Source organism: Streptomyces sp. NBC_00273 (genome assembly GCF_036178145.1).
Taxonomy (GTDB): domain Bacteria; phylum Actinomycetota; class Actinomycetes; order Streptomycetales; family Streptomycetaceae; genus Streptomyces.
In genome coordinates, this window is record NZ_CP108067.1 from 7445383 (window position 1) to 7501920 (window position 56538).

General features: G+C 70.8%; 54 protein-coding genes (1 of these 54 only partly in view). 39 read left to right on the top strand and 15 right to left on the bottom strand.

The genetic code is table 11. The annotated features are described in order from the left end of the window. The 4 genes from metH to OG386_RS33260 form a co-directional block, all read left to right on the top strand. On the top strand, positions 1 to 1768 hold the 3' portion of the coding sequence (gene metH / locus OG386_RS33245) for a methionine synthase (protein WP_328791142.1). It extends 1745 nt beyond the left edge of the window; only the last 1768 of its 3513 coding nucleotides appear in the window; its start codon lies off the left edge, out of view; the stop codon is at positions 1766 to 1768. Between the two features lie 113 nt (positions 1769 to 1881). After that, positions 1882 to 2583: an HAD family hydrolase gene (locus OG386_RS33250; protein WP_328791143.1), complete on the top strand. Its 702-nt coding sequence runs from the start codon at positions 1882 to 1884 to the stop codon at positions 2581 to 2583. Between the two features lie 579 nt (positions 2584 to 3162). Beyond that, positions 3163 to 4767 (top strand): ABC transporter substrate-binding protein, encoded by a 1605-nt coding sequence (locus OG386_RS33255; protein ID WP_328791144.1) that lies wholly within the window; start codon positions 3163 to 3165, stop codon positions 4765 to 4767. 71 nt (positions 4768 to 4838) lie between these two features. Beyond that, positions 4839 to 6422, top strand: a complete 1584-nt coding sequence (locus OG386_RS33260) for an ABC transporter substrate-binding protein (RefSeq protein ID WP_328791145.1) — start codon at positions 4839 to 4841, stop codon at positions 6420 to 6422. Positions 6423 to 6527: 105 nt separating this feature from the next. On the opposite strand, the gene OG386_RS33265 is transcribed toward OG386_RS33260, so the two are convergent. Both OG386_RS33265 and OG386_RS33270 read right to left on the bottom strand, forming a co-directional pair. Beyond that, positions 6528 to 7199: a response regulator gene (locus OG386_RS33265; protein ID WP_266598402.1), complete on the bottom strand. Its 672-nt coding sequence runs from the start codon at positions 7197 to 7199 to the stop codon at positions 6528 to 6530. Positions 7200 to 7263: 64 nt separating this feature from the next. Beyond that, a complete protein-coding gene (locus tag OG386_RS33270; protein ID WP_327386295.1) occupies positions 7264 to 8184 on the bottom strand; it encodes a RecB family exonuclease in 921 nt (306 codons plus the stop codon). 68 nt (positions 8185 to 8252) lie between these two features. On the opposite strand from OG386_RS33270, the gene OG386_RS33275 reads away from it, so the two are divergent. The 3 genes from OG386_RS33275 (at position 8253) to OG386_RS33285 (ending at position 11268) form a co-directional block, all read left to right on the top strand. After that, entirely contained in the window at positions 8253 to 9551 is a 1299-nt protein-coding gene (locus OG386_RS33275; RefSeq protein ID WP_384830852.1) for a site-2 protease family protein, read from the top strand. An 18-nt stretch (positions 9552 to 9569) separates the two neighbouring features. Further along, complete coding sequence (locus OG386_RS33280) at positions 9570 to 10466, top strand: tRNA (adenine-N1)-methyltransferase (RefSeq protein WP_030016358.1); 897 nt, start codon at positions 9570 to 9572, stop codon at positions 10464 to 10466. Between the two features lie 190 nt (positions 10467 to 10656). Further along, entirely contained in the window at positions 10657 to 11268 is a 612-nt protein-coding gene (locus tag OG386_RS33285) for a hypothetical protein (RefSeq protein ID WP_327386297.1), read from the top strand. A gap of 4 nt (positions 11269 to 11272) precedes the next feature. Here OG386_RS33285 and OG386_RS33290 read toward each other — a convergent pair whose 3' ends face one another. Continuing rightward, a complete protein-coding gene (locus OG386_RS33290) occupies positions 11273 to 11593 on the bottom strand; it encodes a ferredoxin (protein ID WP_030016354.1) in 321 nt (106 codons plus the stop codon). 264 nt (positions 11594 to 11857) lie between these two features. Here OG386_RS33290 and arc point away from each other — a divergent pair, with 264 nt between their 5' ends. The 6 genes from arc to prcA all read left to right on the top strand — a co-directional run bounded on the left by arc (position 11858) and on the right by prcA (position 18053). After that, entirely contained in the window at positions 11858 to 13624 is a 1767-nt protein-coding gene (gene arc / locus OG386_RS33295; protein ID WP_030655926.1) for a proteasome ATPase, read from the top strand. Positions 13625 to 13890: 266 nt separating this feature from the next. Next, complete coding sequence (dop, locus tag OG386_RS33300; RefSeq protein ID WP_327386298.1) at positions 13891 to 15402, top strand: depupylase/deamidase Dop; 1512 nt, start codon at positions 13891 to 13893, stop codon at positions 15400 to 15402. Positions 15403 to 15601: 199 nt separating this feature from the next. Then, entirely contained in the window at positions 15602 to 15814 is a 213-nt protein-coding gene (locus tag OG386_RS33305; protein WP_030233608.1) for a ubiquitin-like protein Pup, read from the top strand. A gap of 37 nt (positions 15815 to 15851) precedes the next feature. Then, positions 15852 to 16451, top strand: coding sequence for an endonuclease VII domain-containing protein (locus OG386_RS33310; RefSeq protein ID WP_328791146.1), 600 nt, complete (start codon positions 15852 to 15854; stop codon positions 16449 to 16451). Beyond that, the gene (prcB, locus tag OG386_RS33315; RefSeq protein WP_030016344.1) at positions 16403 to 17242 is read left to right on the top strand and encodes a proteasome subunit beta; all 840 of its coding nucleotides are present in this window, start codon (positions 16403 to 16405) and stop codon (positions 17240 to 17242) included. The genes OG386_RS33310 and prcB overlap by 49 nt, the downstream gene beginning before the upstream one ends. 46 nt (positions 17243 to 17288) lie before the next feature. Continuing rightward, positions 17289 to 18053, top strand: a complete 765-nt coding sequence (gene prcA / locus OG386_RS33320) for a proteasome subunit alpha (RefSeq protein WP_030016342.1) — start codon at positions 17289 to 17291, stop codon at positions 18051 to 18053. 78 nt (positions 18054 to 18131) lie between these two features. Here the strand turns inward: prcA and OG386_RS33325 are convergent, their stop codons facing one another. Then, positions 18132 to 19130, bottom strand: a complete 999-nt coding sequence (locus OG386_RS33325; RefSeq protein WP_328791147.1) for a LacI family DNA-binding transcriptional regulator — start codon at positions 19128 to 19130, stop codon at positions 18132 to 18134. A 147-nt stretch (positions 19131 to 19277) separates the two neighbouring features. On the opposite strand from OG386_RS33325, the gene OG386_RS33330 reads away from it, so the two are divergent. The 13 genes from OG386_RS33330 to OG386_RS33390 all read left to right on the top strand — a co-directional run bounded on the left by OG386_RS33330 (position 19278) and on the right by OG386_RS33390 (position 32288). Continuing rightward, on the top strand, positions 19278 to 20540 hold the full coding sequence (locus OG386_RS33330; RefSeq protein ID WP_328793465.1) for an MFS transporter: 1263 nt from the start codon (positions 19278 to 19280) through the stop codon (positions 20538 to 20540). 128 nt (positions 20541 to 20668) lie between these two features. Next, positions 20669 to 22030, top strand: a complete 1362-nt coding sequence (pafA, locus tag OG386_RS33335) for a Pup--protein ligase (RefSeq protein WP_328791148.1) — start codon at positions 20669 to 20671, stop codon at positions 22028 to 22030. 127 nt (positions 22031 to 22157) lie between these two features. Further along, positions 22158 to 23099: an FKBP-type peptidyl-prolyl cis-trans isomerase gene (locus OG386_RS33340; RefSeq protein ID WP_328791149.1), complete on the top strand. Its 942-nt coding sequence runs from the start codon at positions 22158 to 22160 to the stop codon at positions 23097 to 23099. 28 nt (positions 23100 to 23127) lie between these two features. Next, positions 23128 to 23520, top strand: coding sequence for an FKBP-type peptidyl-prolyl cis-trans isomerase (locus OG386_RS33345; protein ID WP_030016328.1), 393 nt, complete (start codon positions 23128 to 23130; stop codon positions 23518 to 23520). Between the two features lie 172 nt (positions 23521 to 23692). Next, entirely contained in the window at positions 23693 to 24649 is a 957-nt protein-coding gene (locus tag OG386_RS33350; protein WP_328791150.1) for a helix-turn-helix transcriptional regulator, read from the top strand. A 103-nt stretch (positions 24650 to 24752) separates the two neighbouring features. After that, entirely contained in the window at positions 24753 to 25721 is a 969-nt protein-coding gene (locus OG386_RS33355; RefSeq protein WP_328791151.1) for a helix-turn-helix transcriptional regulator, read from the top strand. 14 nt (positions 25722 to 25735) lie between these two features. Beyond that, positions 25736 to 25963 (top strand): hypothetical protein, encoded by a 228-nt coding sequence (locus OG386_RS33360; protein ID WP_030770382.1) that lies wholly within the window; start codon positions 25736 to 25738, stop codon positions 25961 to 25963. Positions 25964 to 25989: 26 nt separating this feature from the next. Then, complete coding sequence (locus tag OG386_RS33365; RefSeq protein ID WP_328791152.1) at positions 25990 to 26190, top strand: hypothetical protein; 201 nt, start codon at positions 25990 to 25992, stop codon at positions 26188 to 26190. A gap of 169 nt (positions 26191 to 26359) precedes the next feature. After that, positions 26360 to 26650, top strand: a complete 291-nt coding sequence (tatA, locus tag OG386_RS33370; protein WP_266598430.1) for a Sec-independent protein translocase subunit TatA — start codon at positions 26360 to 26362, stop codon at positions 26648 to 26650. A 47-nt stretch (positions 26651 to 26697) separates the two neighbouring features. Next, positions 26698 to 27663: a twin-arginine translocase subunit TatC gene (gene tatC / locus OG386_RS33375; RefSeq protein ID WP_328791153.1), complete on the top strand. Its 966-nt coding sequence runs from the start codon at positions 26698 to 26700 to the stop codon at positions 27661 to 27663. An 81-nt stretch (positions 27664 to 27744) separates the two neighbouring features. Continuing rightward, positions 27745 to 28644: a diacylglycerol kinase gene (locus OG386_RS33380; protein WP_328791154.1), complete on the top strand. Its 900-nt coding sequence runs from the start codon at positions 27745 to 27747 to the stop codon at positions 28642 to 28644. 46 nt (positions 28645 to 28690) lie between these two features. Next, positions 28691 to 31531, top strand: coding sequence for a DEAD/DEAH box helicase (locus tag OG386_RS33385; protein WP_328791155.1), 2841 nt, complete (start codon positions 28691 to 28693; stop codon positions 31529 to 31531). 91 nt (positions 31532 to 31622) lie between these two features. Then, positions 31623 to 32288 (top strand): TetR/AcrR family transcriptional regulator, encoded by a 666-nt coding sequence (locus OG386_RS33390; RefSeq protein ID WP_328791156.1) that lies wholly within the window; start codon positions 31623 to 31625, stop codon positions 32286 to 32288. Here OG386_RS33390 and OG386_RS33395 read toward each other — a convergent pair. The 4 genes from OG386_RS33395 to OG386_RS33410 form a co-directional block, all read right to left on the bottom strand. Next, positions 32285 to 33256: a pseudouridine synthase gene (locus OG386_RS33395; RefSeq protein ID WP_328791157.1), complete on the bottom strand. Its 972-nt coding sequence runs from the start codon at positions 33254 to 33256 to the stop codon at positions 32285 to 32287. The genes OG386_RS33390 and OG386_RS33395 overlap by 4 nt on opposite strands. Positions 33257 to 33275: 19 nt before the next feature. Beyond that, the gene (locus OG386_RS33400) at positions 33276 to 34832 is read right to left on the bottom strand and encodes a serine hydrolase (RefSeq protein ID WP_328791158.1); all 1557 of its coding nucleotides are present in this window, start codon (positions 34830 to 34832) and stop codon (positions 33276 to 33278) included. Positions 34833 to 34989: 157 nt separating this feature from the next. Next, positions 34990 to 35829: a siderophore-interacting protein gene (locus tag OG386_RS33405; RefSeq protein ID WP_328791159.1), complete on the bottom strand. Its 840-nt coding sequence runs from the start codon at positions 35827 to 35829 to the stop codon at positions 34990 to 34992. A 48-nt stretch (positions 35830 to 35877) separates the two neighbouring features. Further along, a complete protein-coding gene (locus OG386_RS33410; RefSeq protein ID WP_328793466.1) occupies positions 35878 to 36783 on the bottom strand; it encodes a 5'-3' exonuclease in 906 nt (301 codons plus the stop codon). Positions 36784 to 37017: 234 nt separating this feature from the next. On the opposite strand from OG386_RS33410, the gene OG386_RS33415 reads away from it, so the two are divergent. Together OG386_RS33415 and OG386_RS33420 are read left to right on the top strand one after the other, a co-directional pair. Next, positions 37018 to 37632, top strand: coding sequence for a helix-turn-helix domain-containing protein (locus OG386_RS33415; protein WP_327388696.1), 615 nt, complete (start codon positions 37018 to 37020; stop codon positions 37630 to 37632). A gap of 5 nt (positions 37633 to 37637) precedes the next feature. Beyond that, positions 37638 to 38357, top strand: a complete 720-nt coding sequence (locus tag OG386_RS33420) for a helical backbone metal receptor (RefSeq protein ID WP_328791160.1) — start codon at positions 37638 to 37640, stop codon at positions 38355 to 38357. 144 nt (positions 38358 to 38501) lie between these two features. Here OG386_RS33420 and OG386_RS33425 read toward each other — a convergent pair whose 3' ends face one another. Next, positions 38502 to 39659 carry a TDT family transporter gene (locus OG386_RS33425; protein WP_328791161.1) on the bottom strand — a complete coding sequence of 386 codons (1158 nt, stop codon included), beginning with the start codon at positions 39657 to 39659 and terminating at the stop codon, positions 38502 to 38504. Positions 39660 to 39729: 70 nt separating this feature from the next. Between OG386_RS33425 and OG386_RS33430 the strand changes: the two genes are divergently transcribed. Next, a complete protein-coding gene (locus OG386_RS33430) occupies positions 39730 to 40653 on the top strand; it encodes a LysR family transcriptional regulator (protein ID WP_327386315.1) in 924 nt (307 codons plus the stop codon). Between the two features lie 136 nt (positions 40654 to 40789). Beyond that, on the top strand, positions 40790 to 41146 hold the full coding sequence (locus OG386_RS33435) for a hypothetical protein (RefSeq protein ID WP_328791162.1): 357 nt from the start codon (positions 40790 to 40792) through the stop codon (positions 41144 to 41146). A gap of 36 nt (positions 41147 to 41182) precedes the next feature. Here OG386_RS33435 and OG386_RS33440 read toward each other — a convergent pair whose 3' ends face one another. The 4 genes from OG386_RS33440 to OG386_RS33455 form a co-directional block, all read right to left on the bottom strand. Beyond that, positions 41183 to 41977 carry a hypothetical protein gene (locus tag OG386_RS33440; protein ID WP_328791163.1) on the bottom strand — a complete coding sequence of 265 codons (795 nt, stop codon included), beginning with the start codon at positions 41975 to 41977 and terminating at the stop codon, positions 41183 to 41185. A gap of 131 nt (positions 41978 to 42108) precedes the next feature. Beyond that, positions 42109 to 42816 (bottom strand): gamma-glutamyl-gamma-aminobutyrate hydrolase family protein, encoded by a 708-nt coding sequence (locus tag OG386_RS33445; RefSeq protein WP_328791164.1) that lies wholly within the window; start codon positions 42814 to 42816, stop codon positions 42109 to 42111. A gap of 44 nt (positions 42817 to 42860) precedes the next feature. Continuing rightward, positions 42861 to 44339, bottom strand: a complete 1479-nt coding sequence (eat, locus tag OG386_RS33450; RefSeq protein ID WP_328791165.1) for an ethanolamine permease — start codon at positions 44337 to 44339, stop codon at positions 42861 to 42863. A gap of 121 nt (positions 44340 to 44460) precedes the next feature. Further along, positions 44461 to 45207, bottom strand: a complete 747-nt coding sequence (locus OG386_RS33455; RefSeq protein WP_327386319.1) for a FadR/GntR family transcriptional regulator — start codon at positions 45205 to 45207, stop codon at positions 44461 to 44463. Positions 45208 to 45284: 77 nt separating this feature from the next. Between OG386_RS33455 and OG386_RS33460 the strand changes: the two genes are divergently transcribed. The 4 genes from OG386_RS33460 (at position 45285) to OG386_RS33475 (ending at position 50241) form a co-directional block, all read left to right on the top strand. Then, complete coding sequence (locus OG386_RS33460; RefSeq protein WP_328791166.1) at positions 45285 to 46649, top strand: glutamine synthetase family protein; 1365 nt, start codon at positions 45285 to 45287, stop codon at positions 46647 to 46649. A 25-nt stretch (positions 46650 to 46674) separates the two neighbouring features. Beyond that, a complete protein-coding gene (locus OG386_RS33465; RefSeq protein WP_376114604.1) occupies positions 46675 to 48066 on the top strand; it encodes an aldehyde dehydrogenase family protein in 1392 nt (463 codons plus the stop codon). A 6-nt stretch (positions 48067 to 48072) separates the two neighbouring features. Beyond that, positions 48073 to 48867 carry a 3-oxoacyl-ACP reductase gene (locus tag OG386_RS33470; RefSeq protein WP_327386322.1) on the top strand — a complete coding sequence of 265 codons (795 nt, stop codon included), beginning with the start codon at positions 48073 to 48075 and terminating at the stop codon, positions 48865 to 48867. Positions 48868 to 48966: 99 nt separating this feature from the next. Next, positions 48967 to 50241, top strand: a complete 1275-nt coding sequence (locus OG386_RS33475) for a haloacid dehalogenase-like hydrolase (protein ID WP_328791167.1) — start codon at positions 48967 to 48969, stop codon at positions 50239 to 50241. A 14-nt stretch (positions 50242 to 50255) separates the two neighbouring features. On the opposite strand, the gene OG386_RS33480 is transcribed toward OG386_RS33475, so the two are convergent. Next, positions 50256 to 51458 (bottom strand): amino acid deaminase/aldolase, encoded by a 1203-nt coding sequence (locus OG386_RS33480; RefSeq protein WP_328791168.1) that lies wholly within the window; start codon positions 51456 to 51458, stop codon positions 50256 to 50258. A 346-nt stretch (positions 51459 to 51804) separates the two neighbouring features. Between OG386_RS33480 and OG386_RS33485 the strand changes: the two genes are divergently transcribed. The 3 genes from OG386_RS33485 to OG386_RS33495 are packed head-to-tail and all read left to right on the top strand — an operon-like array spanning position 51805 to position 54572. Next, complete coding sequence (locus OG386_RS33485; protein ID WP_328791169.1) at positions 51805 to 52608, top strand: hypothetical protein; 804 nt, start codon at positions 51805 to 51807, stop codon at positions 52606 to 52608. After that, a complete protein-coding gene (mycP, locus tag OG386_RS33490; protein WP_328791170.1) occupies positions 52605 to 53810 on the top strand; it encodes a type VII secretion-associated serine protease mycosin in 1206 nt (401 codons plus the stop codon). Before OG386_RS33485 ends, mycP begins: the two co-directional genes overlap by 4 nt. 21 nt (positions 53811 to 53831) lie before the next feature. Beyond that, positions 53832 to 54572 carry an SseB family protein gene (locus tag OG386_RS33495; protein WP_328791171.1) on the top strand — a complete coding sequence of 247 codons (741 nt, stop codon included), beginning with the start codon at positions 53832 to 53834 and terminating at the stop codon, positions 54570 to 54572. 221 nt (positions 54573 to 54793) lie between these two features. On the opposite strand, the gene OG386_RS33500 is transcribed toward OG386_RS33495, so the two are convergent. Continuing rightward, the gene (locus tag OG386_RS33500; RefSeq protein ID WP_030012387.1) at positions 54794 to 55171 is read right to left on the bottom strand and encodes a DUF1844 domain-containing protein; all 378 of its coding nucleotides are present in this window, start codon (positions 55169 to 55171) and stop codon (positions 54794 to 54796) included. Positions 55172 to 55496: 325 nt separating this feature from the next. Between OG386_RS33500 and infC the strand changes: the two genes are divergently transcribed. Both infC and rpmI read left to right on the top strand, forming a co-directional pair. Beyond that, a complete protein-coding gene (infC, locus tag OG386_RS33505; RefSeq protein ID WP_266598478.1) occupies positions 55497 to 56231 on the top strand; it encodes a translation initiation factor IF-3 in 735 nt (244 codons plus the stop codon). Positions 56232 to 56334: 103 nt separating this feature from the next. After that, complete coding sequence (gene rpmI, locus OG386_RS33510) at positions 56335 to 56529, top strand: 50S ribosomal protein L35 (protein WP_266598480.1); 195 nt, start codon at positions 56335 to 56337, stop codon at positions 56527 to 56529. The last annotated feature ends 9 nt before the right edge of the window (positions 56530 to 56538 follow it).

Sequence of the window (56538 nt, forward strand, 5' to 3'; positions counted from 1 at the left end):
CCTGGACTCCGCCATCGTCCACGCCTCCAAGATCCTGCCGATCGCCCGCTTCGACGAGGAGCAGGTCACCACCGCCCTCGACCTGATCTACGACCGGCGCGAGGGCGACTACGACCCGCTGCAGAAGCTGATGGCCCTCTTCGAGGGCGTCAACACCAAGTCGCTCAAGGCCGGCCGCGCCGAGGAACTCCTCGCCCTGCCGCTGGACGAGCGACTGCAGCGCCGCATCATCGACGGCGAGAAGAACGGCCTGGAGGCCGACCTCGACGAGGCCCTGGCGACCCGCCCCGCCCTCGACATCGTCAACGACACCCTCCTGGAGGGCATGAAGGTCGTCGGCGAGCTCTTCGGCTCGGGCCAGATGCAGCTCCCCTTCGTCCTGCAGTCCGCCGAGGTCATGAAGACGGCCGTCGCCTACCTCGAACCGCACATGGAGAAGACCGACGACGAGGGCAAGGGCACGATCGTGCTCGCCACCGTCCGCGGCGACGTCCACGACATCGGCAAGAACCTCGTCGACATCATCCTCACCAACAACGGCTACAACGTCGTCAACATCGGCATCAAGCAGCCCGTCTCCGCGATCCTCGAAGCCGCACAGGAACACAAGGCCGACGTCATCGGCATGTCCGGCCTCCTCGTGAAGTCGACCGTGATCATGAAGGAGAACCTGGAGGAGCTGAACCAGCGCAAGCTGGCCGCCGACTACCCGGTGATCCTCGGCGGCGCCGCCCTCACCCGCGCCTACGTCGAGCAGGACCTCCACGAGATCTACGAGGGCGAGGTCCGCTACGCCCGCGACGCCTTCGAGGGCCTGCGCCTCATGGACGCCCTCATCGCCGTCAAGCGCGGCGTCCCCGGCGCGACCCTGCCCGAGCTCAAGCAGCGCCGCGTCGCCAAGCGCGACACACCCGTCCTCCCGGTCGACGAGGCCGAGGAGCCGGGCGGCCGCTCCGACGTCTCGGTCGACAACCCGATCCCCACCCCGCCGTTCTGGGGCACCCGCGTGGTCAAGGGCATCCCGCTCAAGGACTACGCCTCCTGGCTCGACGAGGGCGCCCTCTTCAAGGGCCAGTGGGGCCTCAAGCAGGCCCGCGCGGGCGGGGCCACGTACGAGGAGCTCGTCGAGAGCGAGGGCCGTCCGCGCCTGCGCGGCCTCCTGGACAAGCTGCACACCGAGAACCTGCTCGAAGCCGCGGTCGTCTACGGGTACTTCCCCTGCGTCTCCAAGGGCGACGACCTGATCATCCTGGACGAGCAGGGCAACGAGCGGACCCGCTTCACCTTCCCGCGCCAGCGCCGCGGCCGGCGCCTGTGCCTCGCGGACTTCTTCCGTCCCGAGGAGTCCGGCGAGACCGACGTCGTCGGTCTGCAGGTGGTCACCGTCGGCTCGAAGATCGGCGAGGCCACCGCCAAGCTGTTCGAGTCGGACTCCTACCGCGAGTACCTGGAGCTGCACGGCCTCTCGGTCCAGCTCGCCGAGGCCATGGCCGAGTACTGGCACGCCCGCGTCCGCGCCGAGCTCGGATTCGGCGGCGAGGACCCCGCGAAGGTCGAGGACATGTTCGACCTCAAGTACCGCGGTGCCCGCTTCTCGCTCGGCTACGGCGCCTGCCCCGACCTGGAGGACCGTGCGAAGATCGCCGACCTACTGGAGCCGGAGCGGATCGGCGTCCACCTGTCGGAGGAGTTCCAGCTCCATCCGGAGCAGTCCACCGACGCGATCGTGATCCACCACCCCGAAGCGAAGTATTTCAACGCACGCTGAGCTCTGCCGACGTACACTTGTCGGTCCCATACAGGCCGGTCGCCTGTTCCCCGGGGTGGTATGCCCCGCGGAAGAGGTGACCGGCCTTCTCGTCCCTTCTGAGAGGCATGCGCATGACGAGCACCGTTCCCGCCCCCGTCGCCCGTACGGCCGACGGTTCTGCCCTGCAGGCGGTGCTGCTCGACATGGACGGCACCCTCGTCGACACCGAGGGCTTCTGGTGGGAGATCGAGGCCGAGGTCTTCCAGGAGCTCGGCCACCGCCTCGACGAATCCTGGCGCGACGTGGTCGTCGGCGGCCCCATGAGCCGCAGCGCGACCTTCCTGATCGAGTCGACCGGCGCCGCCATCGGCCTCGCCGAGCTGAGCGTCCTGCTCAACGAGCGCTTCGAGGCACGCATCGCCGACCGGGTGCCGCTGATGCCCGGAGCCGAGCGGCTGCTGGCCGAGCTCGCCCGGCACAACGTGCCCACCGCCCTCGTCTCCGCCTCCCACCGCCGGGTGATCGACCAGGTCCTGCTCACCCTCGGCCGCGACCGCTTCGCGATGACGGTCGCCGGCGACGAGGTGGCCCGTACCAAGCCGCACCCCGATCCGTACCTGTTCGCCGCGCGCTCGCTGGGCGCGCACCCCTCGCGGTGCGCGGTCATCGAGGACACCCGCACCGGTGTGGCGGCCGCCGAGGCCGCCGGCTGCCGGGTCGTGGCCATCCCCTCGGTCGGCGTGATCGAGCCCGCCCCCGGGCGTACGGTGGTCCGCTCGCTGGAGGACGTGGACCTGGCGTTCCTGCGCTCGCTCATCGCCCCGTTTAACTGAGAGTGACGCCCCTGCCCTCCCGTCGGGCGCGCACGACCCAAGCGGACACATCGGCATGCACTGGCCTACATCGGTATGCATTGCGACGCACTGGAGCCCTACGAGCACGCTCCGTGCCGAATGGAACGCTGCTCGACCGCGTTACGGCGGAAGGATCTTCCGTGGTAGGCCCCGGAGGCTGAAATTCCATCCCCTCCCGGGTTGTTGCGCAGGGTGACCTTGGTCACCCTGCGCACCCTCGGCGGGTCCGCCCCGGGGCCTCCGCGGCTTCCAATGTGTCCACATTGATCAGCCCCTGACCGAATCTGCGCAGCCTGCCTGCCAACAGGCAGTTCGCTCCGATCACGGTGCGATTACGCCCCAAGTTCCGCCAGTTCCAGCCATCCAGTCCCGGACCACTACTGTCGATGTGGGCACTACGCCGCACCTCAGCCGGTCCCGACACACACCCCTGTGCCGGGACCGCGTGGACCGATCGTCACTACACCGGCCCGATCGTTCCGCCCCGAACGGGCGACCGACGCGAAGTGCCCTCTACGCCGCTTTGAACAAGTGCCGGTTACAGGGAGTACTTCCAGCATGAACCGCAAGACCATGGTGCTGACGGCCGCGGCCGGACTGCTCACCCCCGCGCTGGCCGCCTGCGGCAGCGCGAGCGGCGGAGGAGCAGGATCCGGAGCGATCGTCGTCGGAACCACAGATCGGTTCGAGGCCGCAGACTTCGCTCCCGCCCCCTTCGACCCGGCCTACGCCTACGACGCCAGCACCTGGAACGTCCTGCGCCAGACCGTCCAGACGCTGATGCACACCCCGCGCGGCGGCGGCCAGCCCGTCCCCGAAGCAGCCTCCGCCTGCCGCTTCACCGACGCCGGCAACGAGAGCTACCGCTGCACCCTGCGCCCCGATCTGAAGTTCGCCGACGGTGAGCCCCTCACCGCCAAGGACGTCAAGTTCTCCATCGACCGCGTCCGCGCCATCAAGGACGAGAACGGCCCCTCCTCGCTGCTCTCCACCCTCGACAACGTCGAGGTCAAGGGCACCGACACCGTCGTCTTCCACCTGAAGACCCCGGACGCGACCTTCCCGTTCAAGCTCTCCACCCCCGCCGCCGGCATCGTCAGCGAGAAGAACTACGACGCCAAGAAGCTCCGCGAGGGCTTCGCCGTGGACGGCTCCGGCCCGTACACGATGAAGGCCGAGGTCAAGGGCAACCAACTGGTCCGCGCCGTCTTCACCAAGAACCCGCACTACAAGGGCGACCTCAAGCTGCAGAACGACAAGGTCGAGCTGCGCACCTTCACCGACTCCCCGACCATGGGCAAGGCACTCACCGACGGGAAGATCCACATGGTCTCCCGCACCCTGTCGCCCGCCCAGATCACCGAGTTCAGCGCCCAGCCGCCCAAGGGCGTCAAGCTGGTCCCGATGCCCGGCCTGGAGATCCGCTACCTCGGCTTCAACACCGATGCGCCGGTCGTCAAGGACAAGGCCGTGCGCCAGGCGCTCGCCGCCGCCGTCGACCGCGGCCAGCTCATCTCCAAGGTCTACGGCAAGTCCGCCCAGCCGCTCTACTCGCTGGTCCCCACCACCGTGACGGGCCACGTCAACTCCTTCTACAACAAGTACGGCGACGCCAACACCCCCAAGGCCGCCGCCCTGCTGAAGGAAGCCGGGATCAAGACCCCGGTCAAGCTGACCCTGCACTACACCAGCGACCACTACGGCGACGGCACGGCCGCCGAGTTCGAGGCCCTCAAGGCCCAGCTCAACTCCACCGGCCTGTTCGACATCACCGTCCAGGGCAGCGAGTGGACGGACTTCCGCCCCGCCCAGAAGAAGGGCGACCACGCCGCCTACGGGCTCGGCTGGTTCCCCGACTACCCGGACGCCGACAACTTCCTCGCCCCGTTCCTGGAGCAGGACAACTTCTTGGGCACGCCGTACGCCAACAGTGCGGTGCGCAGCAGGCTCATCCCCGAATCCCGGCGGGCGGTCGACCGTACGGTCGCCGTCCCCGCGATCACGGAGATGCAGGACATCGTCGCCGAGGACGTGCCCGTCCTGCCCCTGTGGCAGGGCAAGCAGTACGTCGCCGCACGCGACGGGATCACCGGAGTGGAGTGGTCGGTCAACGCCATCTCCGACCTCCAGTTGTGGGAGCTCGGCCGTGGCGTAAGCGGCTGAGCAAGGCAAAGACCGGCAGCGGGTGTCGCGGGCCGGAACAACGAAACAGTTCGACTGTGAAGGACGTTCGCGTGAATCGACGTAACCAGTGGCTGGCGGCCCCGCTCGGCGCAGCCACCGCCGCCGCGCTGCTCAGCGGTTGCGGTTCGACCGATGGCTCCAATGCCGGCAGCGGCAAGGGCGTGGTCATGGGCATATCCGACAAGGTGAAGTCCGTCGACCCGGCATCGGGCTACGACCCGGGCTCCTGGCTGCTGTTCAACAACGTCTTCCAGTCGCTGCTGAGCTTCCCCAAGGGCGGCACCACCCCCGAGCCCGACGCCGCCCAGGCCTGCGGCTTCGAGGGCGGCGACAGCAAGCTCTACAAGTGCACCCTGCGCGACGGCCTGAAGTTCAGCAACGGCCACAGCCTCACCTCGAAGGACGTCAAGTTCTCCTTCGAGCGCACCCTGAAGATCAACGACGCCAACGGCCCGGCCGTGATGCTCGCGTCGATCGCGAGCATCGACGCTCCCGACGACAAGACCGTCATCTTCAAGCTCAAGAACTCCGACGCCACCTTCCCCAGCAAGATCGCGTCGGGCGCCGGCTCCATCGTCGACCACGCCGAATACCCGGCCGACAAGCTGCGCGGCGACAACAAGGCCGTCGGCTCCGGCGTCTACAAGCTCGACTCGTTCGGCGAGAAGAGCGCCACCTTCTCCGTCAACGAGTCCTACAGCGGCAAGGCCAAGGCCAAGAACACCGGCGTCACGCTGAAGTTCTTCAACGGCGACCAGGCCGGCCTCAAGACCGTCCTGGAGAGCGGCGACGTCGACTTCGCCTTCCGCGGCCTCGCCGCCAAGGACATCGCCGCCCTCGCCTCCAGCAAGACCGGCGACAACAAGGTCGACGTCGTCCAGGGCACCGGCGCCGAAGTCGAGCACATGGTGTTCAACGTCAACGACCCCGTCGTCGGCAAGCTCCCCGTGCGCAAGGCCATCGCCTACCTCATCGACCGCGAAGCCCTCGTCCGCGACGTGTACGCGGGCACCGCCACCGCGCTCTACTCCATCGTGCCCACCGGCATCGCCGGCCACACGACCCCGTTCTTCGACCGCTACGGCGGCACCCCGCAGCTCGACAAGGCCAAGGCCGTCCTCAAGGCCGCCAACATCAACGGCAAGGTCAAGCTGACCCTGTACTCCACCCCGTCCCGCTACGGCCCCTCCACGGACCAGCAGTTCGAGGTCATCGCCAAGCAGCTCAACGACAGCGGCCTCTTCGACGCCGACGTCAAGTCCGTCGAGTACGAGCAGTACGAGAAGGACATCCAGGCCGGCAAGTACGGCGTGTACGTGAAGGGCTGGGTGCCCGACTACCCGGACGCCGACAACTTCACGCAGCCGTTCTTCGGCCCGGACAACGTGCTGAACAACAACTACGACAACAAGGAGATCACCGGGACGATCATCCCGTCGACCTCCGCGAAGTCCGACCGCACCGCGGCCAACACCGACTACAACCGCCTCCAGGACATCGTCGCCGAAGAGCTCCCGCTCATCCCGCTCTGGCAGGGCAAGCAGTACGCCGTCACCCGCCAGAACGTGAGCGGCCTGCAGTGGTCCCTCGACGCCTCGACCGTCTTCCGCTTCTGGGAGATCAGCAAGGGCTGATGCCACCGGAGCCGGGCCCGCCCAGAGCGGGCCCGCCGCCACGCGGAGGGGGCCGTACGTGCACGCACGTACGGCCCCCTCCGCGTCGTCCGCGCCCGGCCGGACCTACTGGGCCCCGGGGCGCACCAGACCGCTCTCGTACGCGTACACCGCCGCCTGGACCCGGTCCCGCAGCCCCAGCTTCGTCAGCACGTGCCCCACATGCGTCTTGACCGTCGTCTCGCTCACGAACAGATCCGCCGCGATCTCCGCGTTCGACAACCCCCGGGACACCAGCTTCAACACCTCGACCTCACGCTCGGTCAGCGTCCCCAACGTGTTCGGAAGACTCGCCTCACCCGACGGAAGATGCCCCGCGTACTTGTCCAGCAGCCGCCGCGTGATACTCGGCGCGAGCATCGCCTCACCCGCCGCGACCACGCGGATCGCCTGCACCAGTTCGTTCGCCGGCGCATCCTTCAGCAGGAACCCGCTCGCCCCCGCCCGCAGCGCCTCCACCACGTACTCGTCCAGATCGAACGTGGTCAGCACCAGCACCTTCGCCGGCCCGTCGCGCTCCGGACCCGTGATCTGCCGGGTCGCCTCCACCCCGTCCATCCGCGGCATCCGGATGTCCATCAGCACCACATCGGGCTGCAGCGCCCGCACCTGGTCCAGCGCCTGCAGACCGTCCCCGGCCTCACCGACCACCGCCAAGTCCTCCTCCGCCTCCAGGATCATCCGGAAGCCGGTGCGCAGCAGCGGCTGGTCGTCGACCAGAAGGACGCGGATCGCCACGGGGTCTACCTCGTATTCGTCGGACGGCTACGGCGGGCCCGTCCATTCTGCCCTGACACCAAGATCAGGACTCCGCCGGGAGCTCCGCCTCCGACCGCGCCGGGGGCACCTCCCGGCGATAGCCGGGGGAGATCGTCAGAGGATACGGCGGGGGAGTACCCCCGAACTCCGGACACACCGCCCGATGATCACACCAGCCACACAGCTTCGTCGGCCGCGGCCGCCACTCACCCGACTCCGTCGCCTCCCGGATCGCCTCCCACAACGCGAGCAGCTTGCGCTCCACCCGCTCCAGATCCGCAACCACCGGGTCGTACGTCAACACGTCCCCACTACCCAAATACACCAGCTGCAGCCGCCGCGGCACCACCTGCTTCAGCCGCCACACCACCAGCGCGTAGAACTTCATCTGGAACAACGCACCCTCGGCGTACTCCGGCCGCGGCGCCTTCCCCGTCTTGTAGTCGACGATCCGCACCTCACCCGTCGGCGCCACGTCCACCCGGTCGATGATCCCCCGCAGACGCAGCCCCGACTCCAGCTCCGTCTCCACGAAGAACTCCCGCTCCACCGGCTCCAGCCGCGTCGGGTCCTCCAACGTGAACCACCGCTCCACCAGCGCCTCGGCCTCCGTCAGCCACCGCGCCAGCCCCGCCCCCTCGTCACCCTCCGGAAACAGCTCCGTCAGCTCCGGCTTCGACTCCAACAACCGGTCCCACTGCCCCGGAACCAACGCCTTCGCCCGCGGCGCCGTCCGCTCCTGCGCCGGATGATCGAAGAGCCGCTCCAGCACCGCATGCACCAGCGTCCCGCGGGTAGCAGCGGCACTGGGCTTCTCCGGCAACCTGTCGATCACCCGGAACCGGTACAGCAACGGGCACTGCATGAAATCGCTCGCCCGCGAAGGAGAGAGCGAAGAAGGCGCCACAGCGCTCCGCGCATCGGCATCGGCTGCGCCAGGCACAGCACCAGGGCTCGTCGTCATGCACAAAACCCTACGACCCACCACCGACAGGACGCGCATACCATCGACGATGACCCCCCTCGCACTGCATGATCGGAGCATCACAACCCGCTACCGCACCACCCCGTACGCGAACAGAACACAGAACAGAACACACTGGAACCACCAGCACCGAACGAAGGACAACCGTGGCAGACACCGACGAAACCGGCGAGCGCGCAGGCAGCCGCTCCGGACCGGGCGGCGGACTCCTCATGGGCCGCCCCTTCGGCGTACCCGTCTACGTCTCGCCCAGCTGGTTCCTCGTCGCCGCCCTCATCACCTGGGTCTTCGGCGACCAGCTCGACCGCGTCCTGCCCGACCTCGGACCCGTCCGCTACCTCGTCTCCCTCTTCTTCGCCGTCGCCTTCTACGCCTCCGTCCTGGTCCACGAACTCGCGCACACCGTCGCAGCCCTGCGCTTCAAACTCCCCGTGCGCCGCATCCAGCTCCAGTTCTTCGGCGGAGTCTCCGAGATCGAAAAGGAATCCGAGACCCCCGGCCGCGAATTCGTCCTCGCCTTCGTCGGCCCCCTGCTCTCCCTCCTCCTCACCGGAGCCTTCTACCTCGGCATGAAAGCCGTCGACCCGGCCACCGTCCCCGGCGTCCTCCTCGCCGGCCTGATGATCTCCAACCTGCTGGTCGCCGCCTTCAACCTGCTCCCCGGCCTCCCCCTCGACGGCGGCCGCATGCTCCGCGCCGTCATCTGGGGCATCACCGGCAAACCCATGGCCGGCACCGTCGCCGCCGCCTGGGTCGGCCGCGGCCTCGCCCTCGCCGTCCTCCTCGGCCTCCCCCTCCTCACCCACACCGGAGTCCTCGGCAACCGCACCGAGGAAATCGGCGGCATGAACACCGTCATGGACGCCCTGCTCGCCGCCATCCTCGCCGGCATCATCTGGACCGGCGCCGGCAACAGCCTGCGCATGGCCCGCCTGCGCGAACACCTCCCCGAACTCCGCGCCCGCACCCTCACCCGACGTGCCATCCCCGTCGAGAACGCCACCCCCCTCTCCGAAGCCCTCCGCCGCGCCAACGAAGCCGGCGCCCGCGCCCTCGTCGTCGTCGACGGACACGGCGACCCCACCGCCATCGTCCGCGAAACCGCCATCGCCTCCGTCCCCGAACACCGCCGCCCCTGGGTCGCCGTCAGCACCCTCGCCCAAGACCTCACCGACGGCATGAAGGTTTCAGCGGACCTCACCGGCGAAGAACTCCTCGACCACCTCCGCGCCACCCCCGCCACCGAATACCTCGTCCTCGAAACCGGCGGCACCATCTACGGCGTCCTCTCCACCCTCGACGTCGAGAAAGCCTTCGTGAAGGCCATGGCACGGCCCCAGTCCTGAAGCCAATACACTGGTCACATGTCCGAACCGACCGGTGCCGCCCGCCGACGCGGGCCCTTCGAGGTCGGGGACCAGGTACAGCTCACCGACCCCAAGGGCCGCCACTACACGTTCACGCTCGAAGCCGGGAAGAATTTCCACACCCACAAGGGTTCCTTCCCGCACGACGAGCTGATCGGTGCTCCCGAAGGCAGCGTTGTCCGCACCACGGGCAACGTCGCATACCTCGCGCTGCGCCCCCTGCTCCCCGACTATGTCCTGTCCATGCCCCGCGGCGCCGCCGTGGTCTACCCCAAGGACGCGGGCCAGATCCTGGCCTTCGCCGACATCTTCCCCGGCGCACGCGTCGTGGAAGCGGGAGTGGGCTCCGGCTCCCTGAGCAGCTTCCTGCTGCGCGCCATCGGCGACCAGGGCATGCTCCACAGCTACGAGCGCCGCGCGGACTTCGCCGAAATCGCCACCGCCAACGTCGAACGCTACTTCGGCGGACCCCACCCCGCGTGGCAGCTGACCGTCGGCGACCTCCAGGACAACCTGTCCGACACGGACGTCGACCGCGTCATCCTCGACATGCTCGCCCCCTGGGAATGCCTCGAAGCGGTCTCCAAGGCCCTGGTCCCCGGCGGCATCCTCTGCTGCTACGTGGCCACCACCACCCAGCTGTCCAAGACCGTCGAGTCCATCCGCGAGATCGGCTGCTTCGCCGAGCCGCAGCCCTGGGAATCGATGATCCGCAACTGGCACGTGGAAGGCCTCGCCGTCCGCCCCGACCACCGGATGATCGGTCACACCGGCTTCCTCGTCACCGCCCGCCGCCTCGCGGACGGCGTCGAGCCCCCCATGCGCCGCCGCCGCCCCGCCAAGGGCGCCTACGGCGAGGACTACGACGGCCCCGGCAGCGACCGCTCCGCATAACGGCCCCGCAGACCCGACGCAGACCCAACACAAAGGCGCTGTGGCACAGTTCCCCCGACCCACCCGGGAACTGCACCACAGCGCCTTTTCGTTGTCCCGTGCACCAGCCCCGGACCCAGCCGTTCCACCACCCTGTGAGGTGTGGCACGATGCTGGCTCCTCGTCACCCTTCGCACAGGAGACACCCCGCGTGACGCACAGCCACGCCGAGACGGCCCCGCTCCCGCACACCCTGGAGCACAGCCGCACCAGGCCCGTCCACTGGCTCGCCACGGCCACCGCCATGGCAGCCGTCATAGCCGGCGCAGGACTCGTACAGCCCGCCACCGGCACCCCGGCCACCGACACCACCACGACCGCCGCAGAACCGCCCGCGAACGGCCCGCAGGCCACCGCACCCGACCCGGCGGGAGTCACCTACCCCCTCGACTGCAAGGGCGCCCCGCAGACCGTCACCACCAGCGCCCAGGGCGACCTCGACGGCGACCGCCGCCCCGAGACCGTGGCCGCCGTCCGCTGCGACGCAGGCTCCGGCACCCCGCCCCACGCGATCTACGTACTCACCCAGGACCCGGCCCAAGGCGCCCGCCCCCGCGTCGTCGCCACCCTGCTCGACACCGCGAAACGACAGACCGCCACCGAGCTCACCGTGCGCGACGGCCTCGTCACGGCAACCCTCGTCGGCTACTCCTCACCCGACGTGCCCCGCTACAGCCCCGACACGAAACAGCTCGCCAAGTGGCGCTGGCACGACGGAAAATTCCGCCAGGAGCTGACGGACTCGGCCGCCAGGAGTGTTTGAAGCGTCACTCCGCGTCGGGACCGAAGACTTCCACCCTGTCCGAAACGCGCCTTACGTGAATGCAGTCCCCCGGACATTCCTTCGCCGAGTCGACCACGTCCTGGAGCAGCGTCAGCGGAACCGGAGTGGTCGCCCCCGCGTCCTGCAGCAGCTCGTCCTCCGGGCTCTTCACGTACGCCAGACCATCAATGTCCAGCTCGAACACCTCAGGCGCGTACTGCACGCAGATGCCGTCCCCGGTGCACAGGTCCTGATCGATCCAGACCTCGAGCGGCTCGCCGGCCTCGCCGCCGCCGCCCGTCGGAGCCTCCTGCTGCACGGTCATATCTCCTGCCGTTCCCTGCGCTGAGTGATCCATCCCGGTCACGACCCGCAGCAAGTCGCGCGAGCCCTGGCGGGTGTTGAACAGTTCGACCTTACAACCGGCTGCTTCCCGAGTTTGATGGGTGGGTATTTCCTTGGCGTGAGGGAGTACGCAAGGGTGAAGATCGGACACACCTCTACCGTCTTTGTGATCTAGGGGTTTCAATCACCACCAGCCCAGGTAGGGTCAGGAAGCGTCCAGCTCCCCTTGGAGGAGGTGAGGACCGTGGCAGCCCACGACGACGACATCAACCGCGGCATCCGGCCCGCGCGAGGGTCCGAGGACCCCGCCGGCCAGGTTGCCTATCTCGAGCAGGAAATCGCCGTCCTGCGACGAAAGCTCGCCGACTCTCCGCGACACACGAGGATTCTCGAAGAGCGGATCGTCGAGCTCCAGACAAATCTGGCCGGCGTATCCGCACAGAACGAACGACTCGCGAATACCCTCCGTGAGGCCCGAGACCAGATCGTGGCCCTCAAGGAAGAAGTCGACCGGCTCGCACAGCCGCCGGCCGGTTTCGGTGTCTTCCTGCAAGCCAACGAGGACGGCACCGTCGACATCTTCACCGGAGGCCGAAAGCTCCGCGTGAACGTCAGCCCCAGCGTCGACCCGGAAGACCTCCGGCGCGGCCAAGAGGTCATGCTCAACGAGGCCCTCAACGTGGTCGAGGCCATGGAATTCGAGCGGGCCGGGGACATCGTCACCCTCAAGGAGATCCTCGAGGACGGCGAGCGCGCCCTGGTCGTCGGGCACACCGACGAGGAAAGGGTGGTGAGGCTCGCCGAGCCGCTCCTGGACATCACCATCCGCCCCGGCGACGCCCTCCTGCTCGAACCCCGCTCCGGCTACGTCTACGAGGTCGTCCCCAAGAGCGAGGTCGAAGACCTGGTCCTCGAAGAGGTCCCGGACATCGACTACGACAAGATCGGCGGCCTGGGCGACCAGATCGAGCTGATCCGCGACGCGGTCGAGCTCCCGTACCTCTACCCCGACCTCTTCAAGGAACACGAACTGCGGCCCCCGAAGGGCATCCTGCTCTACGGCCCGCCCGGCTGCGGCAAGACGCTCATCGCCAAGGCCGTCGCCAACTCCCTTGCCAAGAAGGTCGCCGAGGTGACCGGACAGGCCCAGGGGAAGTCGTACTTCCTGAACATCAAGGGCCCCGAACTCCTCAACAAGTACGTCGGCGAGACCGAGCGGCACATCCGCCTCGTCTTCCAGCGGGCCCGCGAGAAGGCCAGCGAGGGCACCCCCGTCATCGTCTTCTTCGACGAGATGGAATCCCTCTTCCGCACCCGCGGATCCGGAGTCAGCTCGGACGTCGAGAACACCATCGTCCCCCAGCTCCTCGCCGAGATCGACGGGGTGGAAGGCCTGGAGAACGTCATCGTCATCGGCGCCTCCAACCGCGAGGACATGATCGACCCGGCCATCCTGCGCCCCGGCCGCCTCGACGTGAAGATCAAGATCGAGCGTCCGGACGCCGAAGCCGCGAAGGACATCTTCGCGAAGTACCTCAAGGCCTCGCTGCCCCTGCACACGGACGACCTGTCCGAACACCAGGGCTCCACGGCCGGCACCGTCCACAGCATGATCCAGACCGTCGTCGAGCAGATGTACGCCGAAACCGAGGAGAACCGCTTCCTCGAGGTCACGTACGCCAACGGCGACAAGGAAGTCCTCTACTTCAAGGACTTCAACTCCGGCGCGATGATCCAGAACATCGTCGACCGGGCCAAGAAGATGGCGATCAAGGCCTTCCTCGAACACAACCAGAAGGGCCTGCGGGTCTCCCACCTGCTCCAGGCTTGCGTGGACGAGTTCAAGGAGAACGAGGACCTGCCCAACACCACCAACCCGGACGACTGGGCCCGCATCTCCGGAAAGAAGGGCGAGCGGATCGTATTCATCCGCACCCTCGTCACCGGAAAGCAAGGCGCGGACACCGGACGCTCCATCGACACGGTGGCAAACACCGGTCAGTACCTCTGACAAAGCGGGGCGGCTGCGGATGCCCTCCCCGGGCATCCGCAGCCGACTGCTTTACCCCACCCCTTTACCGGCCTCTTTTCAGCCGGTGACGAGGCGGATCCAATGACGGAAATGATCTCCCCACGAGCGCGCAGTGGTTCTAGGCTCTTCCGTACCGCCGGACGCGCAGTGCGGGGACGGGCACCGCACAGGCACACGCACCGGAGCACCAGCGGTACTTGAGCGCCGCTCCCGAAAGGGGAGCGCCGCCGGGCAAGGAGGGCCGCATGACCGTACGGCGAGTAATGGGGATCGAGACGGAGTACGGGATCTCCGTCCCGGGGCACCCGAACGCCAATGCCATGCTCACCTCGTCCCAGATCGTCAACGCCTACGCGGCGGCGATGCACCGGGCGCGACGCGCCCGCTGGGACTTCGAGGAGGAGAATCCGCTGCGGGACGCCCGCGGCTTCGACCTCGCCCGCGAGGCCGCCGACAACAGCCAGCTCACCGACGAGGACATCGGCCTCGCCAACGTCATCCTCACGAACGGCGCACGGCTCTACGTCGACCACGCACACCCCGAATACAGCTCGCCCGAGATCACCAACCCGCTCGACGCCGTCCTCTGGGACAAGGCCGGCGAGCGGATCATGGCCGAAGCGGCCGTCCGCGCCGCCCAGCTCCCCGGCGCCCAGCCGATCCACCTCTACAAGAACAACACCGACAACAAGGGCGCCTCCTACGGCACGCACGAGAACTACCTGATGAAGCGGGAAACCCCCTTCTCGGAGATCGTGCGCCACCTGACCCCCTTCTTCGTCTCGCGACAGGTCGTGACCGGCGCGGGACGCGTGGGCATCGGCCAGGACGGCCGCGACCACGGCTTCCAGATCAGCCAGCGCGCCGACTACTTCGAAGTCGAGGTCGGCCTGGAGACCACCCTCAAGCGCCCCATCATCAACACCCGCGACGAACCCCACTCGGACGCCGAGAAGTACCGCCGGCTCCACGTGATCATCGGAGACGCCAACCTCTCCGAGATCTCCACGTACCTCAAGCTCGGCACGACCGCCCTGGTCCTGTCCATGATCGAGGACGGGTTCATCAACGTCGACCTGGCCGTCGACCAGCCCGTGCGCACCCTGCACCAGGTCTCCCACGACCCCGACCTCCAGCACCTGATCACGCTGCGCAGCGGCCGGACACTGACCGCGGTGCAACTCCAGATGGAGTACTTCGAGCTGGCGCGGAAGTACGTGGACGAACGTTTCGGGTCGGACGCGGACGAGCAGACCAAGGACGTGCTGGGCCGCTGGGAGGACGTACTGGGCCGGCTGGAGAGCGACCCGATGAGCCTGTCCGGGGAGCTGGACTGGATCGCCAAGCGGGAGATCCTGGAGGGCTACCGGCGCCGGGACGGGCTGGAGTGGGACGCGGCGCGGCTGCACCTGGTGGACCTCCAGTACTCGGACGTACGGCCCGAGAAGGGCCTCTACAACCGCCTGGTGGCCCGCGGCAAGATGAAGCGCCTGGTGGAAGAGCCGGCGGTGGAGCGGGCTCAGAGCAAGCCTCCGGAGGACACCCGGGCGTACTTCCGCGGCCGCTGCCTGGAGCAGTACGCGGACGACGTGGCCGCGGCGTCCTGGGACTCGGTGATCTTCGACCTCCCCGGCCGGGACTCGCTCCAGCGGGTCCCGACGCTGGAACCCCTGCGGGGGACCCGCAACCACGTCAAGGAGCTCCTGGACCGCTGCCGCACGGCGGAGGACCTGGTGCGGGTGCTTTCGGGGCAGTGAGCGGTGCCCGGGGGGCCTGAAAGGCCTCCGGTCCGGGAATCATGAAGAGAACCGGACGTTGTTCCGCGAGCTTTTGAACAAGTGCGGGGACGAATGTCGGACCCTCCCTATAGGGTCCGGCATAGGGTCTGATCTTGAGAGATCCCGAATCCCGGGGTCTCTCGACATGAGCGTGCGAACCGAGCGGGGTGAGGTAGACATGGCGACCAAGGACACCGGCGGCGGACAGCAGAAGGCGACGCGCTCGACCGAGGAGGTCGAGGAGGCGGCGGTCGAAGAATCGACCGACCTCAAGGAGCGCCAGGAGAAGCTCTCCGACGACGTCGACTCCGTACTTGACGAGATTGACGATGTCCTCGAGGAGAACGCCGAGGATTTCGTTCGGAGTTTCGTACAAAAAGGTGGCGAATAGCCTTCGAATCCAAGGTGAACTCGCCAGCATTGGCTTCATGTCCAATGGAACGAAGTGGTGTCGTGGCTGCAGCCGGGACGTGCTGCTGAGCGGGTTCGCCCTAGACCGCAATCGTGGCGATGGCCTTCAGCCGAGGTGTCGTGAGTGCGTGGCCGAGTACTGTGCCGCGCACTACCGGCGCCGTCAGGCGGATAGGGGCAAGGTCGTCAAAGAGAAGGTGGATGTCCCGTCCGGCCACAAGCTCTGCCGGCTGTGCGGTGAGGTCAAGCCGCACAGCGAGTGGCACAAGAACGCGTCGGCGTCTGACGGCTTATCCACTCGATGCAAGGCGTGCAAGGCCATTCAGGGCCGGGCTGGGCACTTGAAGCGTTCGTACGGCATCACCGAGGCTCAGCGCGACGAGATGATCGGTGCTCAAGGCGGGGTCTGCGTGATCTGCCAAAAGGCTCCGGCCGAGCACGTTGATCACGATCATCAGACGGGTAAGGTCCGAGGCGTACTGTGCTTCAGCTGTAACGCAGCCCTGGGGCAGTTCAAGGATCGGCCGGACGTCATGAGGCGTGCAGCCGCTTACGTGGAAGGAAACCTGTGGAACCCAACACTCGTAGCACAGGGCGTCTACCGGCAGCCTTCCTGACGCCGGGGTCGTCGTCCTTCATGGACTTCCTGGGCGCGCACTCGCCCGAGATGCTGCCCGGCAACCGCAAGCTGCCGGAAGGCGTGATCGAGGCGCCGCACGGGACGACCATCGTCGCCGCCACCTTCCCCGGCGGGGTGGTCCTCGCCGGTGACCGGCGGGCGACCATGGGGAACATGATCGCGCAGCGGGACATCGAGAAGGTGTTCCCCGCCGACGAGTACTCCGCCGTCGGCATCGCCGGTACGGCCGGCCTGGCCGTGGAGATGGTCAAGCTGTTCCAGCTGGAGCTGGAGCACTTCGAGAAGGTGGAGGGGACGACCCTCTCCCTGGAGGGCAAGGCCAACCGGCTCTCCACCATGATCCGGAGCAATCTGGGGATGGCCATGCAGGGCCTGGCCGTCGTGCCGCTGTTCGCGGGGTACGACGAGGCCAAGGAGAAGGGCCGGATCTTCTCCTACGACGTGACCGGCGGCCGCTCCGAGGAGCACGGTTACGCCGCCACCGGTTCCGGTTCGATCTTCGCCCGGGGCTCCATGAAGAAGCTCTTCCGCCCCGATCTGACGGAGGAGCAGGCCACCACCCTGGTCGTCCAGGCGCTGTACGACGCCGCCGACGACGACTCGGCGACCGGTGGGCCGGACCTGTACCGCCACATCTACCCGATCGTCACCGTGATCACGGACGAGGGGTTCCGCAGGCTGACCGACGACGAGTCGCAGGAGCTCGCCCGTACGGTCACCAACCGTCGGCTGGAGCAGCCCGACGGCCCGCGCGCCGCCCTGCTCTGACCATCCGTCGCCCCGTAGGAGCCCAGAAGAAAGGGACGGACAGCCGGTGTCGACTCCGTTCTATGTGTCACCCCAGCAGGCCATGGCCGACCGGGCGGAATACGCCCGCAAGGGCATCGCCCGCGGTCGCAGCCTGGTCGTGCTGCAGTACGCCGACGGCATCGTGTTCGTCGGCGAGAACCCGTCCCGTGCGCTGCACAAGTTCAGCGAGATCTACGACCGGATCGGCTTCGCGGCCGCCGGCAAGTACAACGAGTACGAGAACCTGCGGATCGGTGGTGTGCGGTACGCGGATCTGCGCGGGTACACCTACGACCGCGACGACGTGACGGCCCGTGGGCTGGCGAACGTCTACGCGCAGACGCTCGGCACCATCTTCTCCTCGGCCGGCGAGAAGCCGTACGAGGTGGAGCTGGTGGTCGCGGAGGTCGGTGCGACCGCCGCGGGCGACCAGATCTACCGGCTGCCGCACGACGGGTCGATCGTGGACGAGCACGGTTCGGTCGCGGTCGGTGGCAATGCCGAGCAGATCAGTACCTTCCTGGATCAGCGTCACCAGGACGGGATGACCCTGTCCGAGGCGTTGAAGCTGGCGGTGCAGGCGCTGTCCAGTCAGGCGAACGGTGCGGACAAGACGATTCCGGCGGAGCGGCTGGAGGTCGCGGTGCTGGACCGGACGCGTGCGCAGCAGCGCAAGTTCAAGCGGATCCGGGGTCGGCAGCTGTCGCGGTTGCTGGAGGCGGACGTGACGGCGGCGGTGCAGGCCGATGCCGTGTCGAACGACGAGGCGCCGGAGGACGACGCCGAGTAGGCGCAGTGCGTGAGGGGCCCCGGTTCGCCGTTCTCGGCGGGCCGGGGCTTCGTCGTGTCCGGAGGCGCCTGCGGTCGGCTACGGCGTGGGGGCGGGGCCCGTGGAGTCGCGGACGACGAGTCGGACGGGGATGTCGGGGGCGGTCCAGGCGGTGCCTTCCAGGACGGCGAGGAGGGCGGTCATGCCTTGTTCGCCGACGCGTTCGGCGGGGAGGTGGACGGTGGTGAGTTCGGGTTCGACGGCGGTGGCGAGGGCGAGGTCGTCGAAGCCGGTGACGGAGAGGTCTTCGGGGATGCGCAGGCCGAGGCGGCGGGCGGCCTTGCAGGCGCCGGCGGCGAGGATGTCGTCGTCGCAGACGATGGCGGTGGGGCGGTCCTGGGGGGTGGCCAGGGCGGTCTCCGTGGCCGTACGGGCGGCGTCGACGGTGAGGGGGGCCCGTACGGTGCGCAGCTCGGTGTCGGGGCCCAGGAGGGCGGTGAGGGCTTCGGCGCGGGTGTCGAAGGTCCAGGAGTCGACGGCGGAGGCGAGGTGGAGGAAGCGGCGGTGGCCGAGGGCCAGGAGGTGTTCGGTGACCTGGCGCATGCCGTCGGCCATGGCGAGGTTGACGTGGGCGGCGGCGGTGTCGGCTGCGGGGTCGCTGTCGAGCATGACGAGGGGGAGGGTGTTGCCGCCGATGGCGTCGAGGGTGTGGGCGGCCATGGAGGAGGCGATGACTCCGTCGAGGGCGGCGCGGGCGGAGGCGAAGGGGTCGCGGGCGGGGCCGGTGCCGTCGGGGGAGGGGTAGAGGACGACGCCGAAGCCGTGTGCGGCGGCGACGCGGGCGGCTCCGGTGTAGACGCGGGCGAAGAATTCGTTGGTGAGGGCGGGGACGACGAGGAGGGCGGTGCGGGTGGTGCCGAGGCGGAGGTTGCGGGCGGCGAGGTTGGGGCGGTAGCCGAGGCGGGTGGCGGTTTCGCGGACGTGGGTGGCGGTGCGTTCGGAGACGCGGCCGGGCCATTTGTCGCCGAGGACGAGGGAGACGGTGGCCTGGGAGACCCCGGCGGCGGTGGCCACGTCGCGGCTGGTGGGTCTCGTCACAGGGGACTCCTGAAGTGCGAGGTCGGGGGGTGTGGTGGGGTCCGCGGGGTGGACCGGCGGACTGCGGCCATGGTACGTATGAGCGGTCACGTTATACGTATTACTTGGATGGCTCCCGGCTGGATCCGGGCAGAAGGTGGGGCGGAGATGGCCGCGGGATACGCGGAGCTGCTGAGGACCAGGCACGCCGCGAGGCTGCTGGTGGGCACGCTCGTGGGCCGGCTGCCCAATGCCACGGGGCCGATCGCGATCGTGTTGTTCACGCGTGCCGAGGGCGGCAGCTACAGCCTGGCGGGGGCGCTGGCCGCCGTGTACGGGCTGGCGAACGCGGTGGGTCAGCCGCTGCTGGGGCGGGCCGTGGACCTGTTCGGGCAGCCGCGGGTGCAGCTGCCGGCGGCTCTGGTCTCCGCACTGGGCATGGTGTGGCTGGCGTTCGCGGGTACGGGGTCCGCGGTGGCCGCGTACGCCGCGGTGGTGGTCGCGGGGCTGTTCACGCCGCCGCTGGAGGGCGGGCTGCGGGCGCTGTGGCCGGGGGTGCTGGGCGGTCGTGAGGAGAAGGTGCACGCGGCGTACGCGATGGATGCGGTGGCCCAGGAGGTCATGTTCACCGTCGGTCCGCTGCTGGTGACGCTGTTCGTGGCGATGTGGTCGCCGGCGGGGGCGCTGCTGGCGCTGAATGCGATCGGTGTGTTGGGCGCGCTGTCGGTGGTGGTGAGCGAGCCTTCGCGGAAGTGGCGTTCGGAGCCGCGGGAGGCGCATTGGCTGGGGGCGTTGCGTTCGCGGGGGCTGCTGGCGCTGCTGGGTGCGTTCTTCTTCGTGGGCATGGCGCTGGGTTCGATCACGGTGGCGGGTGTGGCGTACGCGGATGATCACGGCGGTCAGGCGGTGTACGGCTGGCTGATGGCGGCGCTGGGGCTGGGTGCGCTGATCGGTGGGGTGTTCTACGGTGCGCGGCAGTGGGCCGGTGCGCCCGAGCGGCGGCTGCGGCTGCTGGTGGCTCTGCTGGCGGTCTGCTACCTGCCGCTGATGCTGGTTCCGGGCGCGGTGGCGATGACGGGGTTGTCGGCGCTGTCGGGCGTGTTCCTGGCGCCCGCGTTGGCGTGTGCGTTCATCGTGGTGGACCGGCACGCTCCGGCGGGCACGGTGACGGAGGCGTTCTCGTGGCTGGTGACGTTCTTCGGGGTGGGTGCGGCGATCGGTACGGCGGCTGCGGGGCCGGCGGTGGAGCTCGGTGGTACCGCGGCGGGCTTCGGTGTGGCGAGCGTGGCGGGCGGTTCGGCGCTGTTGGTCCTGATGGTCACTCAGCGGGTGTTGGCAACTGGCGGGCGCAGTCGTGCGGTGGCGGGTTCGTCCGACGGTGTGTCGGAGGTGGCTCCTGACGTGCCGTCGGAGGTGTCGTCGGCGTCCTGATCGGTGGGTGCGCCGGATGGGCCGATCGGGCCGTGATCGGGGCGTCGATCGGCCCGCTGACGGGAGCTGATCGAAATGGCGCTCCCGAACCCGGTTTCAGAAGAGGGCAGAAGGCGTAATGTTCAGTCATGGACCGCCGCATTTTCGGGCTGGAGAACGAGTACGGCGTCACGTGCACGTTCAGGGGACAGCGCCGACTGTCTCCTGACGAAGTGGCGCGCTACCTCTTCCGCCGTGTTGTGTCATGGGGCCGCAGCAGCAATGTCTTCCTGCGGAACGGCGCCCGCCTGTACCTCGACGTGGGTTCGCATCCGGAATATGCAACTCCCGAATGCGACAACGTGACCGAGTTGGTCACTCACGACAAAGCAGGCGAGCGCATTCTCGAAGGTCTGCTCGTCGACGCCGAACGACGCCTGCACGAGGAAGGAATCGCGGGCGACGTCTATCTCTTCAAGAACAACACCGACTCGGCGGGCAACTCGTACGGCTGCCACGAGAACTACCTGGTGGCCCGGCACGGGGAATTCTCCCGCCTGGCGGACATTCTCATCCCGTTCCTCGTCACGCGCCAGCTGATCTGTGGCGCCGGCAAGGTGCTGCAGACGCCGCGGGGTGCGGTCTACTGCGTGAGTCAGCGGGCCGAGCACATCTGGGAGGGCGTCAGCTCCGCGACGACCCGCTCGCGGCCGATCATCAACACCCGGGACGAGCCGCACGCGGACGCCGAGCGCTACCGCAGGCTGCACGTGATCGTGGGTGACTCGAACATGTCCGAGACGACCATGCTGCTCAAGGTCGGGGCCACCGACCTGGTGCTGCGCATGATCGAGGCGGGCACGGTGATGCGGGACCTGACCCTGGAGAACCCGATCCGGGCGATCCGTGAGGTCAGCCACGACATCACGGGTCAGCGCAAGGTGCGCCTCGCGAGCGGCCGGGAGGCTTCGGCGCTGGAGATCCAGCGGGAGTACTACGAAAAGGCGGTGGACTTCGCCGAGCGCCGGGGGATCCGTACCGGCGTGGTGGACCAGGTGCTGGAGCTGTGGGGCCGCACGCTCGACGCGATCGACGCGGAGGACCTGGACCGGATCGGGACCGAGATCGACTGGGTCATGAAGTACCAGCTGATTGAGCGGTACCGGGCCAAGCACAACATGACCATGTCGAATCCGCGGGTGGCTCAGATAGACCTCGCGTACCACGACATCCACCGTCGGCGCGGGCTGTACTACCTGTTGGAGCGCAAGGGGCAGGCGGCGCGGATCTGCAACGACCTGAAGATCTTCGAGGGCAAGTCGGTGCCCCCGCAGACGACGCGGGCGCGGTTGCGCGGGGACTTCATCCGGCGGGCTCAGGAGCAGCGGCGGGACTTCACGGTCGACTGGGTGCACCTGAAGCTCAATGACCAGGCGCAGCGGACGGTGCTGTGCAAGGACCCGTTCCGGTCGGTGGACGACCGGGTGGAGAAGCTGATCGCGGGCATGTAGGACCCGCAGGGTGACCGCAGTGTGACATCGCACTCCTCGCTAGGGCCCCGTACGTCTCTCGTACGGGGCCCTGTGCACGGCTTAGAGTGGCGAGCGACCGCTTTGCCGTCTGAGATCTGAGGAACACGTGCGCCGACTTGCCGGCCTGCTTGTCGTACCCCTGCTGCTGCTGACGACCGCAGCGTGTGGCGATGACAGCGGCTCCGACTCCGCCCAGATGAAGAACGGGGCTCCCGCGATCACCAAGGGTGCCGCCTTCGGGGAGACGCCCACCCTGTCGAAGGGGAAGGGCGCGCCGCCCAAGGAGCTCAAGGTGGTGACCATCAGCGAGGGCGCCGGGCCGGTGCTCAAGAAGGACGACATCGCGCAGGTCCACTACCTCGGCCAGGTGTGGGACGGCAACGAGTCGTTCGACAAGAGCTTCGGGCGGCCCGTGCCCTTCGACGTGACGATCGGTGCGGGCGCGGTCATCAAGGGCTGGGACCAGGGCCTGGAGGGCCAGAAGGTCGGCAGCCGCGTCGAGCTGGTGATCCCGCCGGAGCTCGGTTACGGGGCCCAGGGCTCGCCCCCGAAGATCAAGCCGAACGCCACGCTGGTCTTCGTCGTGGACATCGTCAAGGGCACGTCCGTACCGGCCTCGGCCACGGGCAAGGAAGTCGCCCAGGACAACAAGGACCTGCCCAAGGTCGGCACGAACACGGACGGCAAGGAAGTGTCGGTGACCGTCCCGAAGGACACCGCCGAGCCCACCAAGCTGGTCTCGGACTACGTCCTGGAGGGTGACGGCGCGGTCGTGAAGGACACCGACAGCGTCGTGGTCAGGTTCAACGGCAAGACGTGGAAGGACGACAAGTCCTTCGAGAGCACCTACACCAGTGGCCAGGCCGTCACCTGGCCGCTGGGTGAGCTTTCGGTCAAGGGTCTGAAGGACGGCATCGTCGGCAAGAAGGCCGGCAGCCGCATCCTGCTGGTCATCCCGCCGGACCAGGCCTTCGGGGACAAGGAGCAGGGCACCATCCCGGCGAAGTCGACGCTGGTCTTCAGCCTCGACATCGTCGCGGTGATGTAAGACTGTTCCGGTTGACCGTTTCGTACGTATGAGGAGAAGTTCCGTGAGTGACCTCCAGAAGCCCGAGATCGACTTCCCCGAGGGCGAGGCCCCCAAGGACCTCGTGATCGACGACATCTGGGTGGGCGACGGCGCCGAGGCCAAGAAGGGCGACCGGGTCTCCGTCCACTACGTGGGTGTGGCCTTCTCCACCGGCGAGGAGTTCGACGCCTCCTGGAACCGCGGTTCCGCGCTGCAGTTCCAGCTCGGCATCGGTCAGGTCATCGCAGGCTGGGACCAGGGCGTCCAGGGCATGAAGGTCGGTGGCCGCCGCAAGCTGACGATCCCGGCGCACCTCGCGTACGGCGACCGTGGCGCGGGCGGTGCGATCGCCCCGGGCGAGACGCTGATCTTCGTTTGCGACCTGGTCAAGGTCGGCTGATCCGGCCATCCGCGATCGGTGCAGGGGCCCCCGCCGTCCGGTGGGGGCCCCTCGCTTTTGCCCGGGCGCGCCGGGGCGGTACGGTCAACGGTCAACGGGTCCGTCCGCAACCGGTCGTGTCCCGTGTGACGGTCCGACGGATGTGCAGGCGGAGAAGGGCGGAAGGGCGTCGATGGCGATTGCCAAGGCCGAGCGGCTGATGAATCTGGCGCTGTGTCTGCTGGGGACCCGCCGGCCGCTCAGCAAGCGGGAGTTGCGCGGTTCCATCGAGGCCTACATGGAAGCCGGCAACGACGAGTCGTTCAACCGCATGTTCGAGCGGGACAAGGACGATCTGCGCGAACTCGGCCTGGTCATCGAGACGGTGGAGAACCTGGACGGCGAGACCGGTTACCTGGCCCGCCGGGACAGCAACCGGTTGCCTCCCGTCTCGCTGGACGCCGAGGAGGCCGCCGCCCTGGGGCTGGCGGCCAAGGTCTGGCAGCAGGCGCGGTTGGCGGGGGCCGCCAGCGGGGCCCTGCAGAAGCTGCGCGCGGGCGGGATGCCCGAGGCGGAGGACCCGTACGAGGGACAGCACAGTGCGATCGAGCCGCGCATCCCGGTCCACGAGGCGGCCTTCGAGCCGCTGATGCTGGCCTGCCGGGACCGCCGGCCGGTGGTCTTCGACTACCGCAAGTCCACCGCCGCCCGGCCCGAGGCCCGGCAGGTGGAGCCCTGGGCGCTGGAGTGCTGGCGCGGCCACTGGTACCTGGCCGGTTATGACCGCGACCGCGGGGCGGAGCGGGTGTTCCGGCTCTCGCGGATCACCGGCAAGGTCCGCTCCCGGGCCGCGAAGTACACGGCCGACGTGCCGGACGTGGTGACCGTGCGGGAGACCGTGGCGAGCTGGGCCGGGGAGAGCGCGGACCGCAGCGCGCTGATCCGGCTGCGGGCCGGGGCGGGCTACCCGCTGCGGGCCAAGGCCACCGCGGTGCGCGAGGGCGGGGACGGCTGGGACGAGCTGGAGATCCCGTACGGGCACGGGCTGGACGCCTGGCTGGTCGAGTTCGGGCCCGACGTCGTCGTGGTCGGTCCGGCCGACCTGCGGGCGGACGTGGTGGACCGGCTGCGGGCCGTGGCCGGGGCCTGATCGGGCCCGATCCCGGGGCCCGCGGGCCCGGCGGCCGATCCGCGGCCGCACCGTTTCACAAGAGCGACATCCAAGACGTGCCCTGAGGGGGAGACGTACCAGCATGGCTGCCAACGCCATCGACCAGACCCGCCGGATGCTGTCCCTGGTGACCTACCTGCGCGAGCGCCCCGGTGCGCACGTCGCGGACGTCGCGCGTGCCTTCGGGATCACGGAGGACGAGCTGATCTCGGACCTCGACGTGCTGCCCATGTGCGGGACGAGCTTCCGGGGCGGGGACCTGCTCGACATCGACACCGACGGGGAGCGCATCTGGTGGCGCAATCCCGACGCCTCGGGGGAGTCCACCGCGGAGCCGCTGCGGCTGGCCGCCGACGAGGCGACCGCGCTGCTGGTGGCCGCGCGCGCGGTGGCCACCCTGCCGGGGCTGCGCGAGAGCGACCGGAACGCCCTGCTGCGGGCCACGGCCAAGCTGGAGGCGGCCGCGGGGGAGGTGGCCGGGGCCAGTTCCCGGCTGTCGGTGACCTTCGAGTCCGAGGGCGGGGTCTTCGCGGACGTCGACCGGGCCATCGCGGAGCGCCGGCGGTTGTGGCTGCGCTACTACTCGCCCGCGCGGGACGAGCTCACCGAGCGCACGGTCGACCCGATCCGGCTCTTCGCGGTGGGGCACACGTACATGGAGGGCTGGTGCCACATCTCGGAGGCCCGGCGGACCTTCCGACTCGACCGGGTCGCGGAGATCCGGCTGCTGGACGAGCGGGCCGAGCCGCCCGCCATCGAGCCGCGCGACCTGTCCGAGGGGCTGGTCCAGCCGGCGGCCGAGGACCCGGAGGTCGTGGTCGAGGTGGGGCCGGGCGGGCGCTGGGTCGCCGAGTACTACCCGCACGACAGCGCGGAGGAGCTGGCCGGGGGCGGTCTGCGGATCACCCTGCGCAGCCCGGACCCGGCCTCGTTGCGCCGGCTGGCGCTGCGGCTGGGCCGTGAGGGCCGGATCGTCGCTCCGGCCGAGCTGGCGGACAGCGCGCGCAGCGCCGCCCGGGAGGCGCTGGCGGGGTACGGGGAACAGGTCTGAGGGGAACGCGGTCGATGTCGCCAACGTCCGGGCCCGTCGCCTTCAAGGCTTCTTGTCCCGACTGCCGGGCCCGCTTCGAGCTGGACGCGGGCGCCCTGCGGCTGGCCATCGGGGGGAGCAGGCGGGCCACCTTCTATTCCTTCACCTGTCCGGCATGCGGTGCCGCCGTACGCAAACCCGCCGGCGAGCGGATCGTGGAACTGCTCACCGGTGGTGGCGTGAGCACCCTGCGCAGCATTTGACCGGGCGGGTGGCCTAGGCTCGCCCCATGCTGTGGCCGATGTTCGCAATTGTCCTGGGCTTCCTCGGAGTGGCCGTGCTCGCCGTGCTCGCGGTGCGGGTGTACGTGGAGGTGCGCAGACTGGCGTCCCAGGTGGCGCAGGCCAGCCGCCGGGTCACCGACGCTTCGGCGGACCTCGAGCGGGCGGCCGTCGACCTGGCCCGGGCGGGACACGGCGTACGTCCCTGACCCGGGGACGAACGCGTGTGACCTGGGCATGATGAACCTGCCCAGGTGCAACCGCGGTGACCCCCGGGGATTGCCGGGCGTTAACCCCCTGGGGTTACGATCCTCGGTAGAGCAAGTCCTAGGCGCCCGTCCGGCGTGCTGTGAACCTCGGAGAAGAAGGAAGATACCTATGGGCAACTTCAGGGGTTGGGAAATCCTCGTCATTGTCGGACTCATCATCCTGCTGTTCGGCGCCAAGAAGCTCCCTGACATGGCCCGCTCCCTCGGCAAGTCGGCCCGCATCCTCAAGAGCGAGGCCAAGGCCATGAAGAAGGACGGCGAGGGTGACGACGTTGCCGCCGCCGCGCCCGCGGACCAGTCCGCGCAGCAGCCCGTCGCCCCGCGTACCATCCAGGCCGCTCCGGGTGACGTCAGCAGCTCGCGTCCGGTGAGCGAGCCGAACCGCACCGCCCAGGGCTGACACCCGCCGTACACGCCAGTCATCTGCAACGAGACAAGGGACGTGGGTTGCTCAACTCTGCCCGCAAGCAGGAGAAGAAGGAACGGCAGGCGAAGGACGCCGAAGGGCGCATGCCTCTCGTCGAGCACCTGCGTGAGCTTCGTAACCGCCTGCTGAAGTCGGTCCTGGCGATCGTGGTGATCACGATCATCGCCGCGTTCTTCTACCGGGAGATCATCAACTTCCTGTTGAAGCCGATGCTGGACTCCGTCGGCTGCACGGACGGTGTGGTGACCCAGCGCAACGGCCGCCCCTGCGCCGACATGACCGTGAACGGCCTGATCTCGGCGTTCTCGATCGCCCTGAAGGTCGCACTGATGGCCGGTGTGGTGCTGTCCGCCCCGGTGTGGCTGTACCAGCTGTGGGCGTTCGCCGCGCCCGGGCTGCACAGCCACGAGAAGAAGTACGCGCGGAGCTTCGTCGCGGTCGGCGCGCCCCTCTTCCTGACCGGCGCGGTGATCGCGTACAAGATCCTCCCGCAGACCGCGACGATCATGCTCGAGTTCACCCCCGACCACGCGCGCAACCTGCTGCCGGTCGACGACTACCTCGACCTGGTCACCCGCATGGTGATCGTGTTCGGCCTCGCCTTCGAGCTGCCGCTGCTGCTGATCCTGCTGAACTTCACCGGTGTGCTCACCGGCAAGCGGCTGGCGAGCTGGTGGCGGGGCATGGTCCTCGGCATCACGATCTTCGCCGCCTTCGCGACGCCCACCGGTGACCCGCCGACGATGCTCGCGCTGGCCGTGCCCATCGTGGCCCTCTACTTCGCCGCCCTCGGCATCTGTCTCCTCAACGACCGCAGGCGCAGGCGCAACGACCCCGACGCGGATCTGAGCGACGACGAAGCCTCACAGCTGGACCTCACCCCGGCGCCGATCGGCGCGCTGGAATCCGTTCCGGCCCCCGCGGCGCTGCCCGAACAGGCCGACGGCGGACGCCAGCGGATCAACGGCTACGACGACGCCACCTGACGGGTGCGCCCCCGGCTACCGCCGGGAGGTGCCCCGGGGGGCGACCGGGGCCCGAGAACGGGCTCCGGTACATTCCCGTGGATGAGCCACGAGGTCACCCTCTTCGTCAATCCCACAGCCGGACGCGGCCGGGGCGCGCACGCCGCGCAGCCGGCCGCTTCGGCTGTCCGGGAGGCAGGTTTCTCCGTACGGACCGTCGTGGGCGCCGATGCGCCGGACGCGCTGGCCCGGCTGACGGCCGCCGTCCGTGAGGGCACCGGTGCGGTGATCGCGGTGGGCGGCGACGGGGTGGTCTCCCTGGCGCTCCAGGCCCTGGCGGGGACGCCGGTGCCGCTCGGGGTGGTCGCGGTGGGCACCGGGAACGATTTCGCGCGCGCGATGGGGCTGCCCGTACGGGAGCCGGCGCGGGCCGGGCGGATGGCCGCCGAAGCCGTCAAGGAGAGCCGGATCCGGGAGATCGACCTGGGCCGGGTGGGCGGCGCCGACTACGAGAAGTGGTTCGGGACCGTGCTGTGCTCCGGCTTCGACTCGCGGGTCAACGACCGGGGCAACCGGATGCGGCTGCCGGCCGGGCGGTTCAAGTACGACCTGGCGATGATCGCGGAGCTGGCCGCCTTCCGACCGTTCCCGTACCGGATCACCCTGGACGACGGGCCGGTGATCGAGACCGAGGCCACGCTGGTGGCCGTCGGCAACGGATCCTCCTACGGCGGGGGCATGCGCATCTGCGCGGACGCCGTCCCCGACGACGGACTCTTCGACGTCACGGTGGTCGGCGACTGCAGCCGGGCCACCCTGCTCAAGGTGTTCCCGCAGGTCTACAAGGGCCGCCACCTCGACCATCCGAAGGTGACCGTCCACCGGGTCAGGAAGATCACCCTGGAGGCGGCGGGCCTGAGCGCGTACGCGGACGGCGAGCCGCTGGGGGCGCTGCCGGTGACCGCCGAATGCGTTCCCCGGGCCGTCCGGCTGCTCACTTAAATGATCGCGACTGTTGTCAGAGGTGGCGGGTAGGCTCGACAGCAAGATGACCGAAGAACTCTCACCCGCCGAGCGGTACGCCGCTGCCCGGATCCGCGCCGCCGAAGAGGCCTCTGCCCTGGCCCCCTTCCGCGAGATGTACGACTTCGACCTGGACCCGTATCAGGTCGAGGCATGCAAGGCGCTGGAGGCCGGCAAAGGCGTCCTCGTCGCCGCCCCGACCGGCTCGGGCAAGACCATCGTCGGCGAGTTCGCCGTGCACTTGGCCCTCCAGCAGGGACGCAAGTGCTTCTACACGACGCCGATCAAGGCGCTGTCGAACCAGAAGTACGCCGACCTCGTCAAGCGCTACGGCGCCGACAAGGTGGGCCTGCTGACGGGTGACAACAGCGTCAACTCCGAGGCGCCGGTGGTCGTGATGACCACCGAGGTGCTCCGCAACATGCTGTACGCGGGCTCGCAGTCGCTGCTCGGCCTCGGCTACGTCGTGATGGACGAGGTCCACTACCTCTCCGACCGGTTCCGCGGGGCCGTCTGGGAGGAAGTGATCATCCACCTCCCCGAGTCGGTGACCCTGGTCTCCCTGTCGGCCACCGTGTCCAACGCCGAGGAGTTCGGCGACTGGCTGGACACCGTGCGCGGGGACACCGAGGTGATCGTCTCCGAGGAGCGGCCCGTACCGCTGTGGCAGCACGTCATGGCCGGCCGTCGGATCTACGACCTCTTCGAGGAGGAGTCCGACCACGGCGGCCGCGGCTCCGCGCGCCGGGAGGTCAATCCCGACCTGCTGCGCATGGCGCGCGAGGAGAACAGCCGCACCTACAGTCCGAAGGACCGGCGGCGCGGCAAGATGGTCCGCGAGGCCGACCGCGAGCGCGAGCGGCGCTCCCGCGGCCGGATCTGGACCCCGTCCCGCCCCGAGGTCATCGCCCGCCTCGACAGCGACGGGCTGCTGCCCGCCATCAACTTCATCTTCAGCCGGGCCGGCTGCGAAGCCGCCGTCCAGCAGTGCCTGTACGCGGGCCTGCGGCTGAACGACGAATCCGCGCGGCTCAAGGTCCGCGAGCTCGTCGAGGCGCGGACGGCCTCCATCCCCACCGAGGACCTGCACGTCCTGGGGTACTACGAGTGGCTCGAAGGGCTGGAGCGGGGCATCGCCGCGCACCACGCGGGCATGCTGCCCACCTTCAAGGAGGTCGTGGAGGAGCTCTTCGTACGCGGCCTGGTGAAGGCCGTCTTCGCCACGGAGACCCTGGCGCTGGGCATCAACATGCCCGCGCGCACGGTGATCCTGGAGAAGCTGGTCAAGTGGAACGGCGAGCAGCACGCCGACATCACCCCCGGCGAGTACACCCAGCTGACCGGCCGGGCCGGTCGGCGCGGCATCGACGTCGAGGGCCACGCGGTGGTGCTCTGGCAGCGCGGCATGGACCCGGCGGGGCTCGCCGGGCTCGCGGGTACCCGTACGTACCCGCTGCGTTCCAGCTTCAAGCCGTCGTACAACATGGCCGTGAACCTGGTCAGCCAGTTCGGGCGGCACCGCTCGCGCGAGCTCCTGGAGACCTCCTTCGCGCAGTTCCAGGCCGACCGCTCGGTCGTCGGGATCTCCCGGCAGGTGCAGCGCAACGAGGAGGGCCTGGAGGGCTACCAGGAGGGCATGACCTGCCACCTGGGGAACTTCGAGGAGTACGCGCAGCTGCGCCGTGACCTCAAGGACCGCGAGACGGACCTGGCCAAGCAGGGCGCCGCGCAGCGTCGGGTGCAGGCGGCCAGTTCGCTGGAGAAGCTCAAGCCGGGCGACATCATCCACGTGCCGACGGGCAAGTTCGCCGGGCTCGCGCTGGTCCTGGACCCGGGCGTGCCGGCCGGGCGGGTCCACGGCAGTCGTGGGTACGAGTACGCCGAGGGCCCGCGTCCGCTGGTGCTCACCGCCGAGCGGCAGGTCAAGCGGCTCGCCGCGATCGACTTCCCGGTCCCGGTCGAGGCGCTGGACCGGATGCGGATCCCCAAGACCTTCAACGCGCGCTCGCCGCAGTCCCGTCGGGACCTGGCGTCCCAGCTGCGGACCAAGGCCGGGCACATCACTCCGGAGCGGCGTTCCCGCGGCCGGGCCGCGGCCGCCGACGACCGTGAGATCTCCCGGCTGCGCAGCGAGCTGCGGGCGCACCCCTGCCACGGCTGCGACGAGCGCGAGGACCACGCCCGTTGGGCGGAGCGCTACCACCGGCTCAAGCGGGACACGCAAGCGCTGGAGCGGCGGATCGAGGGGCGGACGAACACCATCGCCCGCACCTTCGACCGGATCCACGCGCTGCTGACCGAGCTGGACTACCTGCGCGAGGACGAGGTCACCGTGCACGGCAAGCGGCTCGCCCGGCTGTACGGGGAGCTGGACCTGCTGGCCTCCGAATGCCTGCGCGCCAGGGTGTGGGAGGGCCTGAGCCCGGCCGAACTGGCCGCCTGCGTCTCGGCGTTGGTCTTCGAGGCGCGGCAGTCCGACGACGCGGTCGCGCCGAAGGTGCCCGGTGGCGCGGCGAAGGTGGCGCTCGGCGAGATGGTCCGGATCTGGGGCCGCCTCGACGCTTTGGAGGAGGAGCACCGCATCAACCAGGCGGAGGGCGTGGGCCAGCGCGAGCCGGACCTCGGCTTCGCGTGGGCGGCGTACCAGTGGGCCTCCGACAAGAGCCTGGACGAGGTGTTGCGCGAGGCGGAGATGCCGGCGGGTGACTTCGTGCGCTGGTGCAAGCAGGTCATCGACGTGCTCGGGCAGGTCGCTGCGGCGGCTCCGGCGGCCTCCGGCGACAGCGGGAGCACGGTGGCGCGAAATGCCCGCAAGGCCGTCGACGCATTGCTTCGGGGTGTAGTGGCCTACAGCTCGGTCGGCTAGGCGGTTTTGGGGCTTCCTCCGAGCGTGGGGATGGCCTGATCTGATCTCTTGCCATGATCGAATCGGCGTGCTCTGTGCGACGATCGATTCCATGAGTGGGGGAGCGGACGATGGTCCGAGACGGGTCGGTCGGCCACGTGCCGACCGGCTGAGACCGGAGAGCGGCCGGCCGCCGCGCGAGGAACTCCTCTGCGCGGCGGCCGAGTTGTTCACCGCACGGGGATACGCGGCGACCACCACCCGGGCCGTTGCCGAACGGGCCGGGATGCGCCAGGCCACGATGTACCACTACTTCGGCGGCAAGGAGGAGCTCCTCGCCGAACTGCTGGAATCCACGGTGGCACCCTCGCTGGTGCTGGCCCGGCAGTTGCTCGCGGACGACGGGCGGTGCGCTGCGCGGAGGTTGTGGGAGCTGTGCCGCTCCGACGTGCTGCTGCTGTGCGGCGGGCCGTACGACTTGGGGGCGCTCTACCTGCTGCCCGAGCTGGGCGGTTCGCGCTTCGCGCGGTTCCGTCGGATGCGCGGGGAACTCAAGCACGCCTACCGGGTGTTGCTCGCCGGGACCCGCGTCGGCGCCGAGTTGGCCGGGGACGAGGCGGGGCTGAGGCTCCGGGGCGACCTGGTCTTCGGGCTCATCGAGGGCGTCATGCTGATCCACCGCACGGATCCGCAGCGGCCGGTGACGGCCTTCGCGGAGGCCACCGCGGACGCGGCGCTGCGGATCGCGGGCGTCGGCCCTCCAGGCGACAGGACCTAGCGAGCGGCTCCGGCTTCCCAGCCCGCGCGGTCGTCCCAGGCCTGGAGGGTGCGGCCGCTCTCGAAGCGGTGCACGTGCGCGGTCACCGGGTCGGTGAACGCCAGGACCCGGGCCAGGAGTTGCAGCGGCCTGCGGTAGTCGTCCGGGGCCGGATCGGTGACCTGCGGATACACGGGGTCGCCGAGGATGGGCAGGCCCAGGCTGTTCATGTGGACCCGCAGCTGGTGGGTGCGGCCGGTGCGCGGGGTGAGCCGGTAGCGGGCCAGCCCGTCGCGGGCCCCGACGCATTCGACGAGGCTTTCGGCATTGGGCTCGCCGCCGGGCACCTCGACCGCCGCGATGACCCCGCGGGCCTTCTCGATCCGGCTGCGGACCGTGCGCGGGAGGGTGCCGGCGACTTCCGGGTCGTGCGGTGCGAGGGCCTCGTACTCCTTGTGCACCTCGCGCCGCTGGAAGAGGAGCTGGTAGGCGCCGCGGTCCTCGGGCCGGACGCTGAACATCACCAGTCCCGCCGTCAGCCGGTCCAGCCGGTGCGCGGGGCTGAGGCCGGGCAGGTCCAGCTCCTCGCGGAGCCGGGCCAGGGCGGTCTCGGTGATGTGGGAGCCGCGCGGGGTGGTGGCCAGGAAATGCGGCTTGTCCACGACCAGCAGGTGCGCGTCCCGGTGGACGACGGAGATCGGGAAGGGCACCCGCGGCTCCGGCTCCACGTCCCGGTGGAACCACAGGTAGGCACCCGGCTCGTACGGGTCCTGCGCGCGCAGGACCCGCCCGCCGGTGCCCAGTACCCGGCCCGCGGCCAGCAGGCGGGCGACCGAGTCGGCGCCGCGGGTGCCGGCGTAGCGTGCCGCGAGGTAGTCGCCCAGATCCGGCCACGTCCCGTCCGGGTCGGGCGGGAGCCGCAGCCGGACCGGGTCGATGCCGGCACGCTGGGGGAGGGGCGAGGGCGGTGGCTGGGCTCTGCGTCTCATCGGGGAACAGGCTATGCGGCTACTGCTGGGTGAAAGTGCCCAGGTGGTCGGCGTCGAGGTATTCCACGCGCAGGGTGCCGTCGGCGAAGACCACCCCGGTGCGGCCGACCGCGTTCTCGCCGGCGGTCATGAAGCTGAAGGTGTCCCCGTCGTAGTGGGTCAGCGGGAAGCGCAGGGGCTCGGGGCCGAGGGCCAGGGTGAGCGCGCCGTTGTCGTCGGCGGTCACGGTGGCCTTGCCGTAGTAGGGGTTGTCGTAGGTTCCGGTGTACGCGGCGCTGTCCCGGGCCGGCTGGGCTCCGGCGGGCGGGTGGGCGTAGTCGGTCTTCGATCCGTTCGGGGGTTCGAGAGTCGTCGCGTAGGCGGAAGCGGCGAGGGCGAGCCAGTCGGTGGAGACCTTGCCGTGCTCGGCGTAGTCGAAGAAGTCCAGGGCCACGGCGTCGGGCAGGCCGACCGGCGCGCCGTTGGTCAGGACGACGATGCCGAGCCGCTCCAGCGGGAGCATGGTGACGTTGGTGTTGGCGCCGAGGTCGAAGGCGCCGGAGTGACTCAGGCGGGTGCGGCCGGCGCTGTCGTAGCTGACGTTCCAGCCGAGGCCGTAGAAGCTGGTGGTGCCGACGGCGTTGGTCGGCTGCGACACGATCTCGGGCACGTGGGTCCGGGCGAGGGTGTCGGCGGGGACGATCCGCTTCCCGTCGAGGGTGCCGCCGGCCAGCTGCAGCCGCAGCCAGCGGGCCATGTCGGTGGCGGTGGAACTGACACCGCCGGCCGGGGCCTGGGCGTCCGGGTCGCGGACGAAGCGCGGGCTCCAAGTGCCGTCCGCGTTCTTGACGTGGGTGGCGGCGTGGTCGGGGGAGTTGATGAAGGCGGAGAACTCGGTGCTCGTACGGGTCATGCCGGCGGGCTTGAAGAGGGTGTCGGCGCTGAGCTTCTGCCAACTGGTGCCCTTGGCGCGGGCGACGGCCTCGGCGGCCGCGGTGAACCCGAAGTTGGTGTACGCGTAGCTCGCCCGGAACGGGCCGAGGGGCTCCAGGCGCAGGTGGTCCAGGATGTACGCCTGGTCGTAGCCGAGGTCTTCGAGGAGGTCGCCGGCGTGGTCGGGGAGGCCGCTGCGGTGGGAGAACAGGTCGGCGGTGGTGACGTGGCCGGTGACCCAGGGGTCCTTCAGGGAGAACCCGGGCAAGGCGGTGCGGTCGTCCCACTCCTGGGGGTCGGTGAGGGTGCCGGCCACGACCGTTGAGGAGACGGGCTTGGACAGCGAGGCGATCTGGAAGACGGTATCGGGGCCGACCTTCGCGCTCTCGCCGGTCCTGCGCAGCCCGTAGCCCTTGATGTGGACGACCTCGTCGTCGTGGACCACGGCCACGGACACGCCGGGGACCCCGGTGCGGCGCATCATGTCCTCGACGGTGCGGTCGAGGCGGGCGACGGCCCTGTCGACGGCGGCGTCCGTGATCTGGGGCGTCGGGGCGGGGGGCGGGGTGGGCGCGGCCGTTGCCGTGGCGGTGGCCGTGACGCCTACCGCCGCGGTCAGGAGGACCGCGGCCCCGGCTGCTCCGAGGGCGGGGAGCGTACGCATGGGGTCATTGTCCTGCCGGGGAGCGCGGAGCGCGCGGCGCCGTTGCCGGGGGCGCCGCCCCCGGACCCCGCGCCTCAAACGCCGGCGGGGCTTGGGGGAGAAGGCGGGGCTCAAAGGAGACGCCGGCGGGGATGGGCCCGCCGGCGTGGGGAAACCTTTAGGCAGCGGCGCGGTGTTCCTGTTCGGCCTCGACCGAGGCGTTCCAGTCCCGCTTGATCGCGCGCCAACCCTCGTCCGTCTCGCCCAGGCGCCAGTAGCCCGAGATCGACAGCCGCTCGCGCGGGACGCCGCGCTCCATGCGCAGGTGGCGGCGCAGGTCCTTGACGAAGCCGGCCTCGCCGTGGACGAAGGCGTGGACGTCCGTGCTCGGGAACTCCATGGAGGTGACGGCCTCCACCAGGGCCTCGCCCACCGGGCGGTCGCCGCGGTGCAGCCAGATCGGCACGATGCCGTCCGGGGTGGCGACCTTCAGCTCGTCGGCCGGTCCGTCGATCTCGACGATGGCGTGGACCTGCGCGCCCGCCGGCATCCGCTCCATCGCGGCGGCGATCGCCGGGAGGGCGCTCTCGTCGCCCACCAGGAGGTGCCAGCCGGCCACCGGGTCCGGGGCATAGGCGCCGCCCGGACCGAGGAAGCGCACGACCTCGCCCGGCTGTACCCGCGCCGCCCAAGGGCCGGCCAGACCCTCGTCGCCGTGGACCACGAAGTCGAGGGTCAGCTCCAGGTGCGCGGGGTCCCAGCTCCGTACCGTGTACGCGCGCTGGCGCGGCCACTGCGCGCGCGGGAAGTCGGCGCGGATCCGGTCCAGGTCCCACGGCGCGGGGTAGCTGACGCCCGCCGGGGCGAACAGCAGCTTGACGTACTGGTCGGTGTACTCGCCCGCGCCGAACTCCCGGAGGCCCTCACCGCCCAGCACGAGGCGCACCATGTGCGGCGAAAGCCGCTCGGTGCGTACGACGACGGCGGTGCCGACGGTGCGGGCGCGTCCTTCTGCCACGGTGACTCCCCTGACTCCATGAAACTTAGCCTTACCTAAGTTATCACCTCATGGGCGCAGCGCGCTGCTCAGGCGAGCGACTGCACCCCCCAGACCCCACCGGTGGGCTAGCGCATCCACCAGTTCGGGTTGTGCCGGGGCCGTCGGAAGGGCCGGGTCGAACGCCGGGAGCGGCACGTCCGAGGCCACCTGGACCACCTTCGGGGCAACCGCCAGATAGGGCCGGGACTCGTCCAGTCGCTTGCGCTGGGTCGGGGTCAGCTTCGACTTCGGGTCGTCGACCGCCGCGATGATCCCGGCCAGGGTGCCGTAGGCGTCCAGGAGTTTGGCGGCCGTCTTCTCGCCGATGCCGGGGACCCCCGGCAGGCCGTCGCTCGGGTCCCCGCGCAGCAGCGCCAGGTCCGCGTAACCGGGGCCGTCCACCCCGTACTTCTCGCGGAGCCACGCCTCGTCGGTCACTTGCAGGGTGCCCACGCCCTTGAGCGGGTACAGCACCCGCCGCTGCCGGGCGTCGTCCACCAGCTGGTACAGGTCCCGGTCGCCGGTGACGATGTCCACCGGGCCGCTCGCGCGGGCGGTGAGCGTGCCGATCACGTCGTCCGCCTCGTACCCGGCGACCCCGACCCGGGCGATGCCGAAGGCGTCCAGCGCCGCTTCGATGATCGGCACCTGCGGGGCGAGCGTGTCCGGGGTCTCCTCCACGTCGGGGCCGGTCTCGGTCTCCTCGGCCACCCGGTGCGCCTTGTAGGAGGGGATCAGCTCCACCCGCCAGTGCGGCCGCCAGTCGGCGTCCATGCACGCCACCAGATCGTCCGGCCGGTGGTCCTGGACGAGCCGGCCGATGAAGTCGAGCAGCCCGCGCACGGCGTTGACCGGGGTGCCGTCGGGGGCCTTCACCGAGTCCGGCACACCGAAGTAGGCGCGGTAGTAGAGGGAGGCGGTGTCCAGGAGCATCAGGCGTCGTGTCGTCACGGAGTCGATGATGCCGCAACGCCCCCGGCGGACGTCCAGGCCGTCGGGACGCCCCGCGCCGCGACGGACAGTGAGCGCATGTGTACGGGAAGAGCCGTGCACGCGAAACCGGAGGCGGTTGCTGCGTAAGGTGCTTACAGCACACCGATGTGCGACAGACATGGGGAGGGCAGCCCCGACATGAACGACAGGGACGGCACCGACGGCATTGATGGCATGGACGGCAAGCTGAACGACAGGGACGACAAGAGCAAGGACAAGGACGGCAAGGAGCCGCTCCGGGTGGGCGTGGCCGTGCGCAAGCGGCGCCGGGCGCTCCACCTCACGCTGGCCGCGGTCTCGGCGCGCAGCGGCCTGTCGGTGCCCTTCCTGAGTCAGATAGAGAACGAGCGGGCCCGACCCAGCATGCGCTCCCTGGAGCGGGTCGCGGACGCGCTGGAGACCACGGCCGTCGAGCTGCTGGCCGCCTCCGACACCGCGCGCACGGTGGACCTCGTACGGGCCGGTGACGCCCCCGCGCTCACCCCGGTTCCGGGCGTACGGCCCCTGGTGCGCGGCCACCACCAGTTGCACGCGATGGAGTTCACCGGGGACCAGGACGCCGGACGCGAGTACCAGCACCGCAACGACGAACTGATGTACGTGGTCGAGGGTGCCTGCCAGGTCGAAGCGGAGGGGCGGGCGTACCGGCTGGAGAGCGGGGACGCGCTGTTCCTGTCCGGCGGCGTGCGCCACCGCTGGCGGGCGGTCACCGAGGAGACCCGGATCCTGGTCGTCGCGGTGGGCGAGCACATCCACGCGACTTCCGAGCCCCCGTCTCCGGGACACTGAGCGGCGTGCGGCGGGTCGTCTCGCTGGTGCCCTCGCTGACCGAGGCGGTGGCCGTGAGCGCGCCGGGGCTGTTGGTCGGGGTCACCGACTGGTGCACGCATCCCGGGGACCTCGGCGACGCGGTGCGGATCGGGGGGACGAAGAACCCCGACGTGCGGCGGATCGCGGAGCTCCGGCCGGACCTGGTGATCGCCAACGAGGAGGAGAACCGGGCCCCCGACCTGGCGGCGCTGCGCGCGGCCGGGGTGGAGGTGCTGGTCACCGAGGTCCGCGCGCTGCCGCAGGCGCTGCGGGAGCTGGACCGGGTGTTGGTGGGGGCGCTGGGGCTGACGAGGCCGGGGTGGCTGGCGGATGCGGAGCGGGCGTGGGCCCGGGTGGAGCCGCTCGCGGAGCTCACCGCCTTCGTGCCGATCTGGCGGCGGCCGTGGATGGTGCTGGGCCGGGACACCTTCGCCGGGGACCTGCTGGCGCGGCTGGGGGTCCGCAACGTCTACGCCGGACACCCCGAGCGGTATCCCCGGGTGCCGGTGGAGGAACTCGCCGCGGCCTGCTGCGACCTGGTGGTGCTCCCGGACGAGCCGTACCGCTTCACCGTCGAGGACGGCCCGGAGGCCTTCCCGGGCCTGCCCGCCGCCCTCGTCGACGGCCGGCACCTGACCTGGTACGGACCCTCGCTGGCCGGGGCCCCGGGGGTGCTGTCGCAGGCCTTGCGCGCGGCGCTGTAGCGCTTGGCTCCCGCCGGGGTTGCCGACTCCGGCCGGCCGGTGGTGCCGGGGCTCTGCCCCGGGCCCCGCGTCGCAATCGCCGGCGGGGCCGGGTGGTGCGGCGAGGCTCCGACAGTGCCCCGAAGCCGCCCCGCGCACCGGTCCCTACGCCGACCCGAGCCTGCCCGTCCCGCCCCGGGGGGTCTGGCCGGCCAGCAGTCGGCCGGAGATCAGGCCGCGGAGGGTGTGGGCGGCGGCCAGGAGCCAGGCGGTCAGCAGGCCCAGGAAGAGGGTCGTGGCCAGCCAGGCGAAGGCGGTCAGGCCGGTGTGGTGGGCGAGGCCGGTGGCGCCGGTGACGCAGGTTCCGAGGGGGAAGGTCAGGGCCCACCAGGTCATCGCGAAGCCCATGCCGCCACGGGCCGCCCGCACCAGCATGGCCACGGCCAGGGCCAGCCACAGCAGGGCGAAGCCCATCACGGGGACCCCGTAGACGACGGCGAAGGCGCCCAGCGCGCCGGCGTAGGTGCCGTCGATCGACTGGGGGGCGACGTCGGCGAGCTGGTTCACGGCGGTCGTGGACTGGCCGAGGGGGCCCAGGACCAGGAACAGGGTCGGGGTCAGGACCAGCGGGAGGGGGCCGCCCACGATCAGCCGACCGAAGATCAGGGGGAGCATCAGCAGGGTGGCCAGCAGGCTGATGCCGAACATGGCGTAGCAGGCGAGCAGCAGGGCCTCGCGGGGCTGGCCGGCGGGCAGGTGGGGTATCAGCAGCGGGCCCAGGGCGGCGGAGACCATCGGGGCCACGAGGGGGAGCAGCCAGACGGGAGTGGCCTGCTCGGGCTCGACCTTGTGCCGCACGACCATCAGGTAGGGCACGACCACGGCCATGACCAGGCCGATCGCGGTACCGGCGGTGAAGAGCACGGTGTCCACGGCGACGGCGGCGCCGGTGCCGATGAGGTCCTTGCCGACGATGAGGGTGCCGCCGCCGACGGCCAGCAGCGCCATCGCGAGGCATCCGTAGAACGGGGCGACGGCCGGGTCCAGGAGGTGGGCGCGGGCCTGGTCGCGGTGGTGGAGCCAGTGCCCGGCGCGGGCCGTGAGCAGGACGGCGAGCAGGACGGCGGACAGGGCCCAGACCAGCTGGCAGGCCACGCGCTGGCCGGGGAGCTGGTACGGGAGGGTCGCGCCGGCGTTGGCGACGATCGCCGTGCCCATGACGCAGGCGTACCAGTTGGGGCCGAGGTGCCGCAGTGCGGGGGCCTTGTGGGCCCGGACCGCGGGAGTGGTGTGGGTGCGGGGTCGCACGAGGGTGGTGGCCATGGATCCAGCCTCGCGCCGGGGCGGACGGGGCGGCAGAGGCCATCTTCCTATGAGGCCATAAACTGATGTTATGGGTAACGAGGAGTGGGTTCCGCTGGCGCACCGGGTACCGGACCTGGGTGCGCTGGAACTGCTGCTCGCGGTCGCGCGGATCGGCAGCCTGAGCGGTGCGGCCCGGCGCCTCGGCATCACCCAGCCCGCGGCGAGCAGCCGGATCCGGGCGATGGAGACCCGGCTCGGCGTGGCCCTGGTGGACCGCTCGCCGCGCGGGTCGACGCTGACGGCCGAGGGCGCGCTCGTCACGGACTGGGCCCGGCGGGTGGTGGAGGCGGCAGAGGCCTTCGACGCGGGTGCGCAGGCGCTGCGCGGGCGCCGGGACTCGCGGCTGCGGGTGGCCGCCAGCATGACCATCGCGGAGTACCTGCTGCCGGGCTGGCTGATCGCCCTGCGCGGGCAGCGCCCGGACACGGCGGTGTCCCTGCACGCCGGGAACTCGGCGGTGGTCGCCGAACGGGTCCTCGCCCACGAGGCCGACCTCGGCTTCGTCGAGGGGCTGACCGTGCCCGAAGGACTGGACTCGGCGGTGATCGCGCAGGACCGCCTGGTGGTGGCCGTGGCCCCGGGGCACCCGTGGGCCCGCCGCGCCAAGGGGGTGGCGGCGGCCGAGCTGGCCTCGACCCCGCTGATCCTGCGCGAGCGGGGTTCGGGCACGCGACAGGTCCTGGACGCCGCGCTGGCCCCGGCCGGCGGGCTGGCCGCGCCGCTGCTGGAACTGGCGTCGACCACGGCGGTGAAGGCGGCGGCGCTGAGCGGTGCGGGGCCGTGCGTACTGTCGGAGCTGGCGGTCGGCGACGAACTGGGCGCGCGGCGGCTGGTGGAGGTTCCGGTGTCGGGCGCGCCACTGGACCGGGCCCTGCGGGCGGTCTGGCCGACCGGTTCCCGCCCGGCGGGCCCGGCCCGTGACCTGCTGTCCCTGACGCACCGGCGGATCTAGGTCGTCTTGGGGTGCGTCGCCCCTGGTCCGATCGGGGGAGGAGGGATCGATTCGGCGCGGTGTGGGCGGTGACCGAGGTGCACGACACCGGAAAGGTGGCTCCTGCACGTTTGTCGCTCTCCCGAGGAGGACCCAAATGCGTCTTCGCCATGCCGCCGTCGCCGCCTTCGGCGCCGTCACCCTGCTGCTCACGATCCCGACGTCGGCCTCGGCCGCGGAGGGACAGTTCCAGTACACGGTCTCCGGCCTCGACGGCAGTCCGCTGACGGTCGTACTGGAGAACCCGCCGAGCGGGGAGTGCATCACGCTGCCCGAGGTGGCCGACCCCTCGGCCAGTTCCCCGGCGCACTCGCCGCGCAACCGGACCGACGAGGTGGCGATCGTGTTCACCGAGCCGAACTGCACGGGCAGGGAGTTCAGGCTGCGGCCCCGCACGGGCTACGGCACGGAGCGGCTGGAGCTGCGGTCGGTGGTCTTCGTCCGGCCCGAGTAGGGGGCGGCGGTCGGTGCCGGAGCCGCGCGGGGAGGCTCAGCTCTCCGAGCTGAGCCGCTTCGTCAGGAGCGAGCCCACGACGATCAGCGCGACGCCCAGCCACCACACGTCGTCGAAGATGAGGACGGCGATCCCGATCGGCACCAGCAGGCCCGCCAGCGGCAGCAACAGGCTGGCCCGGCCGGGCGGTTCGGGGCCCTCGCCGGTGGCCTCGCGGACCGCGCGGGCGCGGACGACGTCCGGGTACCAGGCGGTGAACTTCAGCGCGGCGACGATGGCCAGGATCTGGATGATCCAGCCGGTCCAGATGTTGTTCGGGTTGTGCAGGACCAGGTCCCCGTAGGCGCCCGCGAGGGCCGCCACCACGAAGGCCGAACCCCACACGCCGGTGATCACGTAGTTGGCGCGGATGAAGCCGGGCGCGTGCCAGTGCGACGGATCGACCTGTTCCCGGGCGTACTGGAGGGTGAAGGGCGTCCCCACGGCCATCGAGCCGAAGGCGATCAGGGCGAGGGTGATGTTCGCGACCTCGCCCGCGTACGTCTCCAGCCAGCGCAGGGTTCCGTCGCTCGCCAGGGCTCCGACGACGGCCATCGAGGCGAAGAACACCACGTCGGCCAGTTCCAGGATCTTCCAACTGCTGCCGCGGTTGACCAGGTGGCTCGTCGCGATGAGCGCGACGGCCGTGGCCAGCGCCAGTCCGACCGCGAGCTCGAACCGCCCCGGGCCGACCAGCAGGGAGAAGACGATCCACGGCGCCATTCCGATGACCGGGTTCTCCAGGATCTTGGAGACCGGGCCGGATGCCGTGCCTTCCGCTTCGGTCCGCATCCTTCCACCCTGCCCGCCCGGCGGGGGACCGGCCATTCGGACCGGGCGGTCACGCACCCCGCCCGTCCCCCGCGCACCATCGGGCGCGCGGGGGACGGGCGGAGGGGGAAGCGGGAAGGGGGGCCCGGGCGTCAGCCCACCGGTACCGCCGTGCGGACGGAGGCGGCCTGGACCAGGGCGGACATCACCCGCGTGTCCTCGTCCCGCTCCGGGTGCCACTGCACGCCCAGCACCCAGCGCTCCGGGTCGGGCAGTTCGATCGCCTCCACCGTGCCGTCGACCGCGTGGGCCGAGACGACCAGGCCGCGACCCAGCCGGTCGACGGCCTGGTGGTGGTAGGTCGGGACCTGCGCCTCCTCCGGGACCAGCTCGGCGTAGCGGGTGCCCGGGACGGGGCGGACCGGGTGCCAGGACATGGCGCCCGGGGTCTCGAAGTGGCCGTCGATGTGCTGGATCAGCGTGCCGCCCAGGGCCACGTTGAGGGCCTGCATGCCCCGGCAGATGCCGAGCAGGGGCAGGTCCGCATCCAGTGCGGCGGAGATCAGCGCCAGTTCCCAGTGGTCGCGGACCGTGGCGGGGGCGCCCGTACGGGAGTCGCGCGCGGCTCCGTAGCGCACCGGGTCCAGGTCCGGACCGCCCGCGACGACCAGGCCGTCCACCCGGCTCAGCACCTCCGCCGCCGACCCGGGTTCGTCCGGCGGGAGCAGCACGGCCGCGCCGCCCGCCGCCTGGACGAGCTCGTAGTACCCGGTCGGTACGAGCGATGTCGGGAGGTCCCACACGCCGTAGCGGGTGGAATCCTCGACGTAGGTGGTGATGCCGATGAGCGGCCTGGGCACGTTCGTTACCTCCAAGAGGGGCGGAGCAGGGCAGGAACAGGGTTTCAGTCGCGGGTCAGTTCCGCCTCGGCTTCCGCGAGAGCCGCGAACTCCTCCTCCGGGGCCGAGGCCACCAGGTGGTGCCGACTGTAGATCGCGAAGTAGGCGAGGGCGACGGCGTACACGGCCAGCGCGATGAACGCGGCGTCCTTGTCCACCAGGAAGGTCGCGACCAGGGCCGACAGGGCGAGCACGAAGGCCACCGAGGAGGTCAGGATTCCGCCCGGGGTGCGGTACGGGCGCTCCAGATCCGGCTCCCGGCGGCGCAGCACGATGTGCGAGAGCGCCATCAGGGCGTAGGAGATGGTGGCGCCGAACACCGCGATGTTGAGCATGCGGGCTCCGTCGCCGGTGGCCGCGGCGAGGGCGAAGCCGATCGCGCCGGGGATGATCAGACCCAGGTACGGGGCCTTGCGCTTCGAGGTCAGCGAGAGGAAGCGGGGCAGGTAGCCGGCCCGGGAGAGCGCGAAGAGCTGGCGCGAGCCCGCGTAGATGAGGGAGAAGAAGGAGGCCACCAGGCCGGCCAGGCCCGCGTAGTTCACGAAGCGGCTGAGCGCGGTCGGGCCGCCGTCCCCTTCCAGGGCCACGACCAACGGGTTGCCCGCGGCCTTGACGGCGTCGGCGCCCTGGGCTCCGGTCGCGGCGAAGAAGGTGATCAGGGCGAGCAGGGCGAGGATGCCCATGGAGATGGAGAGGGCCTTCGGCATCGAGCGGACCGGGTCCTTGGCCTCTTCGGCCGCCAGCGGTACGCCTTCCACGCCGAGGAAGAACCACATGCCGAAGGGGAACGCGGCCCAGATGCCCAGCACGCCCAGCGGCAGCCAGGAGTTCGAGCCGAAGGCGTCCGCGTCGACGGGGATGTCGTTCAGGCCGGAGGCGTCGAACTCGGTGAAGGCCCCCACGGCGAAGATCAGCAGCGCGGCGACGGCGATCGCGGTCACGACGAGGCTGAAGCGCAGTGCCTCGCCGACGCCCCACAGGTGGACGCCGATGAAGATGACGAAGCAGCCGAGGTAGACGGGCCAGCTGGAAGTGAGTCCGAAGAGTCCGAGGGACTCGACGTAGTCGCCGATGAAGATGACGATCGCGGCCGGGGCCAGGATGTATTCGATGAGGATGGCGGTGCCGGTCAGGAAACCGCCCCACGGGCCGAGCGCGCGGCGGGCGAAGCCGTAGCCGCCGCCCGCGGTCGGCAGGATGGTGGACAGCTCGGCGAGCGAGAAGACCAGACAGGCGTACATCGCGCCCATGAGGACGGTGGCGATGGCGAGGCCGCCGAAGCCGCCCTTGTCGAGTCCGACGTTCCAGCCGGAGAAGTCTCCGGAGACGACGTAGGCGACGCCGAGACCGGTGAGGAGCAGCCAGCCGGCGCTGCCGCGGCGCAGCGTCCGGCGCGCGAGGTATTCGTCGGGACCGTCCCCGCCGTCGGGGGACTTGGTGGGTGCGGGTACGGCGGCGAGCCGTGCCTCGATGTCGTCGGCCATCGTGCGCTCCTGCCTCAGGGCAATGGTTGTGGGGCGTACCTTTGCCTTAGAGGAGTGGAGTGCGCAAGACCTCTGCGTTAAACAGAAGTTACGAAACCCTCTCGGCGGCCCCCGGCGTCGCTCAGGTCAAGAAGCCCCGCAGCAGCGCCGCGGTGCCGCAGCAGTGCTCGCGCATGGCCTCCCGGGCCCCGGCCGCGTCGCCCTCCAGCACCGCCTCCACCAGCGTGCTGTGCTGCTGCTGGGAGTGCTCCAGGTTCCGCACGAGCAGCGGGATGCAGTCCAGCAGGTCGTTGACGGTGGCCCGGACGGCGGCGTACTGGGCCGTCAGGGTGGCGGACCCGGCCAGTTCGCACAGGGTGAGGTGGAAGAGCGTGTCCTGGCGGCGGTAGTCGGCGAGCGGGGCGTCATGGGTGGCCGCCAGGGCGCCGAGCAGCCGTTCGGTGCCCTCCTCGGTCAGACCCTGGGAGGCGCACAGTCCGGCCGCCCCCACCTCCAGGACCTCGCGGAACCGCAGGACGTCCTCGATGTCCACCCCCGCGACGCGCCGGCGCAGCTCCTCCTCGGCGCCGCCGGCCGGGGTGTCGGGCCGGGACAGCACGAACGTTCCGCCGTACCGCCCGCGCCGGGCCTCCACGAGCCCCTGGTCCTGGAGCACCTTCAGCACTTCGCGCAGGGTCACCCGGCTGATCCCCATGCGCTCGGCCAGCTCGCGCTCGGGCGGCAGCCGTTCGCCGCCCGGCACCAGACCCAGCCGGACCACCTGGAGGATCTGCTGCAGCGCCTCCTCGAAACCGTTGCCCGCCCGCACCTGTCGCAGCACGGGATTCAGTCGGGCGACGGCGTCGCCTTCGCTCGTCGTATCGGTCATCTTGACTTCGCCCCTTCCCAAGCAATGGTTCTATTCAATACCTTAGGCCTCCTCGGCTCACCGAAGGAGAGATTCCAGTGGTAGACCGCAAGCCGCCGCTCGCGCCCGAGGAGCTCCGCTCCCTCGTCGCCAGTGGTGAGATCGACACAGTGGTCCTGGCCTTCCCCGACATGCAGGGGCGGCTCCAGGGCAAGCGGTTCGCCGCACAGTTCTTCCTCGACGAGGTCCTCGAGCACGGTACCGAGGGCTGCAACTACCTCCTCGCCGTCGATACCGACATGAACACCGTCGACGGTTACGAGATGTCCTCCTGGGACCGGGGCTACGGCGACTTCGCCATGCACCCCGACCTCGCCACCCTGCGCCGCATCCCGTGGAACCCCGGCAGCGCCTTCCTCCTCGCCGACCTCGCCTGGAACGACGGTTCGCCCGTCGTCGCCGCGCCCCGGCAGATCCTGCGCCGCCAGCTGGAGCGCCTCGCCGAGGCCGGCTACACCGCGATGGTCGGCACCGAGCTGGAGTTCATGGTCTTCCAGGACACCTACGAGCAGGCCTGGAACTCGGGCTACCGCGGCCTGACCCCGGCCAACCAGTACAACATCGACTACTCCGTCCTCGGGACCGGCCGCATCGAACCCCTGCTGCGCCGGATCCGCAACGAGATGCAGACCGCGGGCCTGATCGTCGAGTCGGCCAAGGGGGAGTGCAACCTCGGCCAGCACGAGATCGCCTTCCGCTACGACGAGGCGCTCACCACCTGCGACCAGCACTCCGTCTACAAGACCGGAGCCAAGGAGATCGCCTCCCAGGAAGGCGTCTCGCTCACCTTCATGGCCAAGTTCGACGAGCGCGAGGGCAACTCCTGTCACATCCACCTCTCGCTTGCCGATACCGACGGACGCAACGCGATGGCCGGGGACGGCCCGGGCGGAATGTCACCGGTGATGCGGCACTTCCTGGCCGGCCAGCTGGCCGCGCTGCGCGACTTCTCCCTTCTCTACGCCCCGAACATCAACTCGTACAAGCGTTTCCGGCCGGGTTCCTTCGCCCCGACCGCCGTCGCCTGGGGCGTGGACAACCGGACCTGCGCGCTCCGGGTCGTCGGCCACGGCCGCTCCATGCGCTTCGAGAACCGCCTCCCCGGCGGCGACGTGAACCCGTACCTCGCCGTCGCCGGCCTGGTCGCCGCCGGGCTCTACGGCATCGAGAACCGCCTCGAGCTGCCCGAGGTCTGTGCCGGGAACGCCTACACCGCCGACTACGCACACGTCCCCGCCACCCTGCGCGAGGCCGCCGAGCTCTGGGAGAACAGCGAGATCGCCAAGGCCGCGTTCGGCCCCGAAGTGGTCGCGCACTACCGGAACATGGCCCGCGTGGAACTCGACGCCTACGACTCCGCGGTGACCGACTGGGAGCTGCGCCGCTCCTTCGAACGCCTGTAGTCACCGCACGCCACCGAACGAAACTGTGAGGCACCACGTGTCCGATGCGCTGGCCCCTTTCAATCTAAGAGTGCTGAATCCGGCCACCGAGGAAACCGTCGCCATCGTCCCGGCCGCCACACGGGACGATGTCGACGCCGCCGTCGCCCGGGCCGCCGCGGCCCAGCGGGCCTGGGCGGCGGCCGCCCCCGCCGACCGGGCGCGGCTGCTGCGCCGCTTCGCCGCGGTCGTCGACGGCCACATCGAGGAACTGGCCCAGCTGGAGGTCCGCGAAGCCGGCCACACCATCGGCAACGCCCGGTGGGAAGCCGGCAACGTACGCGACCTCCTCGACTTCGCCGCCGGGGGAGTGGAACGGCTCTCCGGCCGCCAGATCCCCGTCGCCGGCGGCATCGACGTCACCTTCCTGGAACCCCTCGGCGTCATCGGCGTGATCGCCCCGTGGAACTTCCCCATGCCGATCGCCGCCTGGGGCCTGGCCCCGGCCCTCGCCGCCGGCAACGCCGTCATCCTCAAGCCCGCCGAGACCACCCCGCTGACCGCGCTGCGCCTCGCCGAACTCGCCCTCGAAGCCGGGATCCCCGAGCACCTCTTCCAGGTGCTCCCCGGCCGCGGGGACGTCGCCGGCGACGCACTCGTCGAACACCCCGGCGTCGCGAAGATCGTCTTCACCGGGTCCACGCGCGTCGGCAAGCAGATCATGGCCAAGTGCGCCGAGCGGGTGAAGCGCGTCACCCTCGAGCTCGGCGGCAAGAGCCCCAACATCGTCTTCGCCGACGCCGACCTCGAAGCGGCCGCGGCCGCCGCCCCCATGGCCTTCCTCGACAACACCGGCCAGGACTGCTGCGCCCGCACCCGGATCCTCGTACAGCGCTCCGTCTACGACCGCTTCCTGGAGCTCGTCGCCCCCGGCATCGCGGCCGTCGCCGTGGGCGACCCGCTCGACGAGAAGACCCAGATGGGCCCGCTGATCTCACGGACCCAGCTGGACCGCGTACGGTCCTTCGTCACCGACGACCTCACCGCGATCCGCGGCACCGCCCCCGAGGGCCCCGGCTTCTGGTACCCGCCCACCCTCGTCACGGACGTCGCCCCCACCGCGCCCGTGGCGGCCGAGGAGGTCTTCGGACCGGTCGCCGTCGTCCTGCCCTTCGAGGACGAGGAGGACGCCGTACGCCTGGCCAACGCGACCGAGTACGGCCTCTCCGGCTCCCTCTGGACCCGCGACATCGGGCGGGCGCTGCGCGTCTCGCGCGCCGTCGCCGCCGGCAACCTGTCCGTCAACTCCCACAGCAGCGTGCGCTACTGGACCCCCTTCGGCGGCTACAAGCAGTCCGGGCTCGGCCGTGAGCTCGGACCCGACGCCCTCACCGCTTTCACCGAGACCAAGAACGTCTTCATCAGCACGGAGGCCTGAGAACCCATGTCCAGCCAGAACAACGAAGAGATCGTCTGCCGCCGCCTGGTCGGCCGCACCGCCGTCATCACCGGAGCCGGCAGCGGCATCGGCCTGGCCACCGCCCGCCGCCTGGCCTCCGAGGGCGCCAACGTCGTCTGCGCCGACATCGACGAGACCGCCGGCAAGGCCGCGGCCGAAGAGGTAGGCGGCACCTTCGTCAAGGTCGACGTCACCAGCCCCGAGGAGGTCGAGGCGCTCTTCAAGACGGCCTTCGACACCTACGGCTCCGTGGACATCGCCTTCAACAACGCGGGCATCTCGCCCCCGGACGACGACTCCATCCTGACCACCGGCCTGGAGGCCTGGAAGCGCGTCCAGGACGTCAACCTCACCTCCGTCTACCTCTGCTGCAAGGCCGCCCTGCCCTACATGCAGCGCCAGGGCCGCGGCTCCATCATCAACACCGCCTCCTTCGTCGCCATCATGGGCGCCGCCACCTCCCAGATCTCCTACACCGCCTCCAAGGGCGGGGTCCTGGCCATGTCCCGCGAGCTCGGCGTGCAGTTCGCCCGCGAGGGCATCCGCGTCAACGCCCTGTGCCCGGGGCCCGTGAACACCCCGCTGCTGCAGGAACTGTTCGCCAAGGACCCCGAGCGCGCCGCCCGCCGCCTCGTCCACATCCCGCTGGGCCGCTTCGCCGAGCCCACCGAGATCGCCGCGGCCGTCGCCTTCCTCGCCAGCGACGACTCCTCCTTCATCAACGCCACCGACTTCCTCGTCGACGGCGGCATCTCCGGCGCGTACGTGACCCCGCTGTAGGTCGCACCGGCAACCACCACCGCACCGCACCCCGGCCGGCCGGGCACCGCGAGGTGCCCGGCCGGTCCCTCAGGGCTGTCCCGATCTCGAAGGAGCAGCATGCAGAGAAGATGGGCAGCCCCCCTCGCCCTCGTCGCGGTCACCGGATCCGGCCTCCTCGCGGCCCCGTCGGCCGCGGCCGCGCACACCCCCTGTCCCCGGGTCACCGTCGGCTCCGGCTGGTACGGGGACAACCAGGCCCGCCTCCAGCAGCTCATCGACCAGTACGGCAGCTGCAACCCGTACCGGCCCGGCCGCACCAAGCCCGTCGCCGTCTTCGACTGGGACAACACCGTCGTCAAGAACGACGTCGGCGACGCCACCATGTTCTGGCTCCTGCGCAACGGCCGGATCCGCCAGCCCGCCGCCGGGGACTGGTCCACCACCAGCCGCCACCTCACCCCCGCCGCCACGAAGGCCCTGGCCGACGCCTGCGCCGCGCTCGCCCGCCCCGGCAGCCCCCTGCCCACCGGAACCCCCGCCGGAGCGGCCTGCGCCGACGAGATCAACGCCGTCTACGGCACCGCCGCGACCCGTGCCGGTGCCCCCGCGTTCGCCGGCTGGGACCGCCGCACCACCGAACCCTCGTACGCCTGGCTCCCCCAGCTGATGCAGGGCTGGACCGCCCGCGAGATCCGCGGCTTCGCCGCCGCCGCCCGTACCGAGAACCTCGCCGCACCCATCGGCAGCACGCAGAAAGTGGGCAGCGGCACCGCCACCGGCTGGGTCCGCTACTACGACCAGCAGCAGGACCTGATCAAGGGCCTCCAGAAGGCCGGCTTCGACGTGTGGATCAGCTCCGCCTCCCCCCAGCCCGTGGTCGAGGTCTGGGCCCAGGGCGCCGGCATCGCGGCCGACCACGTCATCGGCATCCGCAACACCACCACCCACGGCGGGAAGTTCACCCCCCACCTCCAAGGCTGCGGATCCGTCCGGGACGGCGCCGACACGATGATCACCTACATCGACGGCAAACGCTGCTGGATCAACAAGGAGGTCTTCGGCGTACGCGGCGCGGCCGCCGAGAAGGTCCAGCCCGCCGCCCGCCGGCAGGTGTTCGCCGCCGGCGACTCCGACACCGACATCTCGTTCCTGCGCGACGCCACCGCCCTGCGGCTCGTCGTGAACCGCAACAAGAACGAGCTGATGTGCCGGGCCTACGACAACAGCGACGGCCGCTGGATCGTCAACCCCATGTTCATCGAGCCGAAGAAGCAGAAGGCCGACCCCTACCCGTGTGCGACGACCGGCTACGTCGACCACGACGGCACCAAGGGACCGGTCCTGCGGGGCGACCGCAGCGTCGTCCCCGACCAGACCGACTCCGTCTTCTGACCGACTCCGTCCTACTAGAGGAAGGTCCGCCCCTCGCCCCGGTAGGTCGCCGCGCTGCCGGTGACCCGATCGCCCTCGATCAGGTGCAGGGTGTCGAACCGCTCGCACAGCTCGCCCGCCTTCGCGTGCCGGAACCAGACCCGGTCGCCGATCAGCAGATCGTCGGCCGGGCTGCCCAGCAGCGGGGTCTGCACCTCGCCCGCGCCCTCCTGGGGGTCGTAGCGCAGCCCCTGGGGCAGGTACGGGACCGGAAGCCGGTCCGCCCCGGCCGCCCCGGAGGCCGGATAGCCACCCCCGAGCACCGTCACCACACCCACCCCGGGCCTGCGCACCACGGGCTGGGCGAACAGGGCCGCCGGACGCCCGCTGAACGACGTGTAGTTGTCGAACAGCCGCGGCACGTACAGGCCCGAACCCGCCGCTATCTCGGTCACCGCGTCCTCGGCAGCCGTCTGCTGCACGCTGCCGGTACCGCCGCCGTTGACGAACTCCAGGTCCGGTACGACGGCCCGTACGGCCCGCACCACCTCGGCCCGCCGCTCCGCCAGCTCCTTGCGGGCCGCGCCCTGCATCAGCCGGATGGTCCGGGACCGCAGCGGGCGACCCGCCAGCGAGTCCCCGACCCCGGCGACGTGACCCTCGTACGCCATCAGCCCCACCACCCGGAACCCCGGACGGGCGGCCACCGCCCGGGCCAGTCCGGCCAGTTGCGCGGGCTCGCGCAGCGGAGACCGGCGGGCCCCGATCCGTACCCGGCCGCCGAACAGCCGCAGGGACGTGTCCAGCTCCAGACAGACCCGGATCTCCTCGGCGCCGCCGTCCCGGGCCGCGTCGATCAGGTCCAGCTGCGCCGGATCGTCCACCATCACCGTGACCGCGCCGGCCAGCTTGGCGTCGTTCGCCAGCTCGCCGAAACCGGCCCGGTCGGCGGACGGATAGGCGAGGAGCACGTCCTCGAACCCCGACCGGGCCAGCCAGAGCGACTCGGCCAGGGTGTACGACATGATCCCGGCGAACCCGGGGCGGGCGAGGACCCGTTCCAGCAGCGCGCGGCACCGGACCGACTTGCTCGCGACCCGGACCGGCTTGCCGGCGGCGCGGCGGACGAGATCGTCGGCGTTGGCGTCGAAGGCGTCGAGATCCACGATGGCCAGCGGCGCGTCCAGGTGCGCGGTCGCCCGGTCGTACCGGGCGCGGTCGGTGGCGGGGGAGTTCATGGGCGGCAGCTTGCCAGAGGTCGCTACCGGTGGGTAGAGGTTCCCCGCCCCACCCTTTCCCGTTTCCCGGAGCGCCGCCCCGGAGTCCCGCGCCTCAATCGCCGGCGGGGTTGGGGGTGGTGCGGCCGTCGGCCCGCGCGCCTCAAGGACCGGGGCTCCGCCCCGCACCCCGCGCCTCAATCGCCGGCGGGGCTGGATCGGCCTCCGTTGCCCCCGGGGTCCCGCGCCCCGATCGCCGGCGGGGCTGGATGGGGCCGGATCGGAGTGGTACCGGCAAGCACCGCGCGCTGCCGACGCCGTAGAGTACGGGCAGGCAGCCGTACGGAACGGGGGGCGGAGCCGCCGGATGACCACGACGACACCGCGGACCGCAATCGTGGGCGAGCCCGAACCGACCGCCCAGCCCGTGCACGCGAACGCGCGCCGCCACCCCGCACGGGTCGTCGCCGCCACGCTCTGCGTCCTCCTCGGCAGCGGCCTCGTCGGCGGGGCCGTCCTCACCACCTGGGCCGAACACCGTGCCGCAGCCCGCCCCCTCCCCGCCGACGCCGCCTACCGCAAGGCCGGGTCGCTGTGGCGGGCCGCCCCGGTCGACAGCCTGCTCCCGCCCGTCCTGAACGGCCCCTCCGCCGGTCCCGGCGGTTCCGACCGCACGTGGACCCGGATCGCGGTCGCCCCCGACGCCGACTGCCCGGCCGCCCTCGCCGCCGACTGGCAGGCCGTGCTGGCCGCCACCGGCTGCACCCGCGTGCTGCGCGCCACCTACACCGACGCCACCCGCAGCTCCCTGATCAGCGTCGGCATGGTCTTCACCCCCGCCGACGCCCCCGCGATGACCGCCCTCAAGGGCCGGATCCCCGCCCCGCCCGCGTACGGGTTCACCGACGCACAGCGCGCCGCCTGGGCCACCTCCGTGCTCACCGAGGCACCCGTCGTCGTCTACACCGTCTCCGCCTTCGCCGACGGCCGCCCCCTGGACGCGCCCCGCCCCGCCGAGGACCTGATGAAGAAGGACGCCACGGGAGCCGCCGCCCAGGCCGGCCTCGGCCACGAGGCCCGGGCGCTCGCCGACCGCGTCGGCCACGGCCTCGCCGTCCTCGCCGCACCACCCGCCACGCCCGCACCGACCACCCCGGAGCGCACCCGATGATCCGCCGGGCCTCCGGGCAGGCGGCCGCCGCCCTGCTCGCCGCGACCCTCCTCGTCTCCGCCACCGCGGCCCCCGCCGCCGCCGACAACATCCGCGACCGCCAGTGGGGCCTGTTGGCCCTGCGCGCCGAGGAGGCCTGGGGCACCACCCGGGGCTCAGGGGTGACCGTCGCCGTCCTCGACACCGGCGTCGACGAATCCCATCCCGACCTCTCCGGCCAGGTCATCGCAGGCACCGACCTCATCGGCATGGGGGCCGGCCCCGGCGACCGCGCCTGGGCCCGCCACGGAACCGCCATGGCGAGCATCATCGCCGGGCACGGCCACGGCCCCAGCCGCGGCCAGGGCGTCCTAGGCATGGCCCCGCAGGCACGGATCCTGCCCGTCCGGGTGATCCTCGAAGAGGGCGACCCGGGCCGCTCCCAGGCCCGCGACAGCAAGGGCGGGGCCCTCGCCGAGGGCATCCGCTGGGCCGCGGACCACGGCGCCGACGTGATCAACCTGTCCCTCGGCGACGACAGCGACTCCGCCCACCACGAGGCGGGGGAGGACGAGGCCGTCCAGTACGCCCTCGCCAAGGGCGTGGTCGTCGTGGCCTCCGCGGGCAACGGCGGCGAGGCGGGCGACCGCGTCTCCTACCCGGCCGCCTATCCGGGGGTCATCGCCGTCACCGCCGTCGACCGGCGCGGCAAGAAGGCCAAGTTCTCCACCCGCAACTGGTACGCCACCGTCAGCGCTCCCGGCGTCGACGTCGTCATCGCCGACCCCGACCGCTCCTACTACGAAGGCTGGGGCACCAGCGCCGCCGCGGCCTTCGTCTCCGGCGCCGTGGCCCTCGTCCTGGCCGCGCACCCCGACCTGACCCCGGCCCAGGTGAAGAAGCTGCTGGAGGACACCGCCTCCGCCTCCCCGGCCGGCGGCCGCGACGACGCCCGCGGTCACGGGCTGGTCGATCCCGTCGCCGCCCTCCAGGCCGCCGAAGGAATGCGCCCGGAGGCTCCGGCACCCGTGCCCGCCGCGGCCGGCAGCACGTACTTCGGCCCGGGCCCCGAACCGGTCCGCCCGCCCGAGCGGGGCGCCCGGCTGGGAGCCCCGGCGGCAGCGGTCGCGGGGACGGTGCTGCTGGTCCTGGCCGCCGTACTCGCGCGGCGCCCGCGCCGGGGCGGCCGGGGCCGTGGCCAGGACCCGTACGCGGCACAGTAGGGTCGGGTAACTGTGGCGAACATGGCGAACAAGAACATTCCCGACCCGGGTTTCTCCGACGACGACGGCTCCGCCGATCCCCGTCTGACCGCGGCCCTGGCCGCCTGGTCCGAGGACCGGGCGAAGGAGCCGGAGGTGCTGGCCGCGCTCAAGGGCGCCCGCCTGCTGGTCCCGGTGGTCGCCGTCCTCGGCGAGGTGGAGACCGACCCGGAGACGGGCCTGAGGCGCGAGAAGACCAGCGACATGGCCGTCCCGACCCTGCGGGCGGGCGACCGGCGGGCGCTGCCCGCCTTCACCTCGATCGCCTCGCTCGCCCTGTGGGACCCCGCGGCCCGGCCGGTGGCCGTCCCGCTGCACCAGGCGCTGGCCGCCGCCGCGCACGAGAAGGCCGACACCGTGGTCCTGGACCTCGCCGGCCCCGTCACCTACCAGCTCACCGGCTCCGCCCTGCTCGCCCTCGCCGAGGGCCGCACCGACGCGGGCCCGCTGGCCGACCCCGCCGTACGGGAGGCCGTACGGGCCGCCGTGTCCGCGGAGCCCGCTGTCCTGCGCGCCCACCTCGGCCCGGGCGGCGCCGACTCCGACGGCACCCTGGCGATCGTGCTGGCCGGGGGCGCACAGGCGTCCGCGGCGGCCCGGCGCGTCGCCGAGGCGCTGGCGGCGGACACCACCCTGCGGGCCCGGCTGGTCCGCGGACTGGACCTGGCCCTGTTGCCGCCGGACGCGCCGGCCCCGCCCGGCGAGCCCCTGTTCACCCGCTGACCGCGAAGAGTCCCGTGAGCGATCTGCCGCCCCGGGCGCGCAACCTCGCCTACCGCACGGCCTGCCTGCACCGCCCGGACGACGCCGAGCTGTTGCGCCGGGCCGACCTGCTCGACCCGCGGCCCTGACCGTACGGGGCCGCGCGGTCCCCGGACGCGACGACGGCCGGTGCACCCCCGCGGGGTGCACCGGCCGTCGCCGTTCGTCTGTGGGGTGCGGGCTCAGCCGAAGACGGGACCCGTGAACTTCTCGCCCGGCCCCTGCCCCGGCTCGTCCGGCACGATCGAGGCTTCGCGGAAGGCCAGCTGGAGCGACTTCAGGCCGTCGCGCAGCGGGGCGGCGTGGAAGGAGCTGATCTCGGTGGCGCTCGCGGTGACCAGGCCGGCCAGGGCCGTGATCAGCTTGCGGGCCTCGTCGAGGTCCTTGTGCTCGGAGTCCGGCTTGTCCAGGCCCAGGTTGACCGCCGCGGCGCTCAGCAGGTGCACGGCCACCGTGGTGATCACCTCGACGGCGGGCACGTCCGCGATGTCGCGGGTCATGGTGTCGTAGTCGGGGGCGCCGTCGGCAGTGGGTTCGGTGGGGGGTGTCGCGTCAGTCATGCGCCCCACGATATGCCGTGCGGCGGGCTTGCGGCGCGGGTGCTAGTATGTACTTCGACCGGCCGGACACTTATGTGCCCGGCCCACAAGTGGAGGCTCCGTTCTCCCACCTGACTGCCCTCCGGGGCGGCGGGTCACCGGTCAGGCGGCATCCATCGTTCCGTACGGACGATGGAAAGCTGCCCGATTCTGCGCCCCGCGGTTCGCACGCGGCGGTGCTCCGGTTGTTTTGGAGCCCCTGCCTGTGCCCGGCGGGGCTTTTTTCATTCTCCCGCTGCGGTCGGTCTGACGGAAATACACGTCAGCGGCTGTCTGCCAGGCAGCCGTGTGGTGCTACCGAGGAGGATCCATCAGCACCGAGCCCCGCATCAACGACCGGATTCGCGTTCCCGAGGTACGGCTTGTCGGTCCCAGCGGCGAGCAGGTCGGCATCGTGCCGCTTGCCAAGGCGCTTGAGCTCGCGCAGGAGTACGACCTCGACCTGGTCGAGGTCGCGGCGTCCGCACGCCCGCCGGTCTGCAAGCTCATGGACTACGGCAAGTTCAAGTACGAGTCGGCCATGAAGGCCCGTGAGGCGCGCAAGAACCAGGCGCACACGGTCATCAAGGAAATGAAGCTCCGGCCGAAGATCGACCCGCACGACTATGACACCAAGAAGGGTCACGTCGTTCGGTTCCTCAAGCAGGGCGACAAGGTCAAGATCACGATCATGTTCCGTGGTCGCGAGCAGTCCCGGCCGGAACTCGGCTACCGACTGCTGCAGCGTCTCGCTTCGGACGTCGAGGACCTCGGGTTCATCGAGTCGAACCCGAAGCAGGACGGCCGAAACATGATCATGGTCCTCGGTCCGCACAAGAAGAAGACCGAGGCGATGGCCGAAGCCCGCGAGGCGCAGGCCGCCCGCAAGGCGGAGCGCCAGGGTGTCGCCCACACCGAAGGCGAGGCTCCTTCCGAGGACGCCGCCGTCGAGGTCGATGACACCACCGAGGTCGCCTCCGCCGAGGCCACCGACGCCGCTGCCGAAGAGGCTCCGGCCGACGAGGCGAACGCCGAGGCCTGATTCCAGGACGCCCGTCCCGGATCACCCGACACAACTGACGCTCCCGTAAGCCGGTCCCGTACCGGACCGGTGGGAGCGCCACCGACGAGGAGATAACGGCGCCATGCCGAAGAACAAGACGCACAGCGGTACCAAGAAGCGCTTCAAGGTCACCGGCTCCGGCAAGGTGCTCCGCGAGCGCGCCGGCAAGCGCCACCTGCTCGAGCACAAGTCGTCCCGTGTCACCCGCCGCCTCACCGGCACCGCGGAGATGGCCCCCGGCGACGCCGCGAAGATCAAGAAGCTTCTCGGCATCTGACGTCTCCGC

Excerpts from the sequence above, each read along its gene's own strand:
- OG386_RS33250 (WP_328791143.1), top strand. The coding sequence starts at position 1,882 with ATGACGAGCACCGTTCCCGCCCCCGTCGCCCGTACGGCCGACGGTTCT.
- OG386_RS33255 (WP_328791144.1), top strand. The coding sequence starts at position 3,163 with ATGAACCGCAAGACCATGGTGCTGACGGCCGCGGCCGGACTGCTCACC.
- OG386_RS33270 (WP_327386295.1), bottom strand. The coding sequence starts at position 8,184 with ATGACGACGAGCCCTGGTGCTGTGCCTGGCGCAGCCGATGCCGATGCG.
- OG386_RS33275 (WP_384830852.1), top strand. The coding sequence starts at position 8,253 with ATGATCGGAGCATCACAACCCGCTACCGCACCACCCCGTACGCGAACA.
- OG386_RS33280 (WP_030016358.1), top strand. The coding sequence starts at position 9,570 with ATGTCCGAACCGACCGGTGCCGCCCGCCGACGCGGGCCCTTCGAGGTC.
- OG386_RS33290 (WP_030016354.1), bottom strand. The coding sequence starts at position 11,593 with ATGACCGTGCAGCAGGAGGCTCCGACGGGCGGCGGCGGCGAGGCCGGC.
- dop (WP_327386298.1), top strand. The coding sequence starts at position 13,891 with ATGACCGTACGGCGAGTAATGGGGATCGAGACGGAGTACGGGATCTCC.
- OG386_RS33305 (WP_030233608.1), top strand. The coding sequence starts at position 15,602 with ATGGCGACCAAGGACACCGGCGGCGGACAGCAGAAGGCGACGCGCTCG.
- OG386_RS33310 (WP_328791146.1), top strand. The coding sequence starts at position 15,852 with ATGTCCAATGGAACGAAGTGGTGTCGTGGCTGCAGCCGGGACGTGCTG.
- OG386_RS33330 (WP_328793465.1), top strand. The coding sequence starts at position 19,278 with ATGGCCGCGGGATACGCGGAGCTGCTGAGGACCAGGCACGCCGCGAGG.
- pafA (WP_328791148.1), top strand. The coding sequence starts at position 20,669 with ATGGACCGCCGCATTTTCGGGCTGGAGAACGAGTACGGCGTCACGTGC.
- OG386_RS33345 (WP_030016328.1), top strand. The coding sequence starts at position 23,128 with ATGAGGAGAAGTTCCGTGAGTGACCTCCAGAAGCCCGAGATCGACTTC.
- OG386_RS33350 (WP_328791150.1), top strand. The coding sequence starts at position 23,693 with ATGGCGATTGCCAAGGCCGAGCGGCTGATGAATCTGGCGCTGTGTCTG.
- OG386_RS33355 (WP_328791151.1), top strand. The coding sequence starts at position 24,753 with ATGGCTGCCAACGCCATCGACCAGACCCGCCGGATGCTGTCCCTGGTG.
- OG386_RS33360 (WP_030770382.1), top strand. The coding sequence starts at position 25,736 with ATGTCGCCAACGTCCGGGCCCGTCGCCTTCAAGGCTTCTTGTCCCGAC.
- OG386_RS33365 (WP_328791152.1), top strand. The coding sequence starts at position 25,990 with ATGCTGTGGCCGATGTTCGCAATTGTCCTGGGCTTCCTCGGAGTGGCC.
- tatA (WP_266598430.1), top strand. The coding sequence starts at position 26,360 with ATGGGCAACTTCAGGGGTTGGGAAATCCTCGTCATTGTCGGACTCATC.
- OG386_RS33380 (WP_328791154.1), top strand. The coding sequence starts at position 27,745 with ATGAGCCACGAGGTCACCCTCTTCGTCAATCCCACAGCCGGACGCGGC.
- OG386_RS33385 (WP_328791155.1), top strand. The coding sequence starts at position 28,691 with ATGACCGAAGAACTCTCACCCGCCGAGCGGTACGCCGCTGCCCGGATC.
- OG386_RS33390 (WP_328791156.1), top strand. The coding sequence starts at position 31,623 with ATGAGTGGGGGAGCGGACGATGGTCCGAGACGGGTCGGTCGGCCACGT.
- OG386_RS33395 (WP_328791157.1), bottom strand. The coding sequence starts at position 33,256 with ATGAGACGCAGAGCCCAGCCACCGCCCTCGCCCCTCCCCCAGCGTGCC.
- OG386_RS33400 (WP_328791158.1), bottom strand. The coding sequence starts at position 34,832 with ATGCGTACGCTCCCCGCCCTCGGAGCAGCCGGGGCCGCGGTCCTCCTG.
- OG386_RS33410 (WP_328793466.1), bottom strand. The coding sequence starts at position 36,783 with ATGCTCCTGGACACCGCCTCCCTCTACTACCGCGCCTACTTCGGTGTG.
- OG386_RS33415 (WP_327388696.1), top strand. The coding sequence starts at position 37,018 with ATGGACGGCAAGCTGAACGACAGGGACGACAAGAGCAAGGACAAGGAC.
- OG386_RS33425 (WP_328791161.1), bottom strand. The coding sequence starts at position 39,659 with ATGGCCACCACCCTCGTGCGACCCCGCACCCACACCACTCCCGCGGTC.
- OG386_RS33430 (WP_327386315.1), top strand. The coding sequence starts at position 39,730 with ATGGGTAACGAGGAGTGGGTTCCGCTGGCGCACCGGGTACCGGACCTG.
- OG386_RS33435 (WP_328791162.1), top strand. The coding sequence starts at position 40,790 with ATGCGTCTTCGCCATGCCGCCGTCGCCGCCTTCGGCGCCGTCACCCTG.
- OG386_RS33440 (WP_328791163.1), bottom strand. The coding sequence starts at position 41,977 with ATGCGGACCGAAGCGGAAGGCACGGCATCCGGCCCGGTCTCCAAGATC.
- eat (WP_328791165.1), bottom strand. The coding sequence starts at position 44,339 with ATGGCCGACGACATCGAGGCACGGCTCGCCGCCGTACCCGCACCCACC.
- OG386_RS33455 (WP_327386319.1), bottom strand. The coding sequence starts at position 45,207 with ATGACCGATACGACGAGCGAAGGCGACGCCGTCGCCCGACTGAATCCC.
- OG386_RS33470 (WP_327386322.1), top strand. The coding sequence starts at position 48,073 with ATGTCCAGCCAGAACAACGAAGAGATCGTCTGCCGCCGCCTGGTCGGC.
- OG386_RS33475 (WP_328791167.1), top strand. The coding sequence starts at position 48,967 with ATGCAGAGAAGATGGGCAGCCCCCCTCGCCCTCGTCGCGGTCACCGGA.
- OG386_RS33480 (WP_328791168.1), bottom strand. The coding sequence starts at position 51,458 with ATGAACTCCCCCGCCACCGACCGCGCCCGGTACGACCGGGCGACCGCG.
- OG386_RS33485 (WP_328791169.1), top strand. The coding sequence starts at position 51,805 with ATGACCACGACGACACCGCGGACCGCAATCGTGGGCGAGCCCGAACCG.
- mycP (WP_328791170.1), top strand. The coding sequence starts at position 52,605 with ATGATCCGCCGGGCCTCCGGGCAGGCGGCCGCCGCCCTGCTCGCCGCG.
- OG386_RS33495 (WP_328791171.1), top strand. The coding sequence starts at position 53,832 with ATGGCGAACAAGAACATTCCCGACCCGGGTTTCTCCGACGACGACGGC.
- OG386_RS33500 (WP_030012387.1), bottom strand. The coding sequence starts at position 55,171 with ATGACTGACGCGACACCCCCCACCGAACCCACTGCCGACGGCGCCCCC.
- rpmI (WP_266598480.1), top strand. The coding sequence starts at position 56,335 with ATGCCGAAGAACAAGACGCACAGCGGTACCAAGAAGCGCTTCAAGGTC.